The following is a 56761-nucleotide window of genomic DNA, read 5'->3' as shown; positions in this document are numbered from 1 at the left end:
TTTCCCAATTCGTTCAAATATACTCATACCGCACAAGCTTCTGATCCATACTAAAAAAATAAAACGGTTTGGAGTGACATTATGGCATTTGTATTAGAAACATTGTTTCTCATCTTAACGGCTATTGTTCTGCTGAGAATTTCGGGAAGAAAATCAATTTCGCAGATGACGATAGCCACCACCGTCGTCATGATTTCCATCGGAACGATCATCGTTCAGCCGATCATTGAAGACAGCATTTTTAAAACGGTGGCAGCTGCATCGATCTTTATCATCGTCCTTCTGTTGATCGAGTATTTTAACATGAAGTTTGATTTTTTTGAAAGCCTGATTGTGGGGAAAGCCGTTGTATTGATCGAAAACGGTGAGCTTCAGGAGCAGAACTTAAAAAAGCACCGCATTACCGTCGACCAGCTGGAAATGAGGCTCCGGACACAGGGGATTTCAAAATTATCCGATGTGAAATATGCAACGCTGGAATCAAACGGTATGATCGGCTACGAGTTAAAGGATGACGCCAAGCCTTTAACTGTAGGAGATTATAAAAAAATTCTCCAGATGATGGACAACAATCAGCAGCAGCCGGAGGACAATCTGTTTAAGGAAATCAATGAAGGGCACCTGCACGAACCTGATAAACAATTGCGCTAGGGCCCTGAAGTATAAAAACGAAAAAAGGAGTTTTTTTATGATAAGCTTACCTTCTGAACTGGAAAACCGGTCGTTTTCTCTTTATCATCTCGAACAGACGCTCAAGCCTCTCGGTTATGTAATCAGCGGCGGCTGGGAATATGACCGCGGCTTTTTTGACTATAAAATTGATGATGAGGAAGGATACTTATTTTTGCGGATTCCGTTTGAAGCGGAGGACGGACAGCTTGATTCGCAAAATGCGACGGTCAAGCTCGGTACACCGTTTTTGCTTCGCCACGTCTATCAGGAAGCGCTGGACGACTACGTCGTTCAGGGGAATTTTCGCGCATCTTTTGACCAGTTTGCTGAACCAAAAGAAAAAGACGCCGATATTCCCGGCGTCTATGAAAAGCTTGGCCAATCGTATGTAAAAGAACTCGAAAAGGCGCTTCTTTCCTAAAGTGACAGCAGCTGGTCTGTCGGCTGAAGCTTGTACGAAAATGAAGGAGACAGCACAGGCCCGTCTTTTTGGTGAATACCGATGACGAAAATGTCTTCCTTCATGAAATGGTGAATCACTTCTTGAAAAGACGCACCTTCCATCGTCTTCGGAAGCGGAACCCGATGGACTTTGAAATGAATATCGGCTTCCTTAAATAGCGGATCAGGAAGCTGATTTTTAATGAGAAAATGCTGCAGCATCGCTGTTTTTAAAAGGTCCGCCGTACTGATGATTTGGTTCGCTCCGGCGCGCTCGGCATTTTTTTTCTGCTTTTCCGTCAAGATTTCTACAACGCAATACACCGACGGGTTCAAGCCTTTAACAGCCAGCAATGTTAAGACCGACTGCATATCTGCAGATATTTCGCTTTTATGCTGATCGGCGGTAATAAAGACGATTTCAGCTTCTTCAATATTGGCTTTTTGCAGTGTGGCATCATCCGCAGCGGGTCCTCTGATGAAATGAATGTTTTCCATCAGGGGGCCTTCCTTTAGTGTTTCATCAATGAGCACGATCGTTTTGTTTGAATCGGCGGCCTGGAGCGTCCTCATCAGCTTGTTGGATTTCTCGTTCCAGCCGATCAGGATCATATGTCCCTTGCCTCTGTAGTTGACCTTGCCTTCGGCGTAGCGCTGCTGCTTGCTGAAAGCGGCCGTCGCCATCGTTGCAAAATAGGCTGTGACAAACGCTGCCCCCATTAAAATAAGGAGCATGCCGACGGTTTTGCCGAGCGCGGTTTTAGGGACAAAATCGCCGTATCCGACTGTGGAGACGGTGATCAGCGCCCACCATACGCCTTCAAAAACGTTTGAAAACTGCTGCGGCTCGACGAAGGTGATCAGCTGACCGAAAAGGATGATCAATAAAAAGATAATGATTGCGATGCGAACATATATCGGCCACCTCAGCCATGCGATAAATACACGGTTTGATTTCATGCTTCTTCACCGTCTTTCCGCAGGGAAAATGATAAAATCTCTTTGATGATTGCATTTAATTTTTGATTGGTGCTTACTTTCCCGTGCTGTTCGATGGCTTGTTTGATCATTTCTGCCGTTTCTTCTTCAAATTCGATCAGCTGCTCGTCTTTTTCCGATTCGTTATAGAGAAGAATGAACGCATCAAGCCCTTCATTCATTTTATCAATCGCCGTGCTTAACTGTTCTTTTTCCTGATCCGTTACTTTCACCGTGTCACCACCCGAGTTCTCCTTTTTATTCAGTATATCCCTATTTTACAAAAATTTTTCAGGTAAAAATAAACCTTCGTTAACCGACAATAACCGGTAGAGCTGAAGATTTTTACTGCGGCGTCATATCGGTTCCCGTCCTTCCATACACTTTTTATAAACGGATGAGGGATGGGAGCGGAATGTCCTGTTTAATGAGGCTCTTTTTCATACTGGTCGGAGTCCAGCTGATGGCGGCGGCATCCATTCAATTCATTTTTGATTTAAACGCCGTTTATCATTCCTCTGATGAAGTATTCTGGAGGGAGTTTTTCAAGGAGTTGTCCACAAGGCCGCCTTTCTACATCATGATGTCAGGAATGGTGCTGATCTTTATCGGGGTTTGTTTACCGCGAAGAAAAAGGTAGTGCACTTTTCTGTACAAAAGGAAATCCCTCGGGATAAAATATATTTACAATTAAAATTTTAAACGACTTATCACAAGAGGGAAGATGATTGCATGAGCATGATTTTTTACTTGTTAACATTTGCTGCATTAGGTTTATCGATTTGGGCACAATTTAAAGTGAAGAGCAACTTTGAAAAATATTCAAAAGTAGAGGCGTCAAGCGGGAGAACTGGAGCCGAAGTGGCCAGACAGATTCTCGACCAAAACGGCCTTTACGATATCCCGGTTGAACCGGTAAGAGGAACCTTGACAGACCATTATGACCCGACAGCACGCGTTGTGCGCCTGTCCGAACCCGTATATTACGGCCGTTCAATTGCAGCGGTTTCCGTTGCTTCCCATGAATGCGGACATGCCCTCCAGCATCAGGAATCATACGGCGCACTTGTTTTGAGGCATAAGATGTTTCCGATCGTGAACTTTTCTTCGGGAGTGGCGCCATTTTTGTTTATCGGCGGAATGCTGCTCGGAAGCCTGAATCTGATCGGACTCGGCATCATTTTGTTTTCGGCGGCCGTATTCTTCCAGCTTGTGACACTGCCTGTTGAATTTAACGCAAGCTCACGGGCAAAAAGGATCATCGTTTCAGAAGGAATGATCCGCAACACGGAAGAAAGAGGCGTCAGCAAGGTGCTGGATGCCGCTGCTCTGACATATGTTGCAGCAGCGCTTGTATCGCTGTTTGAGCTGCTGCGCTTCGTCGCAATTTTCCTGTCCGGTCGTAATGATTAACCATTCGTCTTAAGGAGGTGGCCCCTTACCATATTTGGTAAGGGCTTTTTTTGAATATCCTGAATCTCATACTCGTCATACTTTTAATTGCAGCTACGGCTTTTTTCGTTGTCGCCGAATTTGCGATCGTCAAAATCCGCGGCACAAAAATTGATCAGCTTGTTGAAAGTGGTGATAAGCGGGCAATTGCGGCCAAAAGAGTGGTGACAAATCTTGATGAATATTTGTCTGCCTGCCAGCTCGGCATTACCATCACCGCATTAGGGCTCGGCTGGCTCGGAGAATCGACATTCGAACGGATCATCCACCCACTTTTTGAATTATTTGGCCTGCCTGAATCCGTTTTAAGAGTGGCTTCGGTTGTTACCGCATTTATCATCATTACATTTTTACACGTTGTGGTCGGCGAGCTTGCGCCAAAAACGATTGCGATTCAAAAAGCTGAAGCCGTCAGCTTATGGACGGCGAAACCGCTCATTTTGTTTTATAAAATCATGTTTCCGTTTATCAAACTGCTGAATGGTTCGGCCCGGCTGTTAACGAAGCTGTTCGGGTTCCATTCGGTTAAAGAGCATGAAGTGGCAATCAGTGAGGAAGAGCTGCGGCTTATGTTGTCTGAAAGCTATAAAAAAGGAGAAATCAATCAGACTGAGTATAAATACGTCAACAAAATTTTTGAATTTGACAACAGGCTGGCCCGGGAAATCATGGTGCCGAGAACGGAAATCGCTACCCTATTGGCTGATCAATCGATAAAAGAAGCGATTGAAACCGTCATTAATGAACGCTATACGAGATATCCGGTCATTAAGGACGATAAAGACCATATTATCGGAATTGTCAACAGCAAGGACTTGTTTAAATCGTATTTTCTCGACCAGACGATTCCTTTAACTGACTTAATGAGACCTGTCATCAGGGTGATTGAGAACATACCGATCCAGGAGCTCTTGATTCGCATGCAGAAGGAACGGATCCATATGGCCATTCTTGTTGATGAGTACGGCGGAACGGCAGGGCTGGTTACGGTTGAAGACATATTGGAGGAAATCGTCGGGGAAATCAGGGATGAGTTTGATCAGGACGAAATGCCGCACATTATAAAAAAAGGCGAACACCATTATATTATGGACGGAAAGGCATTAATCGACGAAGTGAATGACCTCCTTCATATCGCGATTGAAAACGAAGAAGTCGATACGATTGCCGGCTGGCTTTTGACGCAAAAGATGGAGCTGAAAAACGGGGACATCTTCAAAACTGAGGGATGCGAATTTAAAATTCTTGATGCTGAAGATCATCATATCCGTTTCATCGAAGTGAAAAAAACGGATTTTTAAAAAGACAGCTGCGGGCGGACCGCGGTTGTTTTTTAGTTCGATGGCCGTTCTTTATTTCAATATTTATTCAAAGATAAGAGGATAGATCTATGGAAATTCATGACTTTTTACGAATGTACTCCGTTTCGTTCTTTTTTATAATATGATGTATAAATAGGAGGAGGTTTTCAATACGTGAAAAACAACCGTTTTCTAAAATCGATTCTGCTATGGGGAGCCGTATGCATCATGCTGCTGGCGGGTCCGCTCTCGGCGCTTGCTGCTTCGTCATCAAACCCGTCGGATAAATTGTATTTTAAAAACAAAAAATACTACATATTCAACAATGTATGGGGAGCCGACCAGGTCAGCGGCTGGTGGCAGACCATTTATCATAACAATGATTCAGATATGGGCTGGGTATGGAATTGGCCGAGCAATACCAGCACGGTAAAAGCTTATCCATCGATCGTCAGCGGCTGGCATTGGACTGAAGGCTATACTGCGGGCAGCGGCTTCCCGACCCGATTGTCAGATCAAAAAAACATCAACACGAAAGTCAGCTATTCGATCAGCGCAAACGGCACCTACAATGCCGCATATGACATTTGGCTCCACAATACAAACAAGGCGAGCTGGGATTCGACTCCAACCGATGAGATTATGATCTGGCTCAATAACACAAATGCCGGACCTGCCGGTTCTTATGTCGAAACTGTTTCGATTGGCGGGCACAATTGGAAAGTATATAAAGGCTATATTGATGCTGGAAGCGGCAAAGGGTGGAACGTGTTTTCATTTGTCAGAGCGGCAAACACCCAGCGTGCGAACCTGAATATTCGGGATTTCACGAATTATCTTGCCGACTCCAAACATTGGCTTTCCAAAACAAAGTATGTCAGCAGTGTGGAATTTGGTACGGAAGTTTTCGGAGGCACAGGACAAATTAATATTTCCAATTGGGACGTAACGGTCCGTTGATGGATTTACACCGCTCTTTTACAAAAAGGGCGGTTTTTTCTTCGTCTAAAACACCTCATAACTGTCATTAGACATTTATATAATAAATGAAATGAACTCCTAAGGGGTGTTTGAATGACAAGGGCATGGTGGAAAGAGGCTGTCGTCTATCAAGTGTATCCGCGCAGTTTTATGGATTCGAACGGGGATGGCATCGGAGATATCAACGGAATCAGAGAGAAGCTTCCGTATATCAGGGAGCTCGGGGCAGATGCCATATGGATTTGTCCGGTCTTTGATTCTCCCAATGCCGATAACGGTTATGACATCAGTGATTATCAAAGCATCATGCCGGAATTTGGCACGATGGACGACTTTGACGCTCTGCTGACTGAAGCGCATCAGCTCGGAATGAAACTGATCATCGATCTCGTCATCAATCATACGAGCGATGAACATCCATGGTTTATCGAATCAAGGGCAGAGCGGAATTCCGGGAAGCGGGAGTGGTATATTTGGCAAGACGGAAAGGACGGGAGCGAACCGAACAACTGGGAAAGCATATTCGGCGGATCAGCCTGGACTTATGACGAAAAAACAGAGCAGTATTATCTGCACCTGTTTCACGAAAAGCAGCCGGATCTGAATTGGGAAAACAGTGACATGAGAAGCGCTCTTTATGACATGATCAACTGGTGGCTTCAAAAAGGAATCGACGGGTTCAGGGTTGACGCGATTTCACACATTAAGAAAAAAGAAGGACTTCCGGATCTGCCGAATCCGGAAGGGCTCTCTTTTGTGCCTTCATTTGCTTATCATATGAATGTCGACGGGATTATAGCGTTATTGCAGGAACTAAAAGAAAATATGTTCGCCGGGTATCCTCATATCATGACAGTCGGCGAAGCAAACGGTGTCAGCGCTGAAGAAGCGGAGGACTGGGGTGGAGAACCAAACGGGATATTCAGCATGATTTTCCAATTTGAACACCTAGGCCTTTGGGGGATTGAAGGCGGAGAACTCGATATTCCCGAACTCAAGCGGATATTGTCAAACTGGCAATCGGCTCTTGAAGGGAAAGGGTGGAACGCGCTTTTTATCGAAAATCATGATCAGCCCCGGGCCGTTTCAGTCTGGGGAGATGACGGGAAATACAGAATAGACAGCGCAAAGGCCTTAGCTGCAATGTATTTTTTGATGAAAGGCACCCCGTTTATTTATCAAGGGCAGGAAATCGGAATGACAAACGCGATTTTCTTCGATATAGATGATTATGATGACGTTTCAATTAAAAATGATTACCGGATTCAAAAAGAAAAGGGCCGCTCACACGAAGATATCATGAAGGCGGTTTGGAAAAAGAGCAGGGATCACGCGCGCACGCCGATGCAATGGACGGATCGGCCAAATGCCGGCTTTACTAAAGGGGAACCGTGGCTCTGCATGAACGAAAATTACAAGCTGATTAATGTCGTTCATCAGCAACATGACCCCCGGTCGGTCTATCATTTTTATAAACGGTTGATCGCGATCAGAAAGCGGTATGACGTCTTCATCGACGGATCATATGAACTGCTCCTGCCTGAGGACCGGCAGATTTTTGCATACTTGCGAAAGCTTCGGGAAGAAACGGCCATCGTGATCGTCAACCTTAGCGCGCGCCAGGCGTATTACCATCATCCCGCATACCCTTTATGTACAGACGGACTGCTGCTGTCAAATGCTGATATCAACGCGCACAAGCACCTTACATCTTTTGTGATGAACCCTTATGAGGCGCGCGTTTACATGATCAGACAGGAAATCGGCGATTTGTAACGAATAGAGAAAGGGTGCCAGGAAAGGAGCGGATTCGTATGTTGAAAAAAATACAGATTCAAACAAATCGTCGCGATGAAATGCTTGATATTACAAATGACGTCCAAAGATTCATTTCTGAAAATGACGTTTCCAGCGGCGCTGTTATCGTCTACTGTCCGCATACAACGGCAGGCATTACGATCAATGAAAATGCCGACCCCGATGTCAAACGCGATATGCTGAGACGGTTCGATGAAGTGTATCCGTGGGAACATGAGCTTGACCGCCATATGGAAGGGAATACCGCCGCGCATTTGAAAGCGAGCACGGTCGGGGCATCGCAGCATATCATTATTGAAGGGGGCAGGCTTGTCCTCGGGACTTGGCAGGGCATATATTTCTGCGAGTTCGACGGCCCGAGGCACCGGACATGCTATTTTAAAATCACAGCCGATTGAAAGGAGAAAATAAAAATGAATCAGTTCATGGAACGTCTCTCTTTATCAAAGCCTGTGATCCAGGCGCCGATGGCGGGCGGACCGACAACACCAAGGCTCGCCGCCGCCGTATCAGACTGCGGCGGCTTAGGCAGCCTTGCATCCGGCTATTTGGCGCCGGAAGTTCTTCAACAACAGATTCTGGAAACCAAAAAGCTGACATCAGCCGGGTTTCAAGTCAACCTCTTCATTCCGGAAAAACGGGAAAACGTCAGCCGGGAAAAATATGAAGGGTGGCAAGAGAAGATACCTTATGCACGGTCGGCTTCACTCGTGCCAGAAGAGAAACACGATTGGGATGATTTTTACGAGAAAATAGAAATCATACTAAAGGAAGGGATCAGCGCCGTTTCATTTACATTTGGCCCGCCGCCGGCCGATGCCGTCAAAGAATTGAAAGACCGAAACTGCTGTTTAATGGGTACCGCCGTTTCGGTTGAAGAAGCCGTGATGCTTGAAGAATTGGGGATGGATGTCATCGTTGTTCAAGGAAGTGAAGCCGGCGGCCACAGGGGTGCCTTCTTGAAAACGAAGGGAGAGCCCGCTGTCGGCTCGATGGCGTTCATTCCCCAAGCGGCAGATCACGTGTCGGTTCCGGTGATTGCGGCGGGCGGCATTTTTGACAAAAGAGGTGTTGCGGCAGCTTTTGCCCTCGGCGCACAGGGAGTTCAAATCGGCACCGCTTTTTTGACGTGCGAAGAAAGCGGAACACATCCTGCATACAAACAAAAATTGCTTGAAGCGGTTGAAACAGACACAAGGCTGACCCGTTTGTTCTCAGGGAAGCCGGCAAGAGGCATCGTCAATCAATGGATGGAAGACAGGCGCCCGGACGAAGCTGAAGCGCTGCCTTATCCTCTGCAAAATACGCTGACGCAGCCGATGAGAAAACAGGCGAAGCTTGAAGGGAATCCGGACGGCATGTCATTGTGGTCCGGACAGGGCGTGCGGGCCTCCGTGCGGCTAACGACGGTGAAGGAGCTGATGGATCAGCTTGTGCCTGCCGATGTGCTATCTGATCATTTGTATTAATGCAGGAATATCAACCCGTGTCACTTGAGATAGCAGATAGGCGGACGTCTGTGCATGAGGCTTTCTCAGCCCGTTCAGTTTTTCAATGATCGTTTCGCCGCTTAAGATCCCCAGACCGTGTGCCGCATAGAGATTATTTTCAAGTAAAATAGCGTTTTCTCCGCGCCACTGCGGTCTTTCGGGATCGAATTCAGGGTTCTTGAAATACAGGCAGTCTCCCGGAAGGTAGTCGTTTCCCTTATCCGTATAGATCGGCAGCCGCTCATAATGCCAATCATATAAAATGATTCTTTGATAATTCCGGTCAAATGTCTGATCGTCGATCGTTTTGAGGAGCGCCATATAAAAAATGATGACAATCGCAGTTGCGCATTCAAAAGCATAAAGAGAGCCGCTTTCAAAAATATTTCGAATCGCCTTTGAAGCCGGCGCCCTGTACTTCAACTCCAAAGCCCCCTCAGGCGTCACCCTCCAAAACTCTTCATTCCCGTATGTCTTTGAAAAGGTGGCAAACTTCGCTCCGCTGTTGATCAGCTCTCTGGCCGATTCGACGGTATGCACTCTGAATCTTAGCTCAAATAACAGTTCTGAGATTGAACCGTATCTATATCTGGACGGCATGGCCAGCATCCGGTTGGCAATGTCTCTCTGCGTCTGACTGACATTCAGTTTTTCGATATCCTCTGGACGGAGCCAGTAGCCCGAAACACTTATCATAGGATACACCCTTTTTCCTTTTTTATTAGCGTATGCCTGATGCTTGGGCAGGAAAACGGTCTAATTTTCCGCTTTTTTTACTTAAAAAATAGACCCCGTCTCCGATAAAAGTAGAGAAAGGGGAATCTCACATGAAAAAGCTTTTAAATTGGATGAAACGTCCTTCTATTTCTAAAAAATTAATTTTCTCATTTATATTCATTTTAACAATTCCAATCTTGGTTCTTTCGGCTACTTCATATTTTACGGCCAGCAGCACACTTGAGGATGAGATTTTGAGAAGTGCGAAAGACAATATCGATGAACTGAACGACATCATTCAGCAAGATATCGGCAGCAAGGAAACTTCTATTGCGTATTTCAGCGAATGGATTGATCACAAAGCGTACAAAGAGAAAGGGCAGACTGCCATTAAACAGCGGTTTGAGCAGTTTGCAAAACAAAATCCCGACGTCGAACTCGTCTTCACCGGTTCGGAGGATAGCGTTTACGCACAATATCCGAATGCTCCATTGCCTGACGGGTATGACCCGGTAGAACGCGACTGGTATAAACAGGCCGTCCAGGAAAAAGGGAAAACGATTGTAACTGAACCTTATGAGTCTGCATCAACGGGGCATATGGTCGTCACGATCGCCAAGCAGAATAAAGACGGTTCTGGCGTAGTCGCCCTTGACTTGAACATTGACAAGCTGATCAAATCGGCAAACAGCATCAGCATCGGAAAAACCGGCTATGCATTCATCATCGGCGAAGGGAAAACGTATGTCGCCCATCCGAAAATGAAAGCCGGCACAGAAGCAGAAGCTGATCTGACAGAGCAAATGTTCAGCAAAGAGAGCGGCTTGTTCACCTTTAATGAAAAAGGAAAAGAAAAGAAAACGGTCTTCACGACAAACAAACTAACCGGCTGGAAAATCGGCGGAAAGATGAACACAGCGGAGATTAAAGACGCTGCCCAGCCCGTGCTTCACATGGCAGTCATGACATTGGCAGGCGCGATTATTCTCGGCGGCATCCTTGTTTACTTTATCGTCCGCGCGATCAGCAAGCCTTTAAATCAACTCGTCTCTTCTGCAAAAAGCATCAGCGAAGGAGATCTGACACAAAAAATCGCTGTCCGCTCCAAAGACGAATTCGGCCAGCTGGGCACAAGCTTCAACGAAATGGCTGACTCGTTGCGCTCGCTGATCAGCACGATTCAGGAATCGGTCGACAATGTAGCATCTTCATCAGAGCAGCTGACGGCAAGCGCGGACCAGACAAGCAAAGCGACGGAGCACATTACATTAGCCATCGAGCGGTTCTCAAGCGGCGCTGAAAGTCAAAGCGATAAAGTTGAAGCGAGTTCCCAGCGGCTCAGCCAAATGAATGACAAGCTGAATGAAATCGCAGGCGTATCAGAATCGATTACAGAATCCTCGGGTAAATCGACGGAAATTGCCGAAACAGGCGGAGAGCTTGTCCAACAAACGGTCGGGCAGATGAATTCGATCGACAGGTCCGTCAGACAGGCCGAACAGGTTGTCAAAGGGCTTGAAGCGAAATCGAAAGATATCACCGCGATCCTGCGCGTCATAAACGGAATCGCCGATCAAACGAATTTACTGGCGCTGAACGCCGCCATCGAGGCAGCGCGGGCCGGCGAATCAGGCAGAGGCTTCTCGGTTGTCGCTGAAGAAGTCAGAAAGCTTGCGGCCCAGTCAGCAGGATCGGCAAAAGAAATCGAAGCGCTGATTCAGGATATCGTCAGAGAAATCGAACATTCGCTCAACATGTTCAAGTCGGTCAACCAAGAAGTACAGTCAGGGCTCGAAATTACGGAAGAAACGGAAACGAGTTTTAAACATATTTACGACATGACAAACGAAATTGCAGGCAAGCTGCAGACGATGAACGCTGCCGTAGAGCATTTATCAACAGGTTCTCACGAAATATCCGACGCGGTCGAAGAGATCGCCGACGTATCGCGTGAAAGCTCTGCCGGCATTCAAGACATCGCTGCTTCAGCGGAAGAACAGCTGGCTTCCATGGAAGAAATCAGCTCATCCGCTGCGACGCTCGAACAAATGGCTGAAGAACTGCGCGACTTAACGAAAAAGTTTACAATTTAATGAAAAGAGGCTGCTGGTCAGCCTCTTTTTTCAGCCCTTTTTTTTAGAATCTTCAGAAATACTTTTTAAAGTTTTTTAATATGCAAAAGTAAATGAAAGCTCCGATATTAGTTTCATAATCTAGAAGCTAAAGGAGTTATATCAAATGAAAAAGGTATTGGACTGGCTTAAACGTCCGTCTATCTCAAAAAGGCTGTTTTTCAGCTTTATATTGGTTTTAACTTTGCCGATTTTGGCCTTATCCTATAGTGCGTACCAAACGGCGGGAAGCTCTCTTGAAACGGAAATCATGAGAAGCGCGCGCGATAATGTCGAACAGCTGAATGAGATCATAGACCAGAATATCGGAAAGAAAGAGCAGGCTGTTTCCTTTTTCAGCGGCTGGGTGAATGAAAAGCTTTATAAAGAAAAAGGGAGCGCATCACTTGTAGAGAGATTCGAGCAGTACGCCAAGCTGAACCAGGATGTGGAAGCGATCTACACAGGTTCAAAAGACGGCAAGTTCATCCGCTATCCCGCGGAAAAAATGGCGAAAGATTATAACCCTGTGGATAGGGACTGGTATAAGCAAGCCGTTGAAAATAAAGGAAAAGCAATTATCACAAACCCTTATAAAACGGCGTCAACCGGAACGATGGTCATCACGATTGCAAAGCAGACGGAGGACGGCTCAGGAGTTGTTGCCGTTAACATGAAAATCGATGAACTTATCAAAGCGACAGAACGCGTCAACATCGGAAAAAGCGGCTTTGCGTTTATCTCAAGCAATGATAAAAAATATGTCGCCCATCCGAAGATCGAAGCCGGAACCGAAGGCAAAGGCGTCTGGGTTACACAGATGTACGGCAGTGAAAAAGGTGATTTTCAATATACATTTGAAGGAAAAGAAAAGAGAATGGCCTTCACGACGAACAAGCTGACCGGCTGGAAAATCGGCGGAACGATGTTCACGGATGAGATATCAGAGGCAGCCCAGCCTGTCTTCCACATGGCGATCATCATTTTGGCAGCCGCGATCTTGCTCGGCGGGATTCTCATCTACTTCATTATCCGCGGAATCAGCAAGCCGTTAAGCGAGCTCGTGTCATCCGCAAAGAGCATCAGCGGCGGCGACTTGACACAAAAAATCGCAGTCCGTTCAAAAGACGAATTCGGTCAGCTCGGCACAAGCTTTAATGAAATGGCCGAATCGCTGCGCTCGTTAATCAGCGTCATTCAATCATCAGTTGACAATGTAGCTTCATCATCTGAAGAGCTTCATGCCAGCGCAGAGCAGACAAGCAAAGCGACTGAGCATATCACAATGGCTATTGAACAGTTTTCTGACGGTAATGAAAGCCAGAAAGAAAAAGTCGAAGCAAGCTCGCATCAGCTGAATGAAATGAACGACGGGTTATATGATATGTCGAAAACATCAGCCGCGATTACCGATGCGTCGCTGAAATCGACTGAGATTGCAGGCAAAGGGGAAGAGCTTGTTCAAAAGACGGTCGGTCAAATGAACTCGATCGATCGGTCTGTCAAGCAAGCGGAAGCGGTTGTCAAAGGGCTCGAAGCCAAATCAAAAGACATCACAAGCATTTTGCGCGTGATTAACGGAATCGCCGATCAAACGAATCTGCTCGCGCTCAATGCCGCGATCGAAGCGGCAAGGGCCGGGGAATCGGGCCGCGGCTTCTCGGTAGTGGCTGAAGAAGTCAGGAAGCTCGCCGCACAATCCGCCGGTTCGGCGAAGGAAATTGAACATTTAATTCAGGAAATCGTCAAGGAGATCGACAACTCCCTGAACATGTTCAAATCGGTCAATCATGAAGTACAGTCAGGACTTCGAATCACAGATGAAACAGAGACAAGCTTCAAAACGATTTACGATATGACCAATGATATCGCAGGCAAGCTGCAGACGATGAATGCCGCTGTCGAACAATTGACGCAAGGTTCCCGCCAAGTCGCGGGTGCGGTCGAAGAAATCGCTGATGTATCGAAAGAAAGTTCGGCAAGCATTCAGGACATCGCTGCTTCAGCCGAGGAGCAGCTCGCTTCAATGGAAGAGATCAGCGCTTCCTCCACCACATTGGCGGAGCTGGCTGAAGAACTGCGTGATTTGACACGGAAATTTAAGATTGAATAGTTTTAAAACATCCGGTTTTCCTCCGGATGTTTTTTTAGTTATTTTAGACTATAAAAAGTTATAAAATCCGTATAAAAACTTTTAAAAGAATCCGATATTAGAAATATAACAGAAAAGAGGAGTCAACAATTCCATGTCAAAGATTGTCAATTGGGTGAAGCGTCCCTCCATTGCAAAGAAATTAATTCTTTCATTCTTGCTTATTTTAACCGTTCCAATCATCGTCCTTTCCTATAGCGCGTATCAAACGGCAAGCAGTACGCTTGACGGAGAAATCATGGACAATGCGCGCGAAAACGTTAATCAGCTGAACGAAATCATCAATCAGAATATCAGCCAGAAAACAAACGCCATGTCCTATTTCAGCGGGTTCATTAAAGAAAACTCTTTTAAAGGAAAAGAAAGCGACGCTTTAAAAGTGAAATTCGAACAGTTCGCCAAGCTCCATCCCGATGTTGAAGGGATCTTTACCGGATCAAAGGACGGAAAGTTCATCCGTTACCCGGATCAGGAAATGCCGAGCGGATATAATCCGGTAGAACGGGACTGGTATAAAAAAGCCGCCGAACACAAGGGCGAAGTCATTATTACAGACCCTTACAAAACGGCGTCAACCGGAACGATGGTTATCACCATCGCCAAGATGCATGAAGACGGATCCGGCGTGGTCGCCGTCAATATGAAAATCGAAGAGCTCATTAAAGCGACAGAACGCGTGACCATCGGGAAAAAAGGCTATGCCTTTATCACCAGCGCCGATAAAAAGTTTGTCGCCCACCCGAAACATGATGCGGGCTCAGATATCGAAGGCAGCTGGGTGGAAAAAGTATACGCCAATGACAAAGGAACATTCAAATATACGCTTGACGGCGAAAAGCAGATGGCATTCGCGACCAATAAGCTGACCGGCTGGAAAATCGGCGGAACCATGTATATCACTGAATTAAAAGAAGCGTCACAGCCTGTGTTGAATGCAGCTCTGATTACGTTGGGCGTCAGCATCATCATCGGTGTGCTTCTTATGATTTTCATCATCAGATCGATCACAGGTCCGCTCCGCGAACTCGTTTCCTCTGCGAAAAGCATCAGCGGAGGCGACTTGACGCAAAAAATCACTGTCCGTTCAAAAGATGAAATCGGACAGCTCGGATCAAGCTTCAACGAAATGGCCGAATCGCTGCGCTCTCTAATCAGCGTCATTCAGACATCGGTTGAAAACGTCGCTTCTTCGTCAGAGGAGCTGACTGCGAGCGCGGATCAGACAAGCAAGGCGACAGAACATATTACATCTGCTATCGAACAATTTTCAAACGGAAACGAAAGCCAAAATGAGAAAGTGGAAATCAGCGCGCAGCAGCTGGCAGACATGAACAGCCGATTGCATGAAATGACCAAAGTCTCAGCATCGATTACAGAATCATCCATTCAATCGACGGACATTGCCGGTACAGGCGGAGAGCTTGTTCAAAAAACGGTCGGACAAATGAATTCCATCGATCATTCCGTTAAACAGGCAGAATCCGTCGTGAAAGGACTTGAAAGCAAATCAAAAGACATTACGGCAATCCTGCGCGTGATCAACGGCATCGCAGACCAGACGAATTTGCTCGCGTTGAACGCTGCAATTGAAGCCGCAAGAGCCGGTGAAGCCGGGAGAGGGTTTTCTGTAGTAGCAGAAGAAGTGCGCAAACTGGCTGAGCAATCCGCCTCATCGGCAAAAGAAATCGAAGCGCTCATTCAGGAAATCGTCAATGAGATCGGAAAGTCGCTGGACATGTTCCAGGACGTCAACCGTGAAGTACAGTCGGGACTTACCATCACAGATGAAACAGATACAAGCTTTAAGCAGATTTATGATATGACAAACGAAATCGCCGGCAAGCTGCAGACGATGAATGCGGCAGTTGAAGAGCTGTCAGGAGGGTCGCAGCAAGTCGCGGGAGCGGTTGAAGAAATTGCAGACGTATCGCGTGAAAGCTCAGGAAGCATTCAAGACATCGCCGCTTCGGCTGAAGAACAGCTCGCTTCAATGGAAGAAATCAGTTCTTCTGCGGCTACGCTTGAACAAATGGCTGAAGAACTGCGCGATTTGACGAAAAAATTTAAGATTGACTAAACATCAGGCTGCCGGCGATCCGGCAGCCTTTTGCGCGGAAAAAGGATTTTTAAAAAGGGACGGGAAAGGGGATAAATAGGTTTAAACAGACTGTCATCTATCGTACACTGGTTGTACAGGAGGGATCAATTATGCGACTGGAAGGCAAGAAAGTGATCGCGCTTGTCAGCGATGACTTCGAAGATTTAGAACTGTGGTATCCAGTTTTAAGGCTGAGGGAAGAAGGAGCGATCGTCCACCTCATTGGTGAAAAAGCGGATCATGAGTATAAGGGAAAATACGGCGTACCTGCTGTCTCTGATTATGAGCTGAAAAGCGTGAACATTGAGGAATACGACGCCGTTCTGGTTCCGGGAGGCTGGGCGCCTGACAAGCTCAGAAGATATCCCGAGGTACTGGAGATGATTCGGTGGTTCAACGAGAGGAAGAAGCCTATCGGGCAAATCTGCCATGCCGGCTGGGTGCTGATTTCCGCAGGAATATTGGAAGGCAGGAAGGTCACAAGCACACCCGGGATCAAAGACGATATGGAAAATGCCGGAGCGGTCTGGGTGAATGAAGCAGCGGTCGTCGACGGCCACATCGTGTCAAGCCGCCGCCCGCCGGATCTGCCGATCTATGTCAAAGCCTTTGCCGATCTTTTGGCGCAATCCTAAAACAGATGAGCCGCCCGTTCATTCGAAACGAGGCGGCTCATTTATTACTTTTGATCAGCGGGGAAAACGAGACCGATCTGTTTGCGGGCTTCATCCATGACCGCCAAGGTGTCTATAGAGCGTTCAAATGTGTTAAACGAAGACTCGATTTGCCCTTGTTTAATTAAATGAATGAACTCCTCTGTTTCATAAAACATGGCCGGTTTGTCATCCGGCAGCGTAAGATGTTCAACCCGTCCGTCCCGATAGCAGATGTCGACTTTTTCAGGGCGGTGGATTTTATCGATGACGATAGAGCCTTCCTCCCCTTGTATTTCAGCAGGAGTGAAGGAATTGGAGATTTTCGAGTGCATCAAAACGGCTTCGTGCTCCTCGTATTTTAACAGCACCGTTCCTTCACCGTCCGCCCCCGACTCAAGGATCAGCCCGTTCGCTTTGACTTCGAGGGGCTTGCCGAACAGGACGATTGCGGGATGGACGCAATAGACACCGATATCCATCAGGGAACCGTTCGATAAAGCCGGATTAAATGCGTTTAAGACGGTTCCGTTTCGATAGGCGTCATAGCGGGAAGAGTATTGACAGTAGCTGGCTGTAAAACGGCGGACTTTGCCGATTTTGTGCAGGTTGCGTCTGATGTTTTTAAAATTCGGAAGAAATGTCGTCTTCATCGCTTCCATAAATGTCACGCGGTGTTCCTGCGCTGTTTTTACCATTTCTTCCGCTTCTTTGGCATGGGACGCAAGCGGTTTTTCGCACAGGACGTGCTTTCCGCTTTTCATGAATGTAACGGCCTGTTCTTTATGTAAAGAGTTGGGACTTGCGATATATACCGCATCAATAACATCGCTCTCAGCCATTTCGCCGATATCGGTAAAAACCGCCTCGGCCCCGTATTTTTGCGCGAATTCACGTCCGCGCTCCCCGCTCCTTGAATATACCGCGGTTAATTGAAAATCGCCGATCAAACGGGCCGCTTCAAGAAACCGGTCGGTGATCCAATTTGTTCCGACTACCCCGAACCGTATCATGCTATTTTCCCCTTTCGCTGTAGGATATGTTTATTATACAGTGTTTGCTTTTGCCGGCGAAAGACAAAAAGCCGGAAACACCGGCGTATATGTATATCATCAACAAACGTTTGCAAGCGGAAAAAAAGACCAATAGCAATGGTTTTATTTTTAGTATGAGGAGTAATAGTGTACAATTTAATGTATAAAACCAACGTTAATGGAGGATCGCCATGGACTCTTTGAATATGTGGGGCGGCAGATTTAAGAAGTTTTTTTTAGACAATAAATTCGTCCTGTTTCTGCTCGTTCTGCTCTTGATCGGATTGAACATCCTTGTATTTACAAAAGCATCGTTTATTTTCACGCCTTTCATCGTTCTTGTGGAAACCATCGCCCTGCCTGTCGTGCTGACAGGTGTCGTTTATTATTTGTTAAATCCGATCGTTGATTTTCTAGAGCGGAAAAATGTGAAAAGGATTTATTCGATTCTTCTTCTCTATATTGTGATCATCGGTCTGATCACGATTTCGATCGTCTCCGTTATCCCGCTGTTAAGGGAACAGATCACAAGCCTTGTCGATAACTTCCCAAGGTATGTCCACACTGTGGAAGACCAAATTAAACAGCTGATCGGAAGCCAGTTTTTTAATCAGGTCCAGCAGACGCTGAACATCAATCTGACCGATTTGGCAAGCAAATTATCCGATCAAGCCACCACTATTTTAAACAGCACATTTACCGGAGTGGGAACGTTCATAGGCGCCGTGACAGAAGTTGTGATTTCGATTGTGACCGTGCCGTTTATCCTGTTTTACTTATTGAAAGATGGTAAAAAACTGCCGCTCTTTATTTTGAAGCTCGTACCGGTCCGCTTGCGGGAACAGACGTATGTGATGATGTCTGAGATGAATCACCGGCTGAGTTCGTATATCAGGGGGCAGATCATCGTCAGCTTCTGTATCGGCTGCCTATTGTTTATCGGATATATGATCATCGGTCTTGATTACGCTTCTCTTTTGGCCCTTGTGGCGGCGTGTACGAGCATCGTTCCGTATCTCGGACCGACGATTGCGATCACGCCGGCAATCATTATTGCCCTGGTTACTTCCCCGTTTATGCTTGTGAAGCTGATCATCGTTTGGACTGTGGTGCAGCTGTTTGAAGGAAAATTTATTTCGCCGCAGATTATGGGAAAAAACCTGCACATCCATCCGGTCACGATCATCTTTGTGCTGTTGACGGCAGCCAAGCTGTTCGGCGTGATCGGTGTCATTCTCGCCATCCCCGGATACGCGGTCATCAAAGTGGTTGTCACGCATTTGTTTGAATGGTTTAAACAGCGTTCGCACCTTTATGAAAAAAACGAAGAAGTCTGAATCCAGCTTGCATAATCGGCTTTTAAAGGCGATATAAATAGTTTATTAGAGGACAAGTTTTAAAAGGAAGCGAAAGGAATGACATATGAATATTTGGGATATGTTTGTCGCCGTCATACTCGGAATTGTTGAAGGATTAACAGAATATGCCCCTGTTTCGTCAACAGGGCATATGATCATTGTTGACGACGTCTGGCTGAAATCGAAAGAACTGCTTACGCCGGAGGCGGCGAATACCTTTAAAGTCGTGATTCAGCTCGGCTCCATCCTTGCTGTCGCCATCGTATTTAAAGACCGGATTCTCAACCTCTTAGGCGTGAAGAAAAACATGACGGAAGAGCAGAAATCGGGAAACCGCCTTTCCATCGCCCAAATCGCTGTAGGACTTGTTCCCGCCGCTGTGCTCGGCTTTTTATTCGAAGACTATATTGATCAGTACCTGTTTTCCGTACGCACCGTTGCGGTCGGTCTCATCGCCGGCGCGGTGCTGATGCTCGCGGCTGACTGGATCAACCGGCGCACGGAGACGACAGATTCGGTTGACCGGATGACATATAAGCAGGCGCTCGGTATGGGGCTGTTTCAATGTCTGGCGCTCTGGCCGGGCTTCTCTCGCTCGGGTTCGACGATTTCGGGCGGTGTTATTCTCAGCTTGAACCACAGAGCGGCCGCGGATTTCACCTTCATCATGGCGATTCCGATCATGATGGGAGCCAGCCTTCTCTCTTTAATCAAAAACTGGGCATATTTAAGTGCAGACCTGCTTCCTTTCTTTATTGCAGGGTTTATCAGCGCTTTTATTGTCGCTCTTTTCGTCGTCCGCTTTTTCCTCCGGCTGATCAATAAGATCAAGCTTGTCCCGTTTGCCATCTATCGAATCGTTTTAGGGCTTCTTCTGTTCATTTTGTTTCTGTAAGAGTAAGAATACGAACCGATTTCCAGCTGGAAATCGGTTTTTATTATAGGCAAAAAGAATGATATTCTATTATTTCCCACTATAAAACTGCCTGCCAACTTACTATACTAGTAAGAGGGAGGAGATATTGAAATGTTTATTATCGCATGTCTATTGATTATCTTAGGCTTCATGCCTATTTTTTATAAAGCGAACCACAATACAAAAGATGTGAAAGTCAACACGATTTCGGTCGAGCGCGTCCAGGCTCCCGCTTTAAAGAAAAAGCTGAACATTCTTCATCTGTCTGATCTTCATTTAGAAAACATTTCGATTTCACCTGAACAGATTCTTGAACTTGCCAATAAAAAACGAGTGGATCTCATTGCTTTAACAGGAGATTTTCTTGATAGGAAACGAAATATACCAAAGCTTGCAAACTACTTAAAAGCTTTGCAAAAACTAAAGCCGGCATACGGGATGTACGCTGTATTCGGCAACCATGACTACGTATTGAAAGGCGAACACTTTCGGAAGCTGAAACGTGTGCTGGAAGATAACGGATGTATCACCCTTCGAAATCAGCATGTCTCGATTGAAGTGGAAGGTGAGGCACTCAACATTATCGGGATTGATGATTACAGCACGAAGCGAAGCGATATTGCCGCTTCATATCAAGAGCTGAAGGAAGGGTACAACCTTGTATTGACGCATGATCCGAACGTTGTGCTTGATATGCAGGAATTTCACTTTGACTATCTTCTGTCAGGGCACTTTCACGGCGGTCAGATTCATTGGCCGAAGCCTTATCATCTTCTGAAGATGGGAAAGCTTGTGCGAATGAATATGATTAAAGGTCTTCACTATCATCATGACAAACCGTTTTATATCAGCGAGGGATTGGGCCAGACGGGAGCGAACATCCGCATTGGAAGCCGTCCGGAAATGACATTCCATCACATTTCATAAAAAGAAGAGGCTGTTCCTGTTTTGAGGGATCAGTCTCTTTTTTTGTTATTTCTGCAGATAGGACTTGAACAATTTTTCTTTCGAGATAAATAAATATTGGGAAGGAGGAATTTTACGAAGGGAAAATTGCTTTGTTGTTAAATATAAAATCGGAATCTGCGTCAGTTTTTTAAAGACTCTGTAAAACTGGTTTGCGGGCTCAACCGCTTCAAAACCGAGCCTTTCAACGCCTTTATGCAGCGTCGTAATACCGATGATGCCTTTGATTTGGTCTGTCCGGTGATGATTTTTGACATATTCGGCCAGGATTGGCATTGAAAAGTACGCCTTTTGATAAATGAGGATGCCTCTTCTGACAGCGCTCTCAATATTTTGAAGCTCTTTGATCAGCTTAATATTGTGCAGATGAATTTTGATCAGAACATCGTTCTTTTTAATAACCGTCCCGTCGTTTAACACCACATCGATCCCTTTGTACCTTGTCAGACGGACGCGAAAAATGCTCGATTTCGTTTGGTCAATGAGTGTCAGTCTTGAAAAAAAATAATAAAACGGGTCAATTACACTCCAAATCGACAAAAAACAGTTTCTCAAGTCGCCACTTTCCTTTCCTGAAAAAATACACTTATATTTTGGCTGGATATTTGAAAAATATAAATGGAAAACATTTTTCTTCTGAAATGGAGGATGGAGATGACAAAGATTCTGATTTTCCCTTTTTTAAGCATTTCCACCGGTCATCATCACGTTGCCGATTCGCTGCAGGCAGAACTGCTTCTCAAATCCCATCAATGCGAAAAAATCGACATTTTTTCACATGCTTATCGGCGGCTTGAAAAAGCCTCCTCTGCTGCGTATTTGTCATGGATTCAGTATTTCCCGAAAGTCTACAGCTCGGTCTATCATCTCCTGGCGTGCGGGCGCCATCAAACGGCGAAGCGCCACCTCTTGTATGAGCTGATCTTTTTGAAAGACATGCAGCAGATCATTGCAGAAAAAAAGCCTGACATCGTTTTCTGTACCCATGCATTGCCCTCCTATTTGCTGAACCGCTTAAAAGGCCAATTTCCCGACATGAAAGTGGTCAATGTCTATACCGATTTTTTCGTCAACCGAATTTGGGGAAGAGAAAAGATTGATTATCATTTTGCGCCGATCAAAGACATCAAAGAACAGCTGATCGCAGAAGGCGTTGATGAAGAGAAGATTTTTCTGACCGGAATACCTGTGCACCGTTCCTATAAAACGGAGAGAAAGCCTGGGCGGGACGGGGACAAAAAAGCGGTGTGCAACATCCTCATAACCGGCGGAAGCATGGGGGTGGGCGGCATTTTTAAGCTCGTGCAGGAGCTGTCGCCGAACGGGGATGTCGCATACCAAATACTATGCGGAAAAAACCGAAAGCTCTACCGGTATGTTCATGATTTAAACAATCCATATATTACAGCGCTGCCTTATATCGAAAGCAAAGCAGAAATGAACCGCTTATACGGGGAGGCGTCGGGCATCATTACGAAGCCCGGCGGCGTCACGATCAGCGAGTGCATTGAAAAACAGCTCCCTGTTTTCATCTATCACGCGCTGCCCGGACAGGAAGAGATGAATCTCGATATTCTGAAAAAGAAACATCTTGTCATCGAACTGAATCAGCAAAAACAGAAGCCGATTGAACAGCAGCTGCTGTCCTTTTTCCGTTCGGAAGAAGACATCAGACGCTATCAAATGAGCGTTGGTCAATATTTGCGCGAAAAATCGGACCGGGATATCAGCGACATTTTAGACGGGATCATTCATAACCGGAGCGGTTTAGGGAATGCTCACGTATAAGGAAGGAGGAAGAACGATGTCTGAGAGCCGCAAGAAATCAGTCGTCATGTTGCTGATCGATTCATTAATGGATGAACCGCTTCAAGAAGCCGTGAAAACCGGACAGGCTCCTGGTCTGCGATATTTGCTGGAAAACGGGCGCTATGTTCCTGATATGATCAGCCCTTTTCCGACGATGTCCGTCAATGTTGACAGCACATTGCTTACAGGGGCGAGCAGCGACCGCCATAAAGTTCCGGGCCTTGTGTGGTACAACGCGAAGGAAAAACGGATCATCAATTATGGCAGCCATATTCGAGAGCTTCTGAAATTAGGCATCAAACAATCCTCCAGAGACGTCTTTTACAATTTGAATCAGGTTCATTTAAGCCAACAGGTGAAGACGCTTCACGAAGAGCTTGATGAAAAAGGAATTGAAACGTGCTCGATCAATGCGCTTTTGCACAGGGGGAGCCGGGACGGCTATTTACAGGTTCCCTTTCTTTTTTCAATGATTTCCGGATTAAACCAATCAGTCAAAATCAACGCACCCCAGCTGTTCTCGTACGGGGGTTTTTCAAAAGTGAATCCGGCAAATCGCTCGCTCTTCAAAAAATTCGGCTTTAATGACCGGTTTTCAGCGAATGAATTGGTTCATCTGATCAAAACAAACAAAGTGCCGCCTCTTGCACTCGTCTATTTTCCCGATCTCGACCAGCACGTACATAAACACGGGAGAAACGACGCAGCGGGGGTGGCGAAAGCAGACCGGCATGTTCAAAAGATTTTAGACAGCTTTCCGTCATGGGAAGCCGCTTTAAAGGATCACATTTGGATCGTGATGGGGGATAACGGACAGGCCTGGATCAGCGGCAATAAAAAAGAAGCATTGATTGATTTGAGGAGCCTTTTGGACGCCTTTCGCATTGTGAAATTAAAGAAAGGCGTGACGGACGATGACGACATCGTTCTTGCCGTTAACGAAAGAATGGCATTTATCTATTCGCTCGATAAAGCGAAGCTTCCGCTCAAGAGGATCGTGGATATTCTGCAACAGGATGAGAGGATCGACATCATCGGCTGCAAAAATGAAACGAATTCAATTGAGGTCGTTTCAGGGGAGCAGCACGGGAAGCTCACATTTCGGCCAGGAGGCAAATACACGGATGAATTTGGACAAACGTGGACGCTGGAAGGGGATGTAAACATTCTCGATTTGACAGTCGAACGGAACAGCATTTCATACGGAAAATTTCCGGATGCGCTGGCGAGACTGTACACTTCATTTTTTTCGCATGAAGGCGATTATTTGATCGCCAATGCAAAGCCTGGATACGAATTTATCGGCGAAGGGTCGCCGACGCACGTCGGAGGAGCCAGCCACGGTGCATTGCACAAGCAGGACACCCTCGTATCCATGATCATCACCGGAACCGATACAAAGCCGGCATACAATCGTCTTGTCGACGTGAAAGAATGGATTCTCGATTTAGTCAATTCACTGGGAACGGGGCAATAACTAACCCCGCTCCCAGTGATTATGACGGCTGTCTGATGCCTTTGACAAATGCTGCAAGGGCTGAAGCGATCATCACGAATAGTGAGACTGTTTTTATGATCGCCTGTAAGAGTGCATGTTCTACGACGATATTGGAGTGCACACATAAAGCCAAAATAAATATGGCAATCAATAATCCGTATTTTTCTCTCATAACCGTTTCTCCTTTCAGGCCGTCATCCTCCAAAGAACAGGTCGAGAATGTTTCCGGCGGTTGAAGATTGTTTGTTGTACAGCTCCGAATACCCGCAGTTTTTGCAATAAACGACGAGAAAACGGTTATGCTGCACATCGAACAATTTTGACAGGCCGGTGCCGGTCGTCGCGATTTCTTTTTGTCCCGCATCTGTGCTTCCGCACTTGATACATCCTTTATGTTCACGCATAGCGCTTCTCCTTTCACGATGTAAAATCCAACCAACTTCATTATAATGGAATGTTCTTCAAAAGAAAATATTTCTCAGGAAATGACCGGCCGGAAAAGAGGGGAAAACAGACTGATTCTTTTTGCTTATAAAAATCCTCAAAGACCGGTAATTTTATGTTTCTGTCGAAAAAAAACAATCCTTTTAACCTATTCAATCGTCTAGGACCATCCTGTAAGATAAACCTATTACAATATCATCCACTACAGGAAAATAGTTTTTATTGACTAGGATAAATGAAAGGGGAAGCTGCTTTGAGCGAAGGTTTTTGGGATTCAGTAGGCAACTTATTGCACATATCCTACACGGAAAATGAACGAAAACGCGACGAGTATAAAAATTTATACGACTTTTTATCTGATAAAGAAAGCGATGTCAAGACGAAATTAGCAGAAATTGATGCAAGTTTGAAGGCATACCACAGCAATCTCCCGGACTTGAAAATCCCTTCGCACGAATTTGAGGATACACGCCATGAAAAGGATGCCAAGCTGAAGGAATTGGTCAAGCATTTTAAAGATATGGTCGATGACATTCAAAGCGCCAAGACGAAGGCGCAAAGCAAGTGGGAGTATTATAAAGCAAAAGCTGAAGCTGAAGAGAAAAAGGCGTAGAGGAGGAACAGCCGAGTCATGGACGGATATGGATACTACAACTATCAAGCGGCGAATCCGAAAGTAAGCGGAGAGACTGTGAAAATTTCACACAATGGCACAATAAAAGCGCATTCCCATGCGAAAGCGATCGAAAAACATGTCGGCGACTCGCTGAAAAAAGCAAAGGAATTGAAAGCGTATGTCGAAAGCGGAAAATGGAGCGGAAAAACCCGCGACGCATTTTTAAGCTACCTTGAGCTGATTATCGAATTGAATGCCGATATGAAAGACGCCTTGAAAGATCATACGGCTGCATTAGATGCGCTGCAAATGCACATCGACGATTTTTCAAAGCTCAGTGAAGTGCAGGAAATCAAAAACTTATAACAGGGAAGGAGAATGACATGCAGGTGAAAGCAGATACGCTGTCGGCGGCAGAACTTTATGTTTTAGCAGGAGCAGCCGGAGTGTCCCACATATTCGGTCTTCCGGAACGCGAACAGCTGGCCTTGGCCGAGCCGGATTGTGCAGTAAAAGCAAAGAAAAGCCTGATTGAAAAAGGCATTCTTTTAAAGGAAGGCAAGCTGACAAAGACCGCTTTTTTTCTGATTAAGCTGTTGAAGCATTATCAAGAAAGCGAAGAATTCGTGCGCTTCAACAATGTCATGTGCGCCTTTCTGCCGGACGATGAGGAGCGCGTTGTCGCTCTGACTGAAAGAAGCCATGGCAAAGGCTACACATTAGATTATTTGGAAAAGCGCGAAGTTTATTTATCGCTTATTTCCAACGTGTCATTTTTAGTAAGAGAGCCGCGCGATCAAGACCGCGCTTTTTTGACAAAACCGATGAGCGCCGCTGAAAAAGCCGAAGTCAGGGCAATGGATCTTGATGAAAAAGAAGTTCTTGCTGTGGAAACGTTCAAGCTTGCCTCGCAGCAAAAACCGACAGATCCCGGGTTCCAGACGACTACACTTTACTTTACAAAAGGCGAAGATTTCATCTCGGTTGATCCTTTAAATGATCGATATGAATGGATCAGCCTTTATATCATGAACAACCGGATCTATGATGCGCTGCACATTAATTTCAGAGCAGGGAGGGCGATGCTATGAATGCAGAAGGCGGAGCAGGAGGCGGCGGTACAAACATCCATCTCGAGTTTGAAGAAATGATCACCATTTCCAATAAGCTGAAAAGCATCTGCGATATTTATACAGAAGGGGTTCAGAAAGAAATCAAAAACCTTTCAGAATCCGATTTTTATAAAGCCGGACAGGCATCAAAAGCGATTGAAAGCTACGCGGATATTCTCGGGAAGACGATGGAGCTGTTTGATAATTACTGTATAGCTTCACACATTGTCAGTTATGCGATGGAGAAAATGTATAAAACAGATAAAGAGCTTCAAAAACTCTACAAGATTCAGAAATAGAAATGAGGCGATCAACTAAATGGATGTGAAATACGTACCGGAAGAATGGCAGGGCATGAAAGACGGGCTCGATGCGCTGACGGGCGGCCAGTACGGCGGCGGTATGAAAGCCGGCCTTATCAAACTCAATGATCTCTTGGAAGATATCGAATCCAAAATCAAAGACAAGGACAGCGACAGGTCGATCAGCTTTACCCACACCAGTAAAAAAAGCAAGATCGAGGAACTGTTTAAGGATTATAAAAAGCTGGCTGACTTTTGCCTGAAAGCCGGCAGTTTGGTGGAAGATCACATTGACAGCCCTTTTTATAAAAAAATAGACGCGTTCGCCGAAAAAATGCGCGGACTGACCATACATAACTACACCACCGCGAACCGGATCGGCTCCAAGGAAACCACGTATGTCGGATACGGCATGTCCAAACAAGCGGTCGAAACCGACAAAGCGAAAGTGAGCGTAAATGATATATTCAAAGACTCGGAATCGTTTGATCACGTACTGAGCAAAGAATTTGAAGAATTCGAGATCAACCACCCCGACATCGAATTATCGTATGAAGAATACACAAAAGCGATTGCCTCTTCCCGCGGATTTGAATACGAATCCATCGGCGATGTCCAAAAGAATCAGGAATTGTGGCGGGATCTTCTGGCCGGTGCAGGCATTATCGTGCTCACCATCTTTTGCGCACCGGCAGGTCTCACGGTGGCCGTCGCCTACGGAGGAGCCAATATTTCGAGCGCCGCAACCGGAAAAGACTGGATGACACAACGGGAATTAAACACAGGCGAAAGGTTTGAAAGAGGCGTGTTCGGCGCCCTTGACATCATCCCGGGGGCAGCCGCAGCGAAAGGCTCATTCAAAAGCGTCGTCTCAGTCGGCCAAATTTCAAGCAAAACAGAACATGTGGTACAATCTCTTAAAGACAGCAAAAACATCTGGGCGAACCGCATGAAGGTGAATGGGCTGAAGGCGGCAGACAAGTTAAACGATTTAGGCCATACTATTAAAAAGCCTATTGCTAAAGGGCTTGACAATTTAAGCAGCGTTGCTCGCGTGACGGATATACAAGGAGAAGCTCTTGTACAAAGTGGCGGTAATTATTATGCTAACGTTAAATCTGCGTATGAAGCTTCGAAATCAAAAATCCAAGATTCCATTCACAAGATTGAAAAAGGTATTCATTCTGGGAAAAGCAATAGTGGAATTAGTGACGTAAAACGAACATTAAGCAACTTGGATGAAGCTCATCAATGGGGAAGTAAATATTACGATCATTGGTTAGATTCCTTGACAGAAAATGAAAAAAGCGCCATCAAGCAATATACCGGAAATGATTATACTAGGATTAATAATTATCTTAGGGGATTAAGCGATTCTTTGGAAGGCGTCGAGTTAGATGTTATTGATAACATCAAGAATGGTTTGAAAAAAGCGAATGTACCTCATGACATACAGGTATATAGAGGAACAGATTTGAGGCCGATCCAAGATTTATATAAAATAGATGACGAAGGAAATATAATTGCGGAATCTTTAGTAGGAAAAATATTTAAAGACGATGGATTTGTTAGTACTGCAATGGTTAAAGAATCTTCTTTTGATCACATGAATGTTTCTTGGGAGATTAATATACCTAAAGGAGCTCACGCTGCTTATTTAGGGAAAATTAGTCACTTTCCTAATGAAGCAGAGTTACTCTTAAATTCCGGGCAACAAATGATTATAAAAAGTGCAGTAATTGACAGCTCTGGAAAAATGCATTTGGTTCTAGATCTATTATAAAGTAGGTGATATAAATGGTTGGTAGAAGAATGGTTGAAAGATGGAATGATGATAATAAGGCATTTCTCAGTTTAAATATTAAGAAGAGAGTATTACCAACTTTATACGGGGGAATTATTGGAGATCTTTTAGGTGTGCCAGTCGAATTTAGACAAAGAGATACATTTCATATAGATAATGTGAGTGGTTATGGTACATATAATCAACCGCCTGGAACATGGTCTGATGATTCTTCGTTGACTTTTTGTCTAATTGAAAATCTAATTGAAGAAAATGGCATAGATGATTTAATGCAGAAGTTCGTAAAATACAAAAGTGAGGGGTTTTGGACCCCATATGGAAAGATGTTTGACATCGGAAGGACAACAAATGAAGCGATAATTCGTTTTGAGGAGGGGTTAGATTCTGAACATTGTGGAGGTAAAGCAGAGTATGACAATGGAAACGGTGCTATAATGCGTATTGCACCGTTAGCATTTAGATTGTATGACGAGTTTGATTTTATTAAAAAGGCCGAAGTTATAAAAAAATATACTGAAATAACTCATGCCCATCCTCGTGCAATTGTAGGCTCGATCATTTATATCGAGTGTTTGATAAGACTTTATCATAATAATACGCTTCAAGAATCTCTTGAGACTGTTAAAAGGCTCTTTGATAAGAATTTTGATGGAAATCATATATATCAACAAGAATTAAGAAATTATTCAAGACTTTTTGAAGAAGATTTCTTAAATACAGCTAGAGATGAAATTGTATCAGATGGATATGTAGTTCATACATTAGAAGCGGCCATTTGGTGTTTAGGAAATTCTTCATCATTTAAAGAAGCGGTTTTAAAAGCTGTTAATTTGGGGGGAGATTCAGATACTGTGGCGGCTATAACAGGGGCTTTAGCGGGTATGCATTATAAAAAAATGGATGAAATCCCAAGTGAGTGGTTGGAGAAAATAGTTAGAAAGCAAGATGTTGATAATTTAATCAATCAATTTTTTGAGTCTTGTGTTAATAAAGCATTAGAGAATGACTATAGGCCTAACTAAAAATATTCAGGATAAAAATTAAAAGCTGCTGAATGACCGAAATGAGATATAAACAAAAAACGCATGGAAAGTTAAACTCCATGCGTTTTTACATATTCATCACAGTATCTCCTTCGTAATTAAAGAAGGAAATTGTCAAACCAATTAAAACAACGTCTGGAAAAATGCATGTGACTCGGCGGCTTGACAAAAGACAAGCTAAACAATGAAAGCTTCGCCATTAAAAAACAATTCGCCAAAAGCGCCGACGCCTTGAGCGATCTTGCCCGCGGTGCAGAAGCAGGAGCAGGCGGCACCCTCGTCCGAAAAGGGTCCAATTACTCCGCCCACGTCAACGACGCCCATAAGGCTTCGAAAACGAAGATGCAGGATTCGATTCAGCGGATTGAGAAGGAGATTGAGGCTGGGAAGAGTGATTCAAAGGGTACGGGTAATGTAAACTTAAAAAACATTGATGAGTTTATTGATGGTACCAAAACATTTGATGATGTTGTTGATGATTTTGCCCGACTATACAGTGAAAAAATTCAAACAAACAAAACTTGGTCATGGAATAAGTCATTTCATAGTGGAGAGTATTTAACTGCCCGCCAGCGTAAACTGATAAAAGAAAAAGCAATTGCAGATGGCCTGATTCCCAATGTAAATGTTATTAAAGCAGATGGAATGAGGTATGGTTTTGCAGATTTCAAGGGTGCTGGACTTGTGGTAGAGACTAAAGATTTACCAGAAAGTCTCTGGTTAAAGTCTGACGAGGCACAATTTGAATGGCTAGATAACGCAATTGGAGGAAGACCAGAAGGTATGACATGGCACCATACTGAAGTACCAGGTAAAATGGAGTTAGTACCTTTTGGAATACACAATATAACTATTCATAATGGTGGAAGATCTACTGGAATGTGGGCAGATGCTCCGAGATAGCATTTAGAAAGGAGAAGAAATATGAAAATAAAACAGGACACTATAGTAAGGCCATTGCCTTCAGAGGAATTAATAAAGAATCATGAAAAGTTCTGGAGACTTTCATTACCACAGTCTTTCTTAGAATTTATAAAAGAAAATAATGGAGTAGAGGTTGAGGAAGCAACATTTGAGTGTAACAATCGTGGTTATGCGTTAGAAAGGTTTTTGTGTATATTAGATGATATTGAGAATCATCCAAAAGGAATTTATGATATAGATGTTGTATTTTCACAGATAGGTGAAAGGTTAACTGATAACGAAGACTTATTAGGAGCAGAGGTGTTGCCAATAGCTAGTGTATTTGCGGGTGACTTTGTATGCTTAGATTTTAGAACGGATAAAAATAATCCATCTGTGTGTGTATGGTCTCATGAAGAATCCGGTGAATTTGAGCCTGTTACGTATAATGTGGCAGATAACTTTACTGAATTTTTAAAGATTCTTGAATAGAAATAAGAAGAATTCAAGTTGAAATTACAAGAAAATAATGTGATGTTAATAATGGATAGATTAAATAACAAAGAAGAAGCACCTGATTGCCTATTAAGCAACAGGTGTTTTTATAAAAGTTTTAGATTTTGGTCAACATAGATGATTCATTAATAAAATTCATAGCTCATGATGGTTGTACCATCTGGAGTTGTATAACAATATTTTGTTATGAAAATAAGTACGGTAATTAGGTGAGACGCCATTTTTAACATACGAGTAAGAGTTGCTATATGACCAAAATGAGATATAATCAAAAACGCATGCGACTGAAAGCAAAAGGCAAGCTCAACGACCGTAGCTCATTGACAAAGTTTATTAAAATAAATGTGGTGGACTTTCAGTGAATATTAATCAAGCTCATAAAATTTTGAATAAGCTGGGGAAATCAACTACTCTTGAAGATAGTTGCATTAAAGAGAATGTTGCTCCGTATGAAAATTTTTATAAATTGAAGAAAGACAAAGATAAATGGGTTTATGGTTTGTTTATGGTTGAAAGACAAAACAACCCTTATTTGGAAATAATAAAAGAATTTTACAATGAAGTTGAAGGGGCAAAACACTTTTTTCTGGATAGGTTATCTTCTTTTTATTTTTTAGAAAAGTTTCAGCTTTTTGTGATGGAACATGAAGAGTTGGATATAGGTGGACCTACATTTGATCAAAGTAAGCTTTTTCAAGCCATGTCTATATTAGGGATCCCTGCTTCTTTATTTGCTTTGGGACAATCACAAGTAAAAAATAGAGCGATTGTGCTAGAGATGGAAGACGAAGCAAGTTCGATTGTCTCTTTTGTCAACAATAAAGGTAATGTGATTCAATCTACAGTAGCCATCCGAAATCAAAGAGCATTGTTTATTGCGTTCAAAAAAATGTATTTGCTTTACAAATTTGAAAATGAAGTCAAAAAATTGTTGGAAGCTGAAGGAATAGCAAATAATTTCTCTGAAGGAGACATAAATACTTTTCTTTCATTGTGAATTTTTAATCGGCCATCTATAGTAATAGGTGGCCGATTTTAATTGTGAAACTATTAAGGTTATAGAGACAAAGTGTAAAGAGTATCATACTGATAAAAAAACCTATGCAGAATGTGCAGAACTTTATGAGACCGCTAATCAAATCAAGAAACTTATTGGGATCTATAATGTTAAATGAAAAAAGCTCATTTCAGTGTTAATGAATAGATAGAGGTAGCTCTATGAGAAATGGTGTTTTGGCGTTATACAATGACAAAGAGTACGAGATTATTCAGCATGATCAAGAAAACTACGAATTATTTACCAAAGATCCTGAGGCAATTCAATTTGGTTTTATTTTAGATGAAACTGGACATTATTGTAAACAAGTTCGAAGAGAACATATTTCTTCAGTTTATGATGTAAGATACCAAGCAATTATTAATGATCTTGAGTTTCCTGTTTTTCGTGAGGAAGACAATAGGCTCTTAATTGGAAGTGGGCTACATGGCCCGGACATTATCAAAAAATATGGATTTGTTCAAGTTGATCGATTTGAATATGAAAAATGGGTAGGAAAAAGTGAAGTTGAAAAAATTGAAGAAGTTAAAGTACCTATGTGGGGTTTTCCCGCCCCGTGAAATGTAATTTTATGAATGAAAAGCATCCCGGAAGAATGGATCACTGCCTTGGCAAGGATGGATTTGTCTGAAAGGTTCACTCAGTTCTGCTTTGAAAAATCAAAGCAATAGCTTGTCTATATGAAAAAGAAAATGCCGGCTGACAAAGCATTTTCTTTTTCACATCAAAAACCACTTGCTTTTCTCCAAAATTCCATCTATAATAAATCATGTCTTAAATATACGGGGCATTAGCTCAGCTGGGAGAGCGCTACACTGGCAGTGTAGAGGTCAGCGGTTCGAGCCCGCTATGCTCCATCTCGGAAACCCTTGATATACAAGGGTTTCTTTTTTTATTGTTATTTATAAAAATCGACTCGAATAATGAGTTGTTGGCAAATTGTTTGTTAATCTTTTTTTAGTGATCGATACCGATGTTTTTAGAAACTGTTAGGTAATCAATTTAATTCTATATATATAAAAGGGGTAATTTCTTTATCGTTTCTTTCTGAATTACCCCAAATAATTTTTTAATCTTTCTAAACCTGTCCTGAGCTCATCCAGTGATTTTGTAGAAGAAAGAGCAATACGCAGGTACTTATGAGGTGGTGTCGAACCACTGAGAAAGCGGTCAGAATGAAATACTCGAATTCCGTGTTTCTTCAGGTCTGTTTCCATCTGCAACCCATCATTAAGATTTTTGATGGAAAGCCAACGATAAAAGCTTAAAGGATGTCCATTCAACTCTTTTTCAGGAAAATACTCCGAATAAATATCATTTGCCGACTGGGCAAGCTGTTTTTTTCGAGAAACAATGTCATGCGCCTCTCCTGATAAGATCAGTTCTGTTACTACCTCTGCATCAAAAGAAGATGTTTTCACATTAATGTTAAAAATAGCTTGGAGGATTTTCTCGCGTAATGCATCCCCATAGGCGATATAGGCTACTCTTAATCCTGAACAGATGGACTTTGAAGTGCTGCAAATATAAACGCTTTGTTCTGGAAGCAGGTTGAACATGGGCTCCTGGTAATCAGAGATTATGCCTGCAGTCATAAATGAATGAATATCATCCTCAATTAATAGTAAACGATGCTTGCGGATGACTTCCGCGATTTCTTTCTTTCTAACATCTGACATCATAACAGTAGTCGGGTTACAGCAGGAGGGCATCAGAAAAATGCCATGAATGTTGAGTTGCGTACACTGCTTATCAAGCTCGTTTGGCAGCATTCCATATTCATCTCCAACAATCGGCACTAGTTGGATCTGGTGCATTTTTGCCAGATCAATAAAGTTTGCATACGTATATAAGTCTGTTGCAATTCGATTTCCTGGCTCAAACAATGCGGTCAATGAAACGGCCAGCGCATTTTGGGCACCGGAAACAATTGAGATATGCTCTTGGTCAGTTTGAATGCCGAGCGATTTCATCCAGTTGAGTCCTGCCGTTTTTTGATGCGGAATGCCGGTTGGATCGTTGTAATTGAGTAACTGCTCTAAATAATGTTTATTCGTAACCTGTTGAATCGCCTCAGCTACAATTTCATTGGTTTCTTCAAAAGAGGCAACCAAACCAAGATCGATACAGTTGGTAATTTTATTTCTAGAAATGGTAATAGAACGAGCGGCGCTAGGAGAAACGAAAGTTCCTTTTCCAGTGACCGCATAAATCAGCCCCTTAATCTTACACACTTTATAAGCACGGGTAATTGTAGTGAAGTTTAAGTCAAGAAAGTCAGCCAATTCCCGTTGCGGCGGCAGTTTTGTACCAGGCGCTAAATAGCCGTTTTTTATATCCTCTTCAAGCAAAGTTGCGATTGATTCATAAAACGGGCGCTTCAATGCCTTCCTTTCAGGTTTCCAAGACATTGGGTAATTGTCGAATGAGTTTACTGGCATAATTCACCTCTATTATCTAATTTCTAAACAACATATCTATCATGTGAAGCATCTAGTAAATGTACTTATTTATTATACAAAAGATAATTGTAATCCATACAATTATCCAATTTATTGTTTGGATTTCGTGTGATAAATTATAATAAAATTTTTCATTCGAGGTGTGAATTCTATGACAGAAAGAAATCAAATATGGGCTGCATTTCGTTGGGCCTTCCCATATACGATGCCGATTTTAGCCGGATTTTTATTTTTGGGAATTGCTTATGGAATCTTTATGCATTCTTTAGGGTTTAGCGCAATTTATCCGATCATTATGAGTTTGACGATATTTGCAGGGTCTATGGAGTTTGTTGCTGCAAATTTTTTGCTGAGCGGGTTCCATCCGTTTAATGCTCTTTTATTAACGTTAATGGTGAATGCCCGGCATTTATTTTATGGAATTTCCATGTTGGATAAGTACAGGGGAACTGGAAAGAAAAAGTTTTATCTGATTTATGGAATGTGTGATGAATCTTTTTCTATCAATTATACGGCTGATGTTCCAGCGAATATTGACAAGGGATGGTTTATGTTTTTTGTGACGCTGCTTAATCATCTATATTGGGTCGCAGGAGCAGCAATCGGAGGAATGTTTGGATCTTTTGTAAAGTTTAATACTGAAGGGCTTGATTTTGTAATGACAGCACTCTTTATTGTGATTTTCATAGAACAGTGGATGAAAGAGAAAAAGCACCACAGTGCTCTCACAGGACTTGGGCTTTCAGCAGCCAGTCTGATCATTTTTGGCGGGAACCAATTTATTATTCCTGCTATGCTTGCCATTTTAGGCGTGCTCACTGTTCTGAGGAAACCATTGGAGAAAGCTGAGGTTTCCGTATGACGATGAGCATAACGCAGCAAATAATCACCATTGCTATGGTAGTGCTTGGAACAATGCTGACAAGGTTCCTACCATTTATCATTTTCCCGTCGGGCAAACCGACACCGAAATATGTACAGTATCTTGGCAAAGTGTTGCCACCAGCGGTCATTGGGCTTCTGGTTATTTATTGTTTTAAAGATGTGAGTTTACTTTCTGGAAGTCACGGTATCCCTGAATTGATTGGGGCAGCTGCAGTTGTACTACTTCACTTTTGGAAGAAAAATATGCTCCTCTCTATAGCAGGGGGAACCATTGTCTATATGATGTTTGTGCAAGTCATTTTTTGATCACACCGATTCTGATTTGTGAAGATCAAGGAGGCTGCGAATCGTGCAAAAAAACAGACGAGCATCAACTCTATGAACTAAGCAAGTAGAGAATCATCTGTACGTACAGTCGTTAAGATTTTGAATCCACGCAACGGAATCTGATTTTTATGAAATGAATTTAAAAAGGGAAGCGGCTGAAATAACTGAACTGGATTATTAAACTTCATTCTTTACTTATGACCATTTCCATATCTTCAATTTGGGACATTTCGGGCACCGGCCTTTTCACTTTGTTCTGGCTGCTTTCTAATTCACGGAGCAGTTCAACATGCTCTGTCAGCATCATAGCAGACCATTTCTGTCATCTATCATATTGTGAATCTCCCTGAGATGATGACGTGTTCTTTTTCCAGCGAGAAAAGGAACCCAACAGTCGAAGTTAGGTTCTTTTTCATTCAAGGATATTGGCGAAAATAATTGACCGTGAAGTGTGTGAATCCACCCTAAGTTCGGGCTTAAACACTTTAATAGAAATGAATCCAACTGAAATCAGCCTTAACATCCTTATCGATAGGACTTCCATGGTAAGGAAGGGGTCAGCGGCTCGAGCCCGCTATGCTCCATCTTTAAAACCCTTGATCATTCAAGGGTTTTTTTGTTGCCTTTTTTACGCGATCCATTTTTGCGGGTGGATAGCCTATCTGTCCGTACGGTATTTGACGACTGGCCATTTTTCTTTTCGCAGAGCGTTCATCAGCTCCGGTCCTACATGCAAATGCTCTTCAATCAGCTCTCTTGGAGTCAGCGCCATCCACTGATTTAATGAAATGTCTGCAAAGCGGCTGCTTTTGAATATTTCTAAAAACCACAGGCTTTCGCTGCCTGTATTTTGAATGTAATGCCCCATGGCAAACGGGACATATCCGACATCCCCCGCCCGGTAATTAAAGGTGCGGGCAGTCCCGTTCGCCGCGAATACTGTCATTCGCCCGGTCCCTGAGATATAGTACTGCCATTCATCGTTGTTCGGGTGCCAGTGCATTTCCCTCATTCCGCCGGGCTTGACTCCGACGAGCGCGGCGGCGATCGTTGTTGAAATTGGAAAGTTTGAAGAATCAACAATTCGTACCGTTCCGCCCGGTGTTACGATGGGCTTTTGTGCAAACAGCCTGTAAGCGAAGCTTTTTGGTACGGTTCCATAAGGGTCTGGCACATTTTGCTTTTCAAGCTGTCCCGGCGCTTTCGTGTACACCGAAATTCGCGGCCAGAACATCTTTCGGTGTATGTGCGAACCAATCTGTAATCGTGAAGGTATCAAACTCGGAGAAGTTCCCATCATCAAAAACGAGGAGAAATTCGCAGCCATCCTCAAGCCCTTGAATCGAGTGCGGTATTCCGGCGGGAAAGAACCACAAATCCCCGGGGCCGACATCGGCGATAAAGTTTCTGCCGTCCTGATCGACGGCGGTAATGCGCGCATGGCCCAAAATCATGTAAGCCCATTCCGATTGTTTATGCCAATGCAGCTCGCGCACCCCGCCTGGCGTCAGCCGCATATTGACGCCGGCAATCGTTGTTGATACCGGCAGCTCCCGGGCAGTTATTTCACGCGACCAGCCGCCATGATTTAACTGCATATGTGTGTCTGAAAAAGAAAACTTTAAATTGGGGATGGCTCCGGCATCTGTTTTTGGAGGAACGAACATGTCGGGATTCTCTACATCCCGCATCACGTCGCGGGGACCAAAATCTGTCGCGCCCGCACCATCGTGTCTTATTGGATGAGGCACGCGATTGTACCAAGCTGGAGTCCCGGCTGTTCTTTTCATGTGAAAAGCTCCCTTCACAGGTCGTGTATACCGAAATTTATGACACGGACGCTGAAAATATATCGACTCGATAAAAAAACCGGACAGATTTTCGCTTCCTTTAAAATAACGCTGCGCCGTTTTTCGTAGGGCGGCAGTATAGTCTGCACGGCGCAGCATCCAGTTTATTTCTTTTCTGACGGTCTTCGATCGATCATCCAATGACTACTGACTGAATGATTTCGCCCGAAGTTGAATAAGATAGAAAGCATCCGGGCCATTTTCGAACGGCTACATGAAATGAATACTATGTGACAAGAAAGAAGGGAGCGTTGATGAAAAAGCTTTGCCGGGAAGTTTGGGTAGAGGTAAACCTTGATGCGATTAAAAAAAATTTGCGCACATTTCGGCGGCATATTCCGAAGAGGAGCAAGATTATGGCTGTCGTAAAAGCGAACGCTTATGGGCACGGCTCGGTGGAAGTGGCACGCCATGCACTTGAACATGGCGCGAGTGAGCTCGCCGTTGCCTCGGTGGAGGAAGCGGTCGTTTTACGAAAAGCGGGGATTGAAGCGCCGACCCTTGTGCTCGGTTTCACCCCGCTTAGCTGTGTGAAAGAAGCGGCAGCTTGGAATATATCGTTATCAGCATTTCAAGTTGACTGGATTAAAGAAGCGAACGAGATATTGGAAACAGAAGCAACCCCTGACCGGCTTTCTGTTCATATCAATGTGGATACCGGCATGGGGCGTTTAGGTGTACGCACAAAAGGAAGGCTTTTAGCCATCGTGGAAGCGCTGACGGCAAGTGAAAACCTCAGATGGGAAGGGATTTTTACGCATTTTTCCACAGCTGACGAACCGGATACTGAGCTAACCATGATTCAACACGAAAAGTTTATCAGCTTTCTCCGCTTTCTGAAAGAACAAGGCTTTAAGCTGCCTGCGGTGCATATGAACAACACGGCCGCGGCGATCGCTTTTCCGGAATTCAGCGCTGATATGATTCGCTTAGGTATCGGAATGTATGGATTATATCCTTCCGATTATATCAGGCAGCTCAATCTCGTTAAGCTTGTGCCTGCACTAAGCTTGAAGGCGCGCATCGCTTATGTGAAAACCATGTTGACAGAACCGCGGACCGTTAGTTATGGCGCTACATATGTTGCAGAGCGCGGGGAAGTGATTGCCACGATTCCGGTCGGCTATGCTGACGGTTATTCCCGTGAACTTTCCAATCGCGGATTTATTCTTTATCGCGGAAGACGGGTGCCGGTGGCGGGAAGAGTCACAATGGACATGATCATGGTCAGTCTGGGAGAGAGCGAAGGTAAACAAGGAGAGGAAGTCGTGATTTACGGCCGGCAAAAGGGAGCTGAAATTTCTGTTGATGAAGTTGCGGAAATGCTTGATACGATCAACTATGAAGTGGTATCTACAATAAGCTGGCGCGTCCCTCGTTTTTATATTAGAGACGGCGAGATTTTTAAAAAGTCGACTCCGCTGTTATACGTGTAGTTTTCCCATACTCACAGGCCGTTTTTTCGATCATTGAACAAAATAGGAAAAGTGAAAATTCTTGACAAAAAAATTTATTTATGCTATAATTTACTAATCGGATATTGGTGTGTATAATAGGATTCTCCTGGCCGGGAGAATCCTATTTTTTTGCGTTTGATGAAGGAGTGTACGACATGAAAAAAGATGAATCGAGTGTAACGTCTCTTATTTCGGCTTTTGGCAGAGCTTATCACAGCCAATATGATGAACCAAAAATTTTTGATGATAATCTAGCCAAAACGCTCATTTCCCAACAAGAATTTGCTGATATCAAAAACAGCTTCATTCAAGGTATACAGTTCTTCAACAAAGATATAGCGGAAAAATACGAGGGAGACGATGAAGAAATATTAAAATGGATCACACAAATTCAGCTCTCTCCGACGCCGCTCGCGCGTGCCGCATATTGCGAAAGCGTGCTGCACCATGAGATTCGGCTTGGAGCAGAACAATACGTGATTCTTGGGGCAGGGCTCGATACTTTTTGTTTTCGGAATCTGGAGTTAAAAGACAAAATTGATATCTTTGAAATTGACCATCCGGCGACACAAAAATGGAAAAAGGAAAGACTCGACAAAGCCGGTTTTCACATCCCGGCCCACCTTCATTTTATTCCTTTGGACTTTGCCAAGGCGTTTTCTTATCAAGAATTGGCTGATAAGGGTTTTCATTTTAACAAAAAAACGTTCTTTAGCTTTTTGGGCGTTTCCTACTACTTAACAAAGGAAGAAACCGAAAAATTGCTGAGACAATTAATGGCTGATCTTCCTTCAGGGAGTTCGATCGTTTTTGATTATGCGGATGAAAACCTGTTCAAAGAGAAAGGTTTCTCCAACAGGGTGGAAAATATGGTGAAAATGGCAGCGGCAGGCGGAGAACCGATGAAATCATGCTATTCGTATCAGGAAATCCAGCATATGCTGGAGCAATCCGGGCTGCTCATTTATGAGCATTTGTCACCGTCAGATATTCAAGAGCGTTATTTTAACAATCGAAAAGATGATCTGTCAGCCTTTGAAACGATTCACTACATTCATGCCGTGAAAAAATAAACACGAATCAAGAAAAACGCCCGGGAGCCGGGCGTTTTTCCTATTTTAAGCCGCGCGATCGTCTTTCTGTTTTTCTTGAGGGAGTACAAGCTGTTTAGGAGGGCATTTGCGCTGCGTCAATTCGGACACAGCGAAGATCGTCATAAATGCTGTAACCGCAGCCAGCGTCCGGAAAGGAAAGAGGACTGTGCCGTCTTCAATCATCGGATACGGCAGAAGCGGCGGGATGCCGAATGCGGGTTCACCGCCGCCCAGCCTCAGAATGACCGCAACTGCAAATCCGGCAATTGACCCGTACAGGTTTGCTCTTTTATAAAAGAGGGCCATTGTTAACTGGGGAAAAAGAATGCAATAAACTAAATCCGAAGCCAAATACCATAAAGTATAAACGCTTTTGACATTCAGCGCGATGATCGCTGCTCCCGCGCCGAATAAAACGATTGAGCGTTTGACGACTTTTTGCAGCTGTTTTTGGGTGGCCTTCGGCTTGATCAGCGGACGGTAAATATTCCATGCGGCCATTGATGATGCCGATAGAATCGAAGAGTCTATGCTTGACATGACGGCTGCTGCGATTGCACCCAAGCCGAGTCCTGCTACGATTCCCGGCGTTAAATACGCAAGCGTTTGCGGCAAAATCATCGCCGGGTTATCCGGAGCGCTCGCTCCGAACAGGCTCCAATCGGCACTGTTTCCGGCAGCTCCGATGATCACGCACGGAATGGCGGCAATGATGCAGATCACTCCGGCAATAATCGACTGCCACATGGCGGCGTTTTCCGATTTTGCCGAAAGAACGCGCTGAAAGTACACCTGCCATGCGATACCCCCGAAAATTAAGAGGAGCGCATTATCCCACCAGTTCCAAAACAGGTTTCCCCATTCAGGATTTTTCCAGCCGTCCAACGGCGGAAACAGATTGGCGCTGCTGCCGAAATCGTGCCTGTAATTTGTCCATACGCTATCGAGTGAACCGACATTTGACAATACAAATGGGACGACTAAAAACAGCCCGAGCAAAATGATGATCATTTGGAAGACATCTGTGAAAGCGACTGCCCACATGCCTCCGGCCACCGTATAAGCGATGGCGATCATCGCCGAAAGAATAATCGACGTTTGGAAATCGATATTCAGAATCATTCCGAAAGTCGTGCCCAATGCCGTTAAGATCGCGGCGCTCCAAAACAATTCTCCTAACAGCGCCGGTATATATAAAACGCCGGCCATCCGCTTACCGAAGCGCTGTTCGAGAGGATCGATAATGGTCATAAATCGATGACGGCGCATTTTTCTGGCGAAGAAAATACCGCCGATAATCAGGCTTAATGCGTAGCCCCAAGGTGCCTGGGCCCAGATGAGGCCGTCGCTGTAAGCCGATTCAGCCGTTCCGTTAATATATCCGCCGCCGACCCATGTTGCGGCCATCGTCACCATTCCGACGAAAAACGGCATGCTCCTTTTTGCCACGATCATATCAGAAAAAGAATTTGATTTCTTTGCTGCGTAAAAAGCGCCTAAATAATAGGTGAAAGCAAAGAATATCATCATGGAGATAAAGCCGCCCCAATGAATGTCTGCATTCGATATGCCGATATACGCGAGTATGCCTCCCGCAAACAGCGCAAAAATACCTAATTTGATCCAGTTTTTTTTCTTCTCAGCATAATTCATGTATGCACATCGCCTCCGATAATAATTTTTCGAATTTTCTTGAAATTAAAATGTGAAAAAAGGCTTTGCGCCACTCTGGGAAGTATGCAAATTGCTGACTTCAGAGCGGATAAAACCTTTTTATTTCTTGTTATCAATCGGAATAAACTCAAAGATCTCTCCGGATTGGACAGATTTCGCGAGTCTCAGCAGCCAGTCATAATACGGTTTTGACTGTTCCAGCTGGTCATAAAGAGTTCTCGCTTCTTCTTTTATACTTTCGTCAAGCCCATCGCTTTCGACGATGTCCTCCAATGCTTTTTGAGCGTCTTGAATAGCCATGAGATTCACTTTGACTTCCCTTTCCCATTTTTGCGGGAAAAAGCTTGTGAAAAATTTGAAGAAATCCTTTTCAGCAACAAAGCTGTGTTTTCTTCTTCCTCTATGGAATGTCTTTTTGACGACGTTTAAGTCTTGGAGCTTTTTTACGCCTGTGCTCATGCTGGGCTTGCTCATTTGCAGTTCTTCCCGCATTTCGTCCAGTGTCATTTCATCCGAAAGGTACATCGTTCCGTACAAAATACCCGCACTCCGGGTAATGCCGTACAGATCCATCGTTTCTGCGATTGAATCAATGACAAGATCTTTTGCCTGTGCGATCGCTTCTTTTGCTGAAAGATCACGGGGATTGTCCATTACTTTCCTCCTTTCACAGGAGCGGAACATCAGCATTGCAGATTCAATGCTCCCCCGAAAAATCGGGGATTAATCTGAAATCCGCGTTAAGTTTGTTAAGTTATTTCTGTATGTTCTTTATCTTAACGAAAGAAATTCAAATGTCAAAATCAAAATTTTTTTTCAAATGGCCTCAGCCCGTATGAGTGCTGCGTTCACATAAAATTCAAAAAAAATAATCAGCCTGATTTCCTTTGACACAAAAAATGGCGCATGATAAATTCAAAGTGTTCAAAACGTTAAATTTTTATTTAACAAACTTTGCGTAATGAGGAGGCTGCTTTTATGAGTCAAACACTTTTCATTGACGGAAAGTGGGTGGGCGCCAAAAAAGGCGAGACCCGCCACATTATCAATCCTTACAATCAAGAGCATATTGAAACCGTCAGTGAAGGAGACAGAGAAGATGCTGTTCGGGCGATTGCCGCAGCGCGCCGCGCCTTTGACGACGGCGAGTGGGCGAATACGCCGGGTCTTGAACGAGGCAACATCGTATTAAAAATCGCCGAACTGATCAGACGCGACCACGAAGAGATGGCAGAGCTTGAATCGCTTGACACCGGCAAGACGCTTGAAGAAAGCAGAGCCGATATGGATGATATTGCAAACGTATTTCAATATTATGCAGGGCTTGCGGATAAAGATGGAGGAGAAGTCATTTCTTCACCGATTCCCGATTCTAAAAGCGAAATTGTCAGGGAGCCGGTCGGTGTCTGCGGGCAGATCACCCCATGGAACTATCCGCTCCTGCAGGCCAGCTGGAAAATCGCTCCGGCTTTGGCGGCGGGCAACACAATCGTTGTCAAACCAAGTGAAATCACACCGCTGACAACCATTAAGATCTTCAAGCTGATGGAAGAAGCCGGTGTGCCTAAAGGGGTTGCCAACCTTGTTCTCGGCCCCGGGGCCACTGTCGGCGATGAACTAGCCAGAAATACAGACGTCGACTTAATTTCTTTCACCGGCGGAATTGAAACCGGAAAGAAAATCATGCAGGCTGCAAGTACGAATGTGAAAAAAATTGCGCTTGAGCTTGGCGGGAAAAATCCGAATATTGTGTTTAAAGACGCAGATTTTGACGTAGCGGTTGACCAGGCGCTGAATGCGGTATTCTTCCACGCAGGACAGGTTTGCTCCGCGGGCGCTCGTCTTCTCGTTGAAGAATCCATCCATGACGAGTTTGTCGCAGAGCTTGTCAAACGTGCGAAAAAAATCAAGCTCGGCAACGGATTTCACGAGGAGACACAGAGCGGTCCGCTCATTTCAGCTGAACACCGCAGCAAAGTTGAAAAATATGTGGAAATCGGCCTGCAAGAAGGCGCCAAGCTGGAAACAGGCGGAAAGCGTCCGGAGGACACTGAACTTGCAAATGGATTTTTCTATCTGCCGACGATTTTCTCGGGCTGTACATCAGATATGAGAATCGTTCAGGAAGAAGTATTCGGTCCTGTATTAACAGTTGAATCATTCAAAACAGAAGAAGAAGTTGTCTCACTTGCAAACGATACGATTTACGGCTTAGCCGGCGCCGTTTGGTCAAAAGACATCGAAAAAGCGGAACGCGTCGCTTCCAAACTGCGCATGGGAACCGTCTGGATTAATGATTTCCACCCGTATTTCGCACAAGCGCCTTGGGGAGGTTACAAGCAGTCAGGCATCGGCCGCGAGCTTGGCCGCATGGGCCTTGAAGAATACACAGAAGTGAAGCACGTCTACCGCAATACGAAACCGGCGGCTGTCAATTGGTTTAAAGCATAAGAAGGAGGAAATGATTCATGACTTTAAATATGAAAGTAGAAGCGATGAACAAATTCCATACGTTTGAAATCCCGACCGTTATTAAGCATGGAATCGGAGCCGTTAAACATGTGGGAGAAGAAGTGAAAAAGCTTGGCGTTTCAAAAGCGCTGCTTGTCACAGACCCCGGCATCTACAAGGCAGGTGTTACAAACCCGGTCGTTGAATCCCTTCAGGAAGCAGGCGTTGAAGTTGTCGTCTTTAATAAAGTCGAGCCGAATCCGCCTGTCCGTCTTGTCGCTGAAGGTTCCAAGCTGTATGCTGAAGAAAACTGCGACGGCCTTGTAGCAGTCGGCGGCGGAAGCTCAATGGATACGGCGAAAGCGATCGGAGTCGAAGCCACTCATGAAGGCTCGGTTCTTGACTATGAAGCGGCAGAAGGAAAGAAGCCGCTTGAAAACCGGATTCCTCCGCTCACAACGATCCCGACGACTGCCGGAACAGGCTCAGAAGTTACACAATGGGCGGTTATCACAGATGAAGAGCGCGAATTTAAATTCAATACGGGCGGTCCGCTGATTGCTGCTCACTTGACCGTTATCGATCCTGAATTGCATGTATCAATGCCTCCGCATGTCACAGCGATGACAGGTGTTGACGCTTTAGCTCACGCCATCGAGTGCTATACGATGAAATTTGCCCAGCCGATAACTGACGCGGTGGCCCTTCTTGCGATCGAATACGGCGCACATTACATCCGCAGAGCGTTTGCCGATGGGGAAGATCTTGAAGCGAGATACGGCATGGCGCAGGCGGCTATGCTTGCAGGTCTTTCTTACGGAAGCGAATCTGCCGGCGCTGCTCACGCGATGAGCCAGACGCTCGGAGGAATCATTCCTGTCGCGCACGGCCAATGTGTGGCGGCGATGATGGGGCCTGTAATGGAATACAACTGGAAAGGCTACCCTGAAAAATTCGCCCGCATTGCAAAAGCATTCGGAATTGACACAAGCGGCATGTCTACAGTGGAAGCGGCTAAAGCTGCAGTGAACTGGATGTATCAGCTTGTGGAAGACTTGGAGATTCCTAGTCTTGAAGAGCAAGGCGTATCACCTGACATGATCGACCGCCTTTCAAAAGAAGCGATGAAAGATCCGCAAACGGTCGGAAACCCGAGAGACCTGAACGAAAAAGCGTACAATTGGATTTACAAACGCTGCTTTAATCTAACCCCGAAAACTGTATAAAGAAATGCATGAAGCCCACTGTGTGAGCGCACAGCGGGCTTTCTCAATTTGAGAAAAAAAGGGAAGCGTTGTAAAATAAATCACATCTTAAAAAAAGGGGATGGGTTGCATGTGGAAAAAGTACACGGCTGTTGCAGAGAACGTATACATAGCGGACACACCGTCATTTGTGACAGAGAAACAGGCAAAGATTGTGATCGATTACGGGGGAATACCGGGTGATCTGCATTTTGGACTGACGAAAAAAGCGGGAGCAAGGGAGCCGATGTATAAAAGAGGAACGGAGATTTTCAACAGGAGGCAGATTTCAATTGTCTCGGTCGAAGAGTGTCTTGAGATTGCCGGACGGCTGAACATTCCTGCGGTCCTTCCGGAATGGCTCGGGGCCAATATCGCATTAAGCGGACTGCCTGATTTAACCTCATTAAGAGAAGGAAGCAGAATCGTTTTTCCAAGCGGCGCCTCTCTGTTGAGCGAGGGTGAGAATGAGCCGTGCATTCAGCCCGGAGAAGTCATTCAGGAGCAGTTTCCCGACAAACCGAAGCTTGCTTCGCGCTTTGTGCGCCATGCGATGGGAAGAAGGGGAATCGTCTGCGTTGTCGAACGCCCCGGCTTGATCCATCAAGGCGACCAGGCAGAAGTGTGGGCGTATTCGCCTGCTGCCATGAACGACGCCAGGTCGTTTGCTTGAGCGGATGAAAAGCCCCGGCTTCTAAAACCGGGGCTTTCCGCTTATTGCAATAGTTTTTGTTTGATTTCGTTGATCTGTTTAATATGCCTTCTTTCATGGTGGCCGATGAAGTCGAGCCACTGCCTGACCGTAAGCTCTTCGAAAACCGGATGCGGCAGCACCCTTTGAAAATCTTCATCGTGAAAGGCGGCGATGACTGAAGTTAATTGTGTTCTGACATTGTCGAGCTCAGCTTTGAGGGTTAAAGCATCCGCCGTTTTTCTTTCAGGCTCTGCATATGGAGGCGCCTTTCGTTTGGAGCTTCTGTCTTCCGACTGATGCACCGGTTTATCTTCGATTGTTTTGACCGGTGCATGCTTGATTTGTTCCTTCAGGATTTGAAGTGCCATCAGGTCGATTCTTTTCAGGTGGTCGATCACTTCTTGAATGCTCCATTCGTCCTCTGCCGGCCTTTTATTCAGCGTTTCGTCTGACAGGCCTTGAATCTCGCTCCAAAGTTCTTTTCTCGCTTCATTAAAAATGCTCATCATATCCCCTCCTGTTTTTACTGTACCATATCGCAGGCTGGTAAAATAACCAAAAAACACTCGATTTTCGCATCACCATCGGATATGCTTAAGAAAAATGAATAGAAGGAAGGATTTATTTGAGAACAACATTGTACCCGTATATCGCATTAGTGGTCGGGGTGCTGGCTGTGTCTTCCTCCGCCATCTTTGTCAGACTGTCAACGGCTGACGCTGGAATCATCGCTTTTTATCGTCTCTTTTTTTCCGCTTTGCTGATCTTTCCTTTTTTCTGGGGAAAAAGAAAAGAAGTCTTGAGTTTTTCGAAAAAAGACTGGCTGTTTTCAGCGGCAGCGGGGTTCTTTTTGGCATTTCATTTTATTTTATGGTTTCGTTCGCTTGAATACACCTCAGTGGCGAGCTCGGTTGTTCTTGTTACGCTGCAGCCGATTTTTTCTTTTATCGGTACATACTTTTTATTTAAAGAAAGAGTCTCGTTCGCCGGGATCATCAGTGCGCTGCTCGCGATCGGCGGAAGCGCGTACATCAGCTGGGGGGATTTCAAAGTAAGCGGACAGGCCCTCTACGGCGACATTCTTGCGCTGTTGGCATGTGCGCTTGTAACCGCATATCTGCTGTTTGGCCAGCATGTCAGAAAACACCACAGTTTGACCGTTTACACTTTTATTGTGTATGGAATCAGCGCCATCACTTTATGTCTGTACTGTCTGTTTTCGGGCGCCGCCTTTTTTTCTTATCCTTCGTCAGATTGGGGGTACTTCTTCCTGCTTGCCGTCATTCCGACTTTGCTTGGCCACTCGCTGTTTAACTGGGTGCTGAAATGGCTGAGCACAAATATGATTTCTGTGGCGATTTTATTTGAACCTGTCGGAGCGGTTGCGCTGGCGTATTGGATTTTAGACGAATCCGTCATGATGACGCAGGTGGTCGGCGGAGCGGTCATTTTTTCAGGCATCATCCTGTTCATGGCCTCGCAAAGCATAAGGAAAAACACCATCACGGCCGTGAAAGGGAAAACGCACAAGGCACTTTAAAGTTTGCACCTTATCCGGTCAAAATATCTTCGCTTGAATAGCGGATGTTTTCCTGTTCAGGTCTGGCCAGGGAAAACGCCAATGTGAGCGGTCCGAGTTTTCCGAGAAACATAATGAAAATAATTAGTATCTTTCCGACAGGGGTCAGGTCAGCCGTAATCCCCATTGACAGGCCGACCGTGCCGAAGGCTGATACGACTTCAAACAAAATCGCCAAAAACGGCTTAGGCTCTGTCATATTTAAAATAAAGACAGCCGCTAAAATCAACAGCACACTGATAGTCGAAATAGCGAGCGAACGAATGATCAATTGGTCTTTCAGCGTTTTTTTTGCTATCGAAATATGTTTTTTGCCTTTTAAAAAAGTGATAACCGACAGGAGAATGACAAGAAACGTCGTCAGCTTGATTCCTCCGCCGGTCGATGCGCTCCCCGCTCCGACAAACATAAGAAGAAGCAAAAGTGTGATCGTGCTTTCGTTCAGGCTTCCGATATCAGCCGTGTTAAATCCGGCTGTTCGCGGGGTCACGGCCTGAAAATAGGCGCCCCAAAGTTTTTCAGCTGGCGGAAGCATGCCGAGCGTTTTTTGATTTTGATACTCAAGCAGAAAAATGAAGATCATGGCTGACAAATTGATGATAAACGTACCGTATATCATCAATTTCGAATGAAGGCTTAACTTTTTAAAGTTCCGCTTATGCCATAGATCAGACAATACGGTAAATCCTATCCCGCCGATGATAAACAAAAAACTGATCACCAGGTTGACGAGCGGATCGCCTTCATACCGCATTAAACTGTCCGGCCAAATGGAAAATCCGGCATTGTTAAAGGCGGAAACCGCATGGAACAGGCTGTAGTAAACGCCGCGTGCGAAACCGTATTCAGGAACCCATTTGACAGTCAGTATCAGCATGGCCAGCATTTCAATCGCGATGGAGTAAATAAACAAACTCTTGATGAGCTTAATGATCCCGCCTAAAGAAGTTTGATTGAGCGACTGTTGAATCAACAGTCGTTCTTTCAGGCCGATTTTTTTTCCGAGCATGATAAAAATAAGCACCGCAAATGACATGATGCCGAGCCCCCCGACCTGGATCAGAACGAGGATCATGAGCTGACCGAACATCGTATAATCCGTGCCTGTATCAACGACGGCCAAACCGGTAACAGTCATCGCCGAGGTCGATGTAAAAAGCGTATCAATCCAGCCTATGGGTTTGGACGTCGCTGCCGGCGTCTTCAATAAAAGGGTTCCTAATATGATGAAAAATAAAAACACCAGCACGAGCAGTTGGGACGGGCTTAATTGAATCTGTTTAAACTTCACGGTTAATCGCCCTTTTTTTCAAAGGTCTCAATATCTTTGTTTTGCCCGATCACAATCAAAATATCGTTTTCATATATCATGTCAACAGCGCTCGGTGCGATGATGAAATGCCCGTCTCTTTTTATGCCGACGATGTTGCAGCCGAAGTTGGCGCGTACATCGATATCCCCCAGGCTTCTTTTGTCCAGCTTTTTTGTTGCCACAATTTCGACGATGCTGTAGTTTGGCGACAGCTCAACAAAATCGATCATCTTTTCCGAGGTGATATGGCTGGCTATCCGCTTGGCCATATCTTTTTCGGGATGAATGATACGATGGACGCCAATTTTATGCAGAACCTTTTGGTGATAGTCATTTTGCGCTTTCGTCCATACTTTGGGAACGCCCATTTCAATCAGCAAAAGAGAGGTCAGAATGCTTGCTTCAATGTCATCGCCGAATGATACAAATGCGTGATCGATGTTGCGTATCCCGATTTGTTTCAATGTGTTTTCATCAACGGCATTGGCGCAAATGGTGTAGGTTGCATAAGCAGAATATTCGTTTACTTTTTCTTCGGATTTGTCGATGCCGAGGACTTCCGCCCCTTTTGCGTGGAAGGCTTTCACAAGGCTGCCGCCGAACTGGCCGAGCCCGAAAACGGCATAAGATTTCTGCATCCGTGTTCACCCTTTTACCTGTTTTTCTTATAGTGTTTACTTTTTTAAAAGAAAAACACACAGGGATGTACAGAATCCGGAAGAGTGCAAAGCCGGAGAGCCGCCTTGAGGCGGCTTCGATGTCAGCTGAGTGAGCCTCCGGTTTCGCGAATGTCTTGTTCGTGAAGGGCGGAGACGACGGCGGCTATCCTCAGTCCTTCGACGATCGTTTCAAGGCTGAGGCTCGGCTCATGCTTATCGACTGTTTGTTCGAGGAGATACGGAATGTGGATGAACCCGCCGCGGATGTTTGCCGAGGTGCGGTCTATACGGTGCATTAACTGGTAAAATAGATGGTTGCATACGAATGTTCCAGCTGAATTAGAGACGGAGGCCGGGATTCCGTTTTTTCTCAACTCTTTCACAATGAGTTTGATCGGAAGCGCGGACCAGTAAGCTGCAGGCCCGTCTGCAGCGATAGGTTCATCGATCGGTTCCCGTTCTTCATTATCCGGAATGCGGGCGTCATCAATGTTGATTGCGATGCGTTCCGGAGTCATGTGAGCCCGGCCGCCTGCTTGTCCTACACAAATGACGATATCGGGCTGGTGCTTTTCGATCGCTTTTTCCAAAACGGCCGCTGAATGATGAAAAACGGTCGGAATCTGCTCCGCTGCGATAGAGACGCCTTCGACTTTTTCTCCGTTCAGCTGTTTTACAGCTTCCCAAGACGGATTGACCGTTTCTCCCCCGAAGGGGTCAAAGCCTGTCAGCAGGACTTTCTTTCCCATATCGATCCCTCCTGAAAATAAATATAAAGTGCAAAATACCCATTCAGAAGATGTCTGAATGGGTATTTTTTGAATATTTTATGCTCCTGATCCCCGGGATGCGAGAAGTACCTGATCTCCTTGAGAAGCCGCTTCCGGTGCATGGTTTACGAATGAAAAGCTGAAAACTGCGCCTAATACAACTGCTGTTAATAATACTTTTTTCATTTTATTCTCCTCCTCTTCCGGCGAGCTTGCTCGCCTTGTCTGTTTTAATGTAAAAGTATATGGCTTCTTCATATAACTTTTCTCGCCTGTAGTAATTCGCTACATCCATCAATAATTCCTCCAAATCTACCCAGGCTTTTTCATTTTCTAACTGGTGAACATAGTCCTTGATTATTTCCAGTTTATTCTGTGTATCAGAATATAATGTATATAAAATTTTGAATTTCAATTCGAAAATTTCGCTGTTCATTTCCCGGGATTTGTTAAAGCCCACTTCGATCCATTTAAATGCTTGTTTGTGTGCGTTGGTTTTGAAAAGAGACCTTGTGTTTTCATAAACGCAAAGAAGGTAAGCATACTTGGCTTTCGTTTCAAAATCTTTTATTGCAAAAGCTTTATTGTAATACTTAAGCGCTTCCTCCTGCTTGTCTTCCTTACTCTTCAAAAAGCCCATATTATAGTAGGTACACGGTAAAAGGTATTGGTCGCCGATTTTTTCGGTTTTTTCAATTGCTTCCTTTAACAATACTTCACTTTCGGAAAACTTAAATTGGTCAATATAATTGAGCCCGATCAGCATTTTGCAGTTGATGACCCGCTTGGCATACCCGTCATACCCTTGGAAGATGCCGGAGGCGATGTTGATGTGATGAATCGACAGCCACGTCGCTTTTAAGTTGTAATACAAAACACCGATTTTATAATGAAACTCGGCTTTTTCAATTTCATTTTGAATGACGCTCAGCCTTTTTTCCGCTATTCTGAAAAAATTGAGCGCTTCTGTATGGTTTTGCTTGTAGTCCTCATAAATCCCTTTGAACAGATAAAAATAATAATTCAGCTTGTCGTCCGTACTTTTTGGATCTTTGTCTTGAAAACTGATGGCTTCCAATTTTTCGGTGGAAGATTGGGAGATATCTTCAAGAAGGAGCCTTAAGCGAAAATCGAGCATTTGATAATAGAGAAGAACGTCATGATCTTCTTCCATTTTTTCAATTGCTTTATCTATGTCATCTTTCATTTCGATTGAGCCTGAAATGTCTCGTTTTTTCATCAGTATGTACCAGTCGTTGAGCATATTGGCGACTTCTTGTGAAGCCACGGCTTTGGCCATTCTCTTCCCTCCAATCTTTGTGAATTTTTTGTAAATTGAAGTTCTATTAATCATAGCATAAACTGCTGCCGTCTGTGAATAACGCTGAAATGCAAGTTCGCCGGTGAAAAGTTCATTTCTGAAATTAAATCGTCATTTTCCAAAAAAAGTGCGCGAAAAAAGCGAAAACCGCGCCAAGCGGAATACAGGAGATCATTGCGGTTCCGTTGACCAGCCCGTCAGCTCCGCTTATTTTCAGGGCTTCCCGGTAGCCTATTAAAAAGTGGATGATCGATAGGACGTAACATAAGAGCATCATATAGTAAGGATTCATTTGCATACCTCCTCTATTCGCTTTACTATATTACATTCAATAGAGGGGAAGATTATGCCTGTTTAAACAGGAAAAAGAACAAAATATTATAGACGAAAAGATTTTCAATTACAATACATGTTTTTTAAAATATTTCCACTATAATCAAAATGATAGATAAATTTAGGGGGCATACGAAATGAAAAAAAGGCTGATGTCACTATTGGTCTGCATCCTGGTTTTAGTGCCGGCAGCAGGGGCTTTTGCCGCGCCGAAACAGGCCGAGCTTCAAGAATATCTTGAAGAAATAGGAATGACAGAAAAAGAATTGGAAGCTTATTTACAGGATACATATGATGAAAGTTTAAAAGATTTTGAGTCGGTGGAAGAGTTGAAAGATTTTTTAGGGCAAAGACTGACTAAACAACTTTTGGCATCCTATTTAAAAGAATATGGATTGAGCGAAAAAGAAGCGGCTGACCTTTTTGTTGAAAATGGCTATATGGAAAGCGGCCAAAACATTCTCGACGTGTTTATGTTTGAATACGAATTGGACGATGCACTTTTCACTGTGACATATGAAGAAGAAGACGATTTTCAGATCGGGAACATGTTTCAAGAATTGGGTGTAGATGATCAGGAATGGGAAAGGCTCGTGAATCATCTCCGAAAAGTGCGCGATAACAATCCGAACCTTGAAAATGATTTGATGGCTCTTGGAGAACGTCTTGAAGCGGTAGCCGATTTCGAGTCTGTATCAGAGCTGTCAGCTCAAGATATCGCTGAAATGCTGTCCATTTTAAACGATCTTCAGAAGACGCTTGAAGTGAAAACGAAATACTATCTTGTTAAAGACGGAAAGAAAAAAGAAGTGTCTTTGACAACGCTTGTCAGCGCGGAAGATGTGAAGGGAGCAAGCCTTCTGGTGGAAGTATACGATCTGCAAGGCAATTTCATTTTGGATGTATTGCTGACGCCTGACATGATCGGATCTGATTTAATTCATGACACAGGGGCAAAAGTGAAGCAAACCCAAACGGCTGTCAAACATGATGCAAAGCCATCTCATGTGAAAAAGACGGTTAAAGGTGCAAAGCTTCCAAAGACGGCCGGGCATTACGCGGAATGGTCGATCTTAGGCGCCGTTCTGATGTTTGGCGGATTCTTCATGATCAGAAGGCTTCGTAAAGCGGCTTAACACGTCACTTCCCATTCTAAGTATGTAGAGAATGGGAAGTTTTTATAAGGAGTGAAAGGAAATTAAGGCACATCGAAAAAAGATCATCTGGCTCGCAGCTATTGCGATGGTTGTGTGCGGCGCTTATTTTACAACAACGAATGTGTTCAAGTTAATGCACGGCTACGCTCTTTTTTCATTTCAGCAGATGAAAGAAGAAGAAAAGCCTGAAAAACCTCCGATTCAGACGGCGAAAAAAGAAAAGACGGTGATTGATCAAACATTTAAAACTGGGGAGAAAATCGGTGATCTTGTCATTCCGAAAATCAATGCAAGGATTCCTATATATCACGGGACAGATGAAGACGAGCTGCAAAAAGGCGTGGGCCATTTCGCAGGTTCCGTTCTGCCTGGAGAAGATGACAACTCGGTTTTATCTGGGCACCGGGATACGGTTTTCCGAAAACTCGGCCGAGTGGGGAAAGGCGATCAGTTAATTGTTGAAGCTTCCTACGGAACTTTTACATACAAAGTGAAAAAGGTACGGATCGTGGATGCGGATGACCGGACGGTGATTGTACCAAAGCCGAGAGCAACATTGACGGTTTCCACCTGCTATCCTTTTGACTTTATCGGTTCAGCACCGGAGCGGTATATATTGGTCGCAGATTTGATTAAATCATAAAAAAACAGCGGAATCTCGGGCGAGTCCGCTGTTTTTTGTGTTACCTCATGTTTGATCTGTTTTCCAGGAGTTTTGGCGCGGTTAGCAGCAGTAAACAAAGGACGATTGTGCAGACAACGAAAGACGGTAGCATATATGTTCCGTTATATACTAATGAATAAATCCATACGGGAGTGCCTTCAGGCGCATAGTTTCCAAAAAAGACAGCGCCGCTGATGACATGTGCGAGAAATTTCAGACCGCTTCCGAGAAAGACGGCCAGCGTAACATAGAAAATGATCTTTCCTTTTTGTTTCTCGATTGAAGCATTTCTGATCGATCCGGCAAAAAAGCCGCCGATTCCCGCGGCTGTAGGCGCGATAAAGTAATCAAGAAAAAGCTGCAGAGGATGAACTACGTAATATCCTCCAGTGACAAACTGAAGCAATCCGGCTAAAAACCCGGTTGCCAGCCCCGCCTTCAGCCCCCATCTAAAGGAGATCAGGAAGATCGGAATCATCATGACGGCGATTGAACCGCCTTGAGGCATTTTTAAAAACATTCCGGACACCATATCAAGTATAAGTGCTATTGCTGTCATAATCGCAATTTCAATCAGCTGTACAAGTTGTTTAGATTGATTCATCATAACCCTCACTTTTGATGAACAAAGGGATACTGGACTTCTTTCCCAATAAAAAAAGCAATGCGGGGAAGGAGTAGGAAAGTTTTCCACGCACTGCTTTGGATGCAATTAGAAATGACTTTGCCACATCCCTACGCCAGCGTTAACTAACAGGTTCAAAGGGTCAGAACGGTCGTTCACTCTCAGCCTCTAGGCTCCCCTTGTGGTCATCAAGTTATTTAGTTATATTCTACTATACTAAAAAAAGAAACGGACGACAAGCTGATTTTTCTAAAAATTTTGCTTAATTTCTCCAATATGTAGCAAGTCAAACATCTTTTCCTTTATAATAGAACTTATTCGTACGTACAAGATGCAGTAAAGGGTTGATCTGATGGGTGAACTTACAAAATACAGCATGGTGAAAAATAAAATTAAATCGTGGATATATGAAGGCAAAGTGAAGCCGGGCGAAAAAATTCATTCGGAAAACGAATTGATGAAAATATTTGATGTGAGCAGGCATACGATCCGGCAAGCGATTGGCGACCTTGTACATGAAGGGCTTTTATACAGAGAGCAGGGCTCAGGGACGTATTGCTCTCACCGTCTTCAGCTTTCTGAAAAAGGAAGGGAAAGAAATAAGATGATCGGGGTCATGACGACTTACCTTTCGGATTACATTTTTCCTTCTATTATAAGAGGAATCGAATCGTCCCTGTCCAGTGAAGGATACACCCTTGTCGTCGCGAGCACCAATAATGACAATGAAAAAGAAAAACAATGCCTTGTGAATATGCTTGACAAAAAAATTGCTGGGTTGATCGTGGAGCCGACGAAAACAGGAAGCTTTAACCCGAATTTAAGTTACTATTTGACGCTTGAACAACATCATATTCCGTATTTGATGATCAACCAATTTTATCAGGAGCTAAATCCGCCCCATTTCATTTTGGATGATGAACACGGCGGTTTTATCGCCACGGAGCATTTGATTAAGCTCGGCCATGAAAAAGTGTTCGGTTTCTTTAAACAGGACGATATGCAGGGCGCCTACCGGATGAAAGGATTTATCCGTGCTTTCAGAGAAAACGGCTTGTCGTTTTACCCTGAAATGGTCGTGACGTACACAACAGAGAACAAAAAACAAAAAACGATAGCTGAAGCCAGGAAGCGGCTTTCTTCATCAGATCGTCCAACTGCTATATTCTGCTATAACGACGAGATCGCGCTTATGGTGTTGGATGTCGTGAGAGAGTTCGGTTTGAAAGTGCCGGAAGACATATCGATTGTGGGATATGACGACTCACACTTGAGCGAGGCATCTGAAGTGAAGCTGACGTCAGTCACTCATCCGAAAATGCAGATGGGGATTGAGGCGGCAAAATGGATGATTGCCAAAGTTGAGGGACGCAACACGGATCAGCTTGAGCATTCCACCGTCTACAAACCTGAACTGGTTGTCAGACATTCGACCGCCAAGCTGAAAAGGTAGGCTGTATAAGCTTTATCCGCCAACCAGCGTGAATGAAAATATATCCTGTTAAAAAGCTCCGGAATGAGGAGCTTTTTATTCAAGTGAAAGCTGATAGCGGAGAGTTTAATGTCATCCTCGAAGCTTCGGACCATGTGCAGGTTTAGCAAATTGATTTTAAAGACCGCTGTATACCTTTATATAGAAGAAAGCGGTATGGGGAAATAAATGGCGTCAATTGTCGCTGGTCGAGATAATCAGGATTATCTGAGTCAAAATCATTTGATTATTATTTTTTTAAAAAAGCTATTGTGCAAAACGAAAATAGATGTTATATTTGTATCCGCCCCTAAAAAGGAGGCTTTATAAAAACAACTTCGAAAATATTTTAAAAAAGTTGTTGACATTCACAATGGTAGAATGTTATATTGGTAAAGTCGCTTCTTCGAGAGGCGGAAATGATCTTTGAAAACTAAACAAGACAAACGTACCTGTTAATTCATTAAATAAATCGCACATGCGAATGTGC

58 protein-coding genes, 1 tRNA gene, 4 pseudogenes and 1 riboswitch are annotated in these 56761 nt (G+C 44.3%); of the genes and pseudogenes, 42 read left to right on the top strand and 21 right to left on the bottom strand.

The window, feature by feature from the left end:
• Positions 1–81: 81 nt before the first annotated feature.
• Together QMZ64_RS20025 and QMZ64_RS20020 are read left to right on the top strand one after the other, a co-directional pair.
• Positions 82–651: a DUF421 domain-containing protein gene (locus QMZ64_RS20025; protein WP_265625812.1), complete on the top strand. Its 570-nt coding sequence runs from the start codon at positions 82–84 to the stop codon at positions 649–651.
• A gap of 37 nt (positions 652–688) precedes the next feature.
• Positions 689–1093: a YugN-like family protein gene (locus tag QMZ64_RS20020; RefSeq protein WP_020452758.1), complete on the top strand. Its 405-nt coding sequence runs from the start codon at positions 689–691 to the stop codon at positions 1091–1093.
• Here the strand turns inward: QMZ64_RS20020 and QMZ64_RS20015 are convergent.
• Complete coding sequence (locus QMZ64_RS20015) at positions 1090–2073, bottom strand: potassium channel family protein (protein WP_265625813.1); 984 nt, start codon at positions 2071–2073, stop codon at positions 1090–1092. The genes QMZ64_RS20020 and QMZ64_RS20015 overlap by 4 nt on opposite strands.
• Positions 2070–2324 (bottom strand): protein mistic, encoded by a 255-nt coding sequence (locus QMZ64_RS20010; RefSeq protein ID WP_301441529.1) that lies wholly within the window; start codon positions 2322–2324, stop codon positions 2070–2072. Before QMZ64_RS20010 ends, QMZ64_RS20015 begins: the two co-directional genes overlap by 4 nt.
• Positions 2325–2506: 182 nt before the next feature.
• On the opposite strand from QMZ64_RS20010, the gene QMZ64_RS20005 reads away from it, so the two are divergent.
• The 7 genes from QMZ64_RS20005 to QMZ64_RS19975 all read left to right on the top strand — a co-directional run bounded on the left by QMZ64_RS20005 (position 2507) and on the right by QMZ64_RS19975 (position 9112).
• Entirely contained in the window at positions 2507–2731 is a 225-nt protein-coding gene (locus tag QMZ64_RS20005) for a YuzI family membrane protein (RefSeq protein ID WP_165425793.1), read from the top strand.
• A 98-nt stretch (positions 2732–2829) separates the two neighbouring features.
• The gene (locus tag QMZ64_RS20000) at positions 2830–3504 is read left to right on the top strand and encodes a zinc metallopeptidase (RefSeq protein ID WP_023856125.1); all 675 of its coding nucleotides are present in this window, start codon (positions 2830–2832) and stop codon (positions 3502–3504) included.
• A gap of 50 nt (positions 3505–3554) precedes the next feature.
• A complete protein-coding gene (locus QMZ64_RS19995) occupies positions 3555–4844 on the top strand; it encodes a hemolysin family protein (protein ID WP_265625814.1) in 1290 nt (429 codons plus the stop codon).
• Between the two features lie 174 nt (positions 4845–5018).
• Complete coding sequence (locus QMZ64_RS19990) at positions 5019–5804, top strand: GH12 family glycosyl hydrolase domain-containing protein (protein WP_265625815.1); 786 nt, start codon at positions 5019–5021, stop codon at positions 5802–5804.
• Positions 5805–5918: 114 nt separating this feature from the next.
• Positions 5919–7601: a glycoside hydrolase family 13 protein gene (locus QMZ64_RS19985; RefSeq protein WP_265625816.1), complete on the top strand. Its 1683-nt coding sequence runs from the start codon at positions 5919–5921 to the stop codon at positions 7599–7601.
• Positions 7602–7639: 38 nt separating this feature from the next.
• Positions 7640–8041, top strand: coding sequence for a secondary thiamine-phosphate synthase enzyme YjbQ (locus tag QMZ64_RS19980; RefSeq protein WP_265625817.1), 402 nt, complete (start codon positions 7640–7642; stop codon positions 8039–8041).
• A gap of 15 nt (positions 8042–8056) precedes the next feature.
• Complete coding sequence (locus tag QMZ64_RS19975) at positions 8057–9112, top strand: nitronate monooxygenase (RefSeq protein WP_265625818.1); 1056 nt, start codon at positions 8057–8059, stop codon at positions 9110–9112.
• Here QMZ64_RS19975 and QMZ64_RS19970 read toward each other — a convergent pair.
• Positions 9092–9829, bottom strand: coding sequence for a protein-glutamine gamma-glutamyltransferase (locus QMZ64_RS19970; RefSeq protein ID WP_301441528.1), 738 nt, complete (start codon positions 9827–9829; stop codon positions 9092–9094). The two genes, QMZ64_RS19975 and QMZ64_RS19970, sit on opposite strands and share 21 nt — an antisense overlap.
• Before the next feature lie 131 nt (positions 9830–9960).
• Here QMZ64_RS19970 and QMZ64_RS19965 point away from each other — a divergent pair, with 131 nt between their 5' ends.
• The 6 genes and pseudogenes from QMZ64_RS19965 (at position 9961) to QMZ64_RS19950 (ending at position 16846) form a co-directional block, all read left to right on the top strand.
• The gene (locus QMZ64_RS19965; protein ID WP_265625820.1) at positions 9961–11943 is read left to right on the top strand and encodes a methyl-accepting chemotaxis protein; all 1983 of its coding nucleotides are present in this window, start codon (positions 9961–9963) and stop codon (positions 11941–11943) included.
• Between the two features lie 145 nt (positions 11944–12088).
• A pseudogene (locus QMZ64_RS23395) lies at positions 12089–13129 on the top strand (cache domain-containing protein); the annotation flags it as partial.
• Complete coding sequence (locus tag QMZ64_RS23390; RefSeq protein ID WP_404841185.1) at positions 13124–14074, top strand: methyl-accepting chemotaxis protein; 951 nt, start codon at positions 13124–13126, stop codon at positions 14072–14074. The pseudogene QMZ64_RS23395 and the gene QMZ64_RS23390, both read left to right, overlap by 6 nt.
• A gap of 133 nt (positions 14075–14207) precedes the next feature.
• A pseudogene (locus QMZ64_RS23385) lies at positions 14208–15245 on the top strand (cache domain-containing protein); the annotation flags it as partial.
• On the top strand, positions 15240–16190 hold the full coding sequence (locus QMZ64_RS23380) for a methyl-accepting chemotaxis protein (RefSeq protein ID WP_409365423.1): 951 nt from the start codon (positions 15240–15242) through the stop codon (positions 16188–16190). The pseudogene QMZ64_RS23385 and the gene QMZ64_RS23380, both read left to right, overlap by 6 nt.
• 131 nt (positions 16191–16321) lie before the next feature.
• Positions 16322–16846: a type 1 glutamine amidotransferase domain-containing protein gene (locus QMZ64_RS19950; RefSeq protein WP_025809689.1), complete on the top strand. Its 525-nt coding sequence runs from the start codon at positions 16322–16324 to the stop codon at positions 16844–16846.
• Positions 16847–16890: 44 nt separating this feature from the next.
• On the opposite strand, the gene QMZ64_RS19945 is transcribed toward QMZ64_RS19950, so the two are convergent.
• Entirely contained in the window at positions 16891–17877 is a 987-nt protein-coding gene (locus tag QMZ64_RS19945; RefSeq protein WP_265625823.1) for a Gfo/Idh/MocA family protein, read from the bottom strand.
• A gap of 212 nt (positions 17878–18089) precedes the next feature.
• Between QMZ64_RS19945 and QMZ64_RS19940 the strand changes: the two genes are divergently transcribed.
• From QMZ64_RS19940 to QMZ64_RS19930, 3 genes are all read left to right on the top strand, one after another.
• A complete protein-coding gene (locus tag QMZ64_RS19940) occupies positions 18090–19235 on the top strand; it encodes an AI-2E family transporter (RefSeq protein ID WP_243942425.1) in 1146 nt (381 codons plus the stop codon).
• A gap of 85 nt (positions 19236–19320) precedes the next feature.
• Positions 19321–20151, top strand: a complete 831-nt coding sequence (locus QMZ64_RS19935; RefSeq protein ID WP_265625824.1) for an undecaprenyl-diphosphate phosphatase — start codon at positions 19321–19323, stop codon at positions 20149–20151.
• A gap of 132 nt (positions 20152–20283) precedes the next feature.
• A complete protein-coding gene (locus QMZ64_RS19930) occupies positions 20284–21099 on the top strand; it encodes a metallophosphoesterase (RefSeq protein WP_265625825.1) in 816 nt (271 codons plus the stop codon).
• 45 nt (positions 21100–21144) lie between these two features.
• On the opposite strand, the gene QMZ64_RS19925 is transcribed toward QMZ64_RS19930, so the two are convergent.
• Positions 21145–21693, bottom strand: coding sequence for a YkoP family protein (locus QMZ64_RS19925; protein ID WP_023856115.1), 549 nt, complete (start codon positions 21691–21693; stop codon positions 21145–21147).
• 99 nt (positions 21694–21792) lie between these two features.
• On the opposite strand from QMZ64_RS19925, the gene QMZ64_RS19920 reads away from it, so the two are divergent.
• A complete protein-coding gene (locus QMZ64_RS19920) occupies positions 21793–22926 on the top strand; it encodes an MGDG synthase family glycosyltransferase (RefSeq protein ID WP_265625826.1) in 1134 nt (377 codons plus the stop codon).
• Positions 22927–22942: 16 nt separating this feature from the next.
• A complete protein-coding gene (locus tag QMZ64_RS19915; protein WP_265625827.1) occupies positions 22943–24424 on the top strand; it encodes an alkaline phosphatase family protein in 1482 nt (493 codons plus the stop codon).
• 19 nt (positions 24425–24443) lie between these two features.
• Here the strand turns inward: QMZ64_RS19915 and QMZ64_RS19910 are convergent, their stop codons facing one another.
• Together QMZ64_RS19910 and QMZ64_RS19905 are read right to left on the bottom strand one after the other, a co-directional pair.
• Positions 24444–24617: a hypothetical protein gene (locus tag QMZ64_RS19910; RefSeq protein WP_020452736.1), complete on the bottom strand. Its 174-nt coding sequence runs from the start codon at positions 24615–24617 to the stop codon at positions 24444–24446.
• Between the two features lie 22 nt (positions 24618–24639).
• The gene (locus QMZ64_RS19905) at positions 24640–24849 is read right to left on the bottom strand and encodes a zinc ribbon domain-containing protein (RefSeq protein ID WP_003184724.1); all 210 of its coding nucleotides are present in this window, start codon (positions 24847–24849) and stop codon (positions 24640–24642) included.
• A gap of 293 nt (positions 24850–25142) precedes the next feature.
• Here QMZ64_RS19905 and QMZ64_RS19900 point away from each other — a divergent pair, with 293 nt between their 5' ends.
• The 11 genes from QMZ64_RS19900 to QMZ64_RS19850 all read left to right on the top strand — a co-directional run bounded on the left by QMZ64_RS19900 (position 25143) and on the right by QMZ64_RS19850 (position 33099).
• Positions 25143–25502: a hypothetical protein gene (locus QMZ64_RS19900; protein ID WP_301441527.1), complete on the top strand. Its 360-nt coding sequence runs from the start codon at positions 25143–25145 to the stop codon at positions 25500–25502.
• A gap of 18 nt (positions 25503–25520) precedes the next feature.
• On the top strand, positions 25521–25871 hold the full coding sequence (locus QMZ64_RS19895; RefSeq protein ID WP_020452734.1) for a WXG100 family type VII secretion target: 351 nt from the start codon (positions 25521–25523) through the stop codon (positions 25869–25871).
• 17 nt (positions 25872–25888) lie between these two features.
• Positions 25889–26596, top strand: a complete 708-nt coding sequence (locus QMZ64_RS19890; protein WP_265625828.1) for a DUF5081 family protein — start codon at positions 25889–25891, stop codon at positions 26594–26596.
• Complete coding sequence (locus QMZ64_RS19885; RefSeq protein WP_265625829.1) at positions 26593–26916, top strand: hypothetical protein; 324 nt, start codon at positions 26593–26595, stop codon at positions 26914–26916. Before QMZ64_RS19890 ends, QMZ64_RS19885 begins: the two co-directional genes overlap by 4 nt.
• A gap of 19 nt (positions 26917–26935) precedes the next feature.
• Complete coding sequence (locus QMZ64_RS19880) at positions 26936–28702, top strand: ADP-ribosyltransferase (RefSeq protein WP_301441526.1); 1767 nt, start codon at positions 26936–26938, stop codon at positions 28700–28702.
• Between the two features lie 14 nt (positions 28703–28716).
• Positions 28717–29745: an ADP-ribosylglycohydrolase family protein gene (locus QMZ64_RS19875; protein WP_265625831.1), complete on the top strand. Its 1029-nt coding sequence runs from the start codon at positions 28717–28719 to the stop codon at positions 29743–29745.
• A gap of 183 nt (positions 29746–29928) precedes the next feature.
• Positions 29929–30669 carry an HNH endonuclease gene (locus tag QMZ64_RS19870; RefSeq protein WP_265625832.1) on the top strand — a complete coding sequence of 247 codons (741 nt, stop codon included), beginning with the start codon at positions 29929–29931 and terminating at the stop codon, positions 30667–30669.
• 21 nt (positions 30670–30690) lie between these two features.
• Positions 30691–31161, top strand: a complete 471-nt coding sequence (locus QMZ64_RS19865) for an SMI1/KNR4 family protein (protein ID WP_144498321.1) — start codon at positions 30691–30693, stop codon at positions 31159–31161.
• 382 nt (positions 31162–31543) lie between these two features.
• Entirely contained in the window at positions 31544–32182 is a 639-nt protein-coding gene (locus QMZ64_RS19860) for a hypothetical protein (protein WP_265625833.1), read from the top strand.
• A gap of 221 nt (positions 32183–32403) precedes the next feature.
• On the top strand, positions 32404–32802 hold the full coding sequence (locus QMZ64_RS19855) for a hypothetical protein (protein ID WP_265625834.1): 399 nt from the start codon (positions 32404–32406) through the stop codon (positions 32800–32802).
• A 224-nt stretch (positions 32803–33026) separates the two neighbouring features.
• A tRNA-Ala gene (locus QMZ64_RS19850) sits at positions 33027–33099 on the top strand.
• A gap of 195 nt (positions 33100–33294) precedes the next feature.
• Here the strand turns inward: QMZ64_RS19850 and QMZ64_RS19845 are convergent.
• Positions 33295–34683: an aminotransferase-like domain-containing protein gene (locus QMZ64_RS19845; RefSeq protein ID WP_265625835.1), complete on the bottom strand. Its 1389-nt coding sequence runs from the start codon at positions 34681–34683 to the stop codon at positions 33295–33297.
• A gap of 172 nt (positions 34684–34855) precedes the next feature.
• Between QMZ64_RS19845 and azlC the strand changes: the two genes are divergently transcribed.
• Together azlC and QMZ64_RS19835 are read left to right on the top strand one after the other, a co-directional pair.
• The gene (azlC, locus tag QMZ64_RS19840) at positions 34856–35566 is read left to right on the top strand and encodes an azaleucine resistance protein AzlC (protein ID WP_265625836.1); all 711 of its coding nucleotides are present in this window, start codon (positions 34856–34858) and stop codon (positions 35564–35566) included.
• Positions 35563–35895 carry a branched-chain amino acid transporter permease gene (locus QMZ64_RS19835; RefSeq protein WP_243942481.1) on the top strand — a complete coding sequence of 111 codons (333 nt, stop codon included), beginning with the start codon at positions 35563–35565 and terminating at the stop codon, positions 35893–35895. The genes azlC and QMZ64_RS19835 overlap by 4 nt, the downstream gene beginning before the upstream one ends.
• A 158-nt stretch (positions 35896–36053) precedes the next feature.
• Here the strand turns inward: QMZ64_RS19835 and QMZ64_RS23375 are convergent.
• From QMZ64_RS23375 to QMZ64_RS23365, 3 genes and pseudogenes are all read right to left on the bottom strand, one after another.
• Positions 36054–36223 (bottom strand): annotated as a pseudogene (locus QMZ64_RS23375) (YolD-like family protein); the annotation flags it as partial.
• A gap of 351 nt (positions 36224–36574) precedes the next feature.
• The gene (locus QMZ64_RS23370) at positions 36575–37150 is read right to left on the bottom strand and encodes a cupin domain-containing protein (RefSeq protein WP_265625837.1); all 576 of its coding nucleotides are present in this window, start codon (positions 37148–37150) and stop codon (positions 36575–36577) included.
• A pseudogene (locus QMZ64_RS23365) lies at positions 37119–37706 on the bottom strand (cupin domain-containing protein); the annotation flags it as partial. The pseudogene QMZ64_RS23365 and the gene QMZ64_RS23370, both read right to left, overlap by 32 nt.
• A 314-nt stretch (positions 37707–38020) precedes the next feature.
• Here QMZ64_RS23365 and alr point away from each other — a divergent pair.
• Both alr and QMZ64_RS19820 read left to right on the top strand, forming a co-directional pair.
• Positions 38021–39202, top strand: coding sequence for an alanine racemase (gene alr / locus QMZ64_RS19825; RefSeq protein WP_265625839.1), 1182 nt, complete (start codon positions 38021–38023; stop codon positions 39200–39202).
• Positions 39203–39378: 176 nt separating this feature from the next.
• Entirely contained in the window at positions 39379–40296 is a 918-nt protein-coding gene (locus tag QMZ64_RS19820) for a class I SAM-dependent methyltransferase (RefSeq protein ID WP_265625840.1), read from the top strand.
• Between the two features lie 45 nt (positions 40297–40341).
• Here QMZ64_RS19820 and QMZ64_RS19815 read toward each other — a convergent pair whose 3' ends face one another.
• Positions 40342–41970, bottom strand: a complete 1629-nt coding sequence (locus QMZ64_RS19815; RefSeq protein ID WP_265625841.1) for a high affinity choline transporter 1 — start codon at positions 41968–41970, stop codon at positions 40342–40344.
• Between the two features lie 120 nt (positions 41971–42090).
• Entirely contained in the window at positions 42091–42645 is a 555-nt protein-coding gene (gene cudC, locus QMZ64_RS19810; RefSeq protein WP_165427887.1) for a transcriptional regulator GbsR, read from the bottom strand.
• Positions 42646–42969: 324 nt separating this feature from the next.
• On the opposite strand from cudC, the gene betB reads away from it, so the two are divergent.
• From betB to QMZ64_RS19795, 3 genes are all read left to right on the top strand, one after another.
• The gene (betB, locus tag QMZ64_RS19805; RefSeq protein WP_265625842.1) at positions 42970–44442 is read left to right on the top strand and encodes a betaine-aldehyde dehydrogenase; all 1473 of its coding nucleotides are present in this window, start codon (positions 42970–42972) and stop codon (positions 44440–44442) included.
• A gap of 17 nt (positions 44443–44459) precedes the next feature.
• Positions 44460–45668, top strand: coding sequence for a choline dehydrogenase (locus tag QMZ64_RS19800; protein WP_020452714.1), 1209 nt, complete (start codon positions 44460–44462; stop codon positions 45666–45668).
• A gap of 109 nt (positions 45669–45777) precedes the next feature.
• Positions 45778–46359, top strand: a complete 582-nt coding sequence (locus QMZ64_RS19795; protein WP_265625843.1) for an MOSC domain-containing protein — start codon at positions 45778–45780, stop codon at positions 46357–46359.
• A gap of 41 nt (positions 46360–46400) precedes the next feature.
• On the opposite strand, the gene QMZ64_RS19790 is transcribed toward QMZ64_RS19795, so the two are convergent.
• Positions 46401–46889, bottom strand: a complete 489-nt coding sequence (locus tag QMZ64_RS19790) for a DinB family protein (protein ID WP_075751231.1) — start codon at positions 46887–46889, stop codon at positions 46401–46403.
• Between the two features lie 116 nt (positions 46890–47005).
• Here QMZ64_RS19790 and QMZ64_RS19785 point away from each other — a divergent pair, with 116 nt between their 5' ends.
• A complete protein-coding gene (locus tag QMZ64_RS19785) occupies positions 47006–47920 on the top strand; it encodes a DMT family transporter (RefSeq protein ID WP_265625844.1) in 915 nt (304 codons plus the stop codon).
• A gap of 10 nt (positions 47921–47930) precedes the next feature.
• On the opposite strand, the gene QMZ64_RS19780 is transcribed toward QMZ64_RS19785, so the two are convergent.
• The 6 genes from QMZ64_RS19780 to QMZ64_RS19755 form a co-directional block, all read right to left on the bottom strand.
• On the bottom strand, positions 47931–49250 hold the full coding sequence (locus tag QMZ64_RS19780; RefSeq protein ID WP_265625845.1) for a TrkH family potassium uptake protein: 1320 nt from the start codon (positions 49248–49250) through the stop codon (positions 47931–47933).
• A 2-nt stretch (positions 49251–49252) separates the two neighbouring features.
• On the bottom strand, positions 49253–49909 hold the full coding sequence (locus QMZ64_RS19775; protein ID WP_265625846.1) for a potassium channel family protein: 657 nt from the start codon (positions 49907–49909) through the stop codon (positions 49253–49255).
• A gap of 122 nt (positions 49910–50031) precedes the next feature.
• Positions 50032–50679, bottom strand: a complete 648-nt coding sequence (gene pcp, locus QMZ64_RS19770) for a pyroglutamyl-peptidase I (protein ID WP_265625847.1) — start codon at positions 50677–50679, stop codon at positions 50032–50034.
• A gap of 78 nt (positions 50680–50757) precedes the next feature.
• Positions 50758–50886 (bottom strand): hypothetical protein, encoded by a 129-nt coding sequence (locus QMZ64_RS19765; protein WP_255204467.1) that lies wholly within the window; start codon positions 50884–50886, stop codon positions 50758–50760.
• Position 50887: 1 nt separating this feature from the next.
• Positions 50888–52000, bottom strand: coding sequence for a response regulator aspartate phosphatase (locus QMZ64_RS19760; protein WP_165427881.1), 1113 nt, complete (start codon positions 51998–52000; stop codon positions 50888–50890).
• Positions 52001–52124: 124 nt separating this feature from the next.
• The gene (locus QMZ64_RS19755; RefSeq protein WP_003184678.1) at positions 52125–52313 is read right to left on the bottom strand and encodes a hypothetical protein; all 189 of its coding nucleotides are present in this window, start codon (positions 52311–52313) and stop codon (positions 52125–52127) included.
• Positions 52314–52491: 178 nt separating this feature from the next.
• On the opposite strand from QMZ64_RS19755, the gene QMZ64_RS19750 reads away from it, so the two are divergent.
• Both QMZ64_RS19750 and QMZ64_RS19745 read left to right on the top strand, forming a co-directional pair.
• Positions 52492–53490: a processed acidic surface protein gene (locus QMZ64_RS19750; protein WP_265625848.1), complete on the top strand. Its 999-nt coding sequence runs from the start codon at positions 52492–52494 to the stop codon at positions 53488–53490.
• A 106-nt stretch (positions 53491–53596) separates the two neighbouring features.
• Positions 53597–54154: a class D sortase gene (locus QMZ64_RS19745; RefSeq protein ID WP_023856005.1), complete on the top strand. Its 558-nt coding sequence runs from the start codon at positions 53597–53599 to the stop codon at positions 54152–54154.
• A gap of 40 nt (positions 54155–54194) precedes the next feature.
• On the opposite strand, the gene thiT is transcribed toward QMZ64_RS19745, so the two are convergent.
• Positions 54195–54779: an energy-coupled thiamine transporter ThiT gene (thiT, locus tag QMZ64_RS19740; protein ID WP_075751224.1), complete on the bottom strand. Its 585-nt coding sequence runs from the start codon at positions 54777–54779 to the stop codon at positions 54195–54197.
• A gap of 111 nt (positions 54780–54890) precedes the next feature.
• Positions 54891–54990, bottom strand: a riboswitch (TPP riboswitch).
• Between the two features lie 162 nt (positions 54991–55152).
• Here thiT and QMZ64_RS19735 point away from each other — a divergent pair.
• A complete protein-coding gene (locus QMZ64_RS19735; RefSeq protein ID WP_265625849.1) occupies positions 55153–56253 on the top strand; it encodes a GntR family transcriptional regulator in 1101 nt (366 codons plus the stop codon).
• The last annotated feature ends 508 nt before the right edge of the window (positions 56254–56761 follow it).

Origin of the sequence: Bacillus sp. LB7, assembly GCF_030449715.1 — a bacterium.
GTDB lineage: Bacteria > Bacillota > Bacilli > Bacillales > Bacillaceae > Bacillus > Bacillus paralicheniformis.
The sequence above is the reverse complement of the archived record's forward strand: the minus strand, read 5'-3'. Positions and strand labels throughout refer to the sequence as shown.

Bases quoted from the DNA above. Each gene is read 5' to 3' on its own strand.
- QMZ64_RS20025 (WP_265625812.1), top strand. From the start codon at position 82: ATGGCATTTGTATTAGAAACATTGTTTCTCATCTTAACGGCTATTGTT.
- QMZ64_RS20020 (WP_020452758.1), top strand. From the start codon at position 689: ATGATAAGCTTACCTTCTGAACTGGAAAACCGGTCGTTTTCTCTTTAT.
- QMZ64_RS20015 (WP_265625813.1), bottom strand. From the start codon at position 2,073: ATGAAATCAAACCGTGTATTTATCGCATGGCTGAGGTGGCCGATATAT.
- QMZ64_RS20005 (WP_165425793.1), top strand. From the start codon at position 2,507: ATGTCCTGTTTAATGAGGCTCTTTTTCATACTGGTCGGAGTCCAGCTG.
- QMZ64_RS20000 (WP_023856125.1), top strand. From the start codon at position 2,830: ATGATTTTTTACTTGTTAACATTTGCTGCATTAGGTTTATCGATTTGG.
- QMZ64_RS19985 (WP_265625816.1), top strand. From the start codon at position 5,919: ATGACAAGGGCATGGTGGAAAGAGGCTGTCGTCTATCAAGTGTATCCG.
- QMZ64_RS19980 (WP_265625817.1), top strand. From the start codon at position 7,640: ATGTTGAAAAAAATACAGATTCAAACAAATCGTCGCGATGAAATGCTT.
- QMZ64_RS19975 (WP_265625818.1), top strand. From the start codon at position 8,057: ATGAATCAGTTCATGGAACGTCTCTCTTTATCAAAGCCTGTGATCCAG.
- QMZ64_RS19970 (WP_301441528.1), bottom strand. From the start codon at position 9,829: ATGATAAGTGTTTCGGGCTACTGGCTCCGTCCAGAGGATATCGAAAAA.
- QMZ64_RS19965 (WP_265625820.1), top strand. From the start codon at position 9,961: ATGAAAAAGCTTTTAAATTGGATGAAACGTCCTTCTATTTCTAAAAAA.
- QMZ64_RS23390 (WP_404841185.1), top strand. From the start codon at position 13,124: ATGGCCGAATCGCTGCGCTCGTTAATCAGCGTCATTCAATCATCAGTT.
- QMZ64_RS23380 (WP_409365423.1), top strand. From the start codon at position 15,240: ATGGCCGAATCGCTGCGCTCTCTAATCAGCGTCATTCAGACATCGGTT.
- QMZ64_RS19950 (WP_025809689.1), top strand. From the start codon at position 16,322: ATGCGACTGGAAGGCAAGAAAGTGATCGCGCTTGTCAGCGATGACTTC.
- QMZ64_RS19945 (WP_265625823.1), bottom strand. From the start codon at position 17,877: ATGATACGGTTCGGGGTAGTCGGAACAAATTGGATCACCGACCGGTTT.
- QMZ64_RS19940 (WP_243942425.1), top strand. From the start codon at position 18,090: ATGGACTCTTTGAATATGTGGGGCGGCAGATTTAAGAAGTTTTTTTTA.
- QMZ64_RS19935 (WP_265625824.1), top strand. From the start codon at position 19,321: ATGAATATTTGGGATATGTTTGTCGCCGTCATACTCGGAATTGTTGAA.
- QMZ64_RS19930 (WP_265625825.1), top strand. From the start codon at position 20,284: ATGTTTATTATCGCATGTCTATTGATTATCTTAGGCTTCATGCCTATT.
- QMZ64_RS19920 (WP_265625826.1), top strand. From the start codon at position 21,793: ATGACAAAGATTCTGATTTTCCCTTTTTTAAGCATTTCCACCGGTCAT.
- QMZ64_RS19915 (WP_265625827.1), top strand. From the start codon at position 22,943: ATGTCTGAGAGCCGCAAGAAATCAGTCGTCATGTTGCTGATCGATTCA.
- QMZ64_RS19910 (WP_020452736.1), bottom strand. From the start codon at position 24,617: ATGAGAGAAAAATACGGATTATTGATTGCCATATTTATTTTGGCTTTA.
- QMZ64_RS19905 (WP_003184724.1), bottom strand. From the start codon at position 24,849: ATGCGTGAACATAAAGGATGTATCAAGTGCGGAAGCACAGATGCGGGA.
- QMZ64_RS19895 (WP_020452734.1), top strand. From the start codon at position 25,521: ATGGACGGATATGGATACTACAACTATCAAGCGGCGAATCCGAAAGTA.
- QMZ64_RS19890 (WP_265625828.1), top strand. From the start codon at position 25,889: ATGCAGGTGAAAGCAGATACGCTGTCGGCGGCAGAACTTTATGTTTTA.
- QMZ64_RS19885 (WP_265625829.1), top strand. From the start codon at position 26,593: ATGAATGCAGAAGGCGGAGCAGGAGGCGGCGGTACAAACATCCATCTC.
- QMZ64_RS19880 (WP_301441526.1), top strand. From the start codon at position 26,936: ATGGATGTGAAATACGTACCGGAAGAATGGCAGGGCATGAAAGACGGG.
- QMZ64_RS19875 (WP_265625831.1), top strand. From the start codon at position 28,717: ATGGTTGGTAGAAGAATGGTTGAAAGATGGAATGATGATAATAAGGCA.
- QMZ64_RS19865 (WP_144498321.1), top strand. From the start codon at position 30,691: ATGAAAATAAAACAGGACACTATAGTAAGGCCATTGCCTTCAGAGGAA.
- QMZ64_RS19855 (WP_265625834.1), top strand. From the start codon at position 32,404: ATGAGAAATGGTGTTTTGGCGTTATACAATGACAAAGAGTACGAGATT.
- QMZ64_RS19845 (WP_265625835.1), bottom strand. From the start codon at position 34,683: ATGCCAGTAAACTCATTCGACAATTACCCAATGTCTTGGAAACCTGAA.
- azlC (WP_265625836.1), top strand. From the start codon at position 34,856: ATGACAGAAAGAAATCAAATATGGGCTGCATTTCGTTGGGCCTTCCCA.
- QMZ64_RS19835 (WP_243942481.1), top strand. From the start codon at position 35,563: ATGACGATGAGCATAACGCAGCAAATAATCACCATTGCTATGGTAGTG.
- QMZ64_RS23370 (WP_265625837.1), bottom strand. From the start codon at position 37,150: ATGTTCTGGCCGCGAATTTCGGTGTACACGAAAGCGCCGGGACAGCTT.
- alr (WP_265625839.1), top strand. From the start codon at position 38,021: ATGAAAAAGCTTTGCCGGGAAGTTTGGGTAGAGGTAAACCTTGATGCG.
- QMZ64_RS19820 (WP_265625840.1), top strand. From the start codon at position 39,379: ATGAAAAAAGATGAATCGAGTGTAACGTCTCTTATTTCGGCTTTTGGC.
- QMZ64_RS19815 (WP_265625841.1), bottom strand. From the start codon at position 41,970: ATGAATTATGCTGAGAAGAAAAAAAACTGGATCAAATTAGGTATTTTT.
- cudC (WP_165427887.1), bottom strand. From the start codon at position 42,645: ATGGACAATCCCCGTGATCTTTCAGCAAAAGAAGCGATCGCACAGGCA.
- betB (WP_265625842.1), top strand. From the start codon at position 42,970: ATGAGTCAAACACTTTTCATTGACGGAAAGTGGGTGGGCGCCAAAAAA.
- QMZ64_RS19800 (WP_020452714.1), top strand. From the start codon at position 44,460: ATGACTTTAAATATGAAAGTAGAAGCGATGAACAAATTCCATACGTTT.
- QMZ64_RS19795 (WP_265625843.1), top strand. From the start codon at position 45,778: ATGTGGAAAAAGTACACGGCTGTTGCAGAGAACGTATACATAGCGGAC.
- QMZ64_RS19790 (WP_075751231.1), bottom strand. From the start codon at position 46,889: ATGATGAGCATTTTTAATGAAGCGAGAAAAGAACTTTGGAGCGAGATT.
- QMZ64_RS19775 (WP_265625846.1), bottom strand. From the start codon at position 49,909: ATGCAGAAATCTTATGCCGTTTTCGGGCTCGGCCAGTTCGGCGGCAGC.
- pcp (WP_265625847.1), bottom strand. From the start codon at position 50,679: ATGGGAAAGAAAGTCCTGCTGACAGGCTTTGACCCCTTCGGGGGAGAA.
- QMZ64_RS19765 (WP_255204467.1), bottom strand. From the start codon at position 50,886: ATGAAAAAAGTATTATTAACAGCAGTTGTATTAGGCGCAGTTTTCAGC.
- QMZ64_RS19760 (WP_165427881.1), bottom strand. From the start codon at position 52,000: ATGGCCAAAGCCGTGGCTTCACAAGAAGTCGCCAATATGCTCAACGAC.
- QMZ64_RS19755 (WP_003184678.1), bottom strand. From the start codon at position 52,313: ATGAATCCTTACTATATGATGCTCTTATGTTACGTCCTATCGATCATC.
- QMZ64_RS19750 (WP_265625848.1), top strand. From the start codon at position 52,492: ATGAAAAAAAGGCTGATGTCACTATTGGTCTGCATCCTGGTTTTAGTG.
- QMZ64_RS19745 (WP_023856005.1), top strand. From the start codon at position 53,597: ATGGTTGTGTGCGGCGCTTATTTTACAACAACGAATGTGTTCAAGTTA.
- thiT (WP_075751224.1), bottom strand. From the start codon at position 54,779: ATGAATCAATCTAAACAACTTGTACAGCTGATTGAAATTGCGATTATG.
- QMZ64_RS19735 (WP_265625849.1), top strand. From the start codon at position 55,153: ATGGGTGAACTTACAAAATACAGCATGGTGAAAAATAAAATTAAATCG.